At 45.0% G+C, this 57,671-nt stretch carries 51 protein-coding genes (2 of these 51 cut by a window edge); 9 read left to right on the top strand and 42 right to left on the bottom strand.

The window, feature by feature from the left end:
- A protein-coding gene (locus AC1DOV_RS26475; RefSeq protein ID WP_477551437.1) for a 5'-nucleotidase C-terminal domain-containing protein crosses the window boundary here: on the bottom strand, positions 1–567 show its 5' end (the start). 6,675 nt of this gene lie to the left of the window's left edge; the window shows 567 of its 7,242 coding nt (coding positions 1–567); it begins with the start codon at positions 565–567; its stop codon lies beyond the left edge, outside the window.
- 988 nt (positions 568–1,555) lie between these two features.
- Between AC1DOV_RS26475 and AC1DOV_RS26470 the strand changes: the two genes are divergently transcribed.
- Both AC1DOV_RS26470 and AC1DOV_RS26465 read left to right on the top strand, forming a co-directional pair.
- Positions 1,556–2,491: a helix-turn-helix transcriptional regulator gene (locus AC1DOV_RS26470; RefSeq protein WP_477551436.1), complete on the top strand. Its 936-nt coding sequence runs from the start codon at positions 1,556–1,558 to the stop codon at positions 2,489–2,491.
- A gap of 80 nt (positions 2,492–2,571) precedes the next feature.
- Positions 2,572–3,075, top strand: coding sequence for a DinB family protein (locus AC1DOV_RS26465; RefSeq protein WP_477551435.1), 504 nt, complete (start codon positions 2,572–2,574; stop codon positions 3,073–3,075).
- Positions 3,076–3,236: 161 nt separating this feature from the next.
- On the opposite strand, the gene AC1DOV_RS26460 is transcribed toward AC1DOV_RS26465, so the two are convergent.
- Genes AC1DOV_RS26460 through AC1DOV_RS26445 form a run of 4 tightly spaced genes read right to left on the bottom strand, consistent with a single transcriptional unit; the run spans position 3,237 to position 8,182 of the window.
- Positions 3,237–5,018: an ABC transporter ATP-binding protein gene (locus tag AC1DOV_RS26460; protein WP_477551434.1), complete on the bottom strand. Its 1,782-nt coding sequence runs from the start codon at positions 5,016–5,018 to the stop codon at positions 3,237–3,239.
- A 10-nt stretch (positions 5,019–5,028) separates the two neighbouring features.
- On the bottom strand, positions 5,029–6,771 hold the full coding sequence (locus AC1DOV_RS26455) for an ABC transporter ATP-binding protein (RefSeq protein ID WP_477551433.1): 1,743 nt from the start codon (positions 6,769–6,771) through the stop codon (positions 5,029–5,031).
- A gap of 17 nt (positions 6,772–6,788) precedes the next feature.
- A complete protein-coding gene (locus AC1DOV_RS26450; RefSeq protein WP_441882712.1) occupies positions 6,789–7,364 on the bottom strand; it encodes a hypothetical protein in 576 nt (191 codons plus the stop codon).
- Positions 7,361–8,182 (bottom strand): hypothetical protein, encoded by an 822-nt coding sequence (locus AC1DOV_RS26445; protein ID WP_441882714.1) that lies wholly within the window; start codon positions 8,180–8,182, stop codon positions 7,361–7,363. Before AC1DOV_RS26445 ends, AC1DOV_RS26450 begins: the two co-directional genes overlap by 4 nt.
- A 154-nt stretch (positions 8,183–8,336) precedes the next feature.
- Here AC1DOV_RS26445 and AC1DOV_RS26440 point away from each other — a divergent pair, with 154 nt between their 5' ends.
- The gene (locus AC1DOV_RS26440) at positions 8,337–9,425 is read left to right on the top strand and encodes a glycosyltransferase (protein ID WP_477551432.1); all 1,089 of its coding nucleotides are present in this window, start codon (positions 8,337–8,339) and stop codon (positions 9,423–9,425) included.
- An 86-nt stretch (positions 9,426–9,511) separates the two neighbouring features.
- Positions 9,512–10,459 carry a TRM11 family SAM-dependent methyltransferase gene (locus AC1DOV_RS26435; RefSeq protein ID WP_477551431.1) on the top strand — a complete coding sequence of 316 codons (948 nt, stop codon included), beginning with the start codon at positions 9,512–9,514 and terminating at the stop codon, positions 10,457–10,459.
- Between the two features lie 14 nt (positions 10,460–10,473).
- On the opposite strand, the gene AC1DOV_RS26430 is transcribed toward AC1DOV_RS26435, so the two are convergent.
- The 16 genes from AC1DOV_RS26430 to AC1DOV_RS26355 all read right to left on the bottom strand — a co-directional run bounded on the left by AC1DOV_RS26430 (position 10,474) and on the right by AC1DOV_RS26355 (position 28,984).
- The gene (locus AC1DOV_RS26430) at positions 10,474–11,247 is read right to left on the bottom strand and encodes an alpha/beta hydrolase (RefSeq protein ID WP_477551452.1); all 774 of its coding nucleotides are present in this window, start codon (positions 11,245–11,247) and stop codon (positions 10,474–10,476) included.
- Positions 11,248–11,426: 179 nt separating this feature from the next.
- Positions 11,427–11,891 (bottom strand): divergent PAP2 family protein, encoded by a 465-nt coding sequence (locus tag AC1DOV_RS26425; protein ID WP_339204894.1) that lies wholly within the window; start codon positions 11,889–11,891, stop codon positions 11,427–11,429.
- Between the two features lie 54 nt (positions 11,892–11,945).
- Positions 11,946–12,797 (bottom strand): MBL fold metallo-hydrolase, encoded by an 852-nt coding sequence (locus tag AC1DOV_RS26420; protein ID WP_477551451.1) that lies wholly within the window; start codon positions 12,795–12,797, stop codon positions 11,946–11,948.
- The gene (locus tag AC1DOV_RS26415) at positions 12,797–13,558 is read right to left on the bottom strand and encodes an ABC transporter permease (RefSeq protein ID WP_076267194.1); all 762 of its coding nucleotides are present in this window, start codon (positions 13,556–13,558) and stop codon (positions 12,797–12,799) included. The genes AC1DOV_RS26420 and AC1DOV_RS26415 overlap by 1 nt, the downstream gene beginning before the upstream one ends.
- Entirely contained in the window at positions 13,546–14,298 is a 753-nt protein-coding gene (locus AC1DOV_RS26410; protein WP_477551430.1) for an ABC transporter ATP-binding protein, read from the bottom strand. Before AC1DOV_RS26410 ends, AC1DOV_RS26415 begins: the two co-directional genes overlap by 13 nt.
- A 168-nt stretch (positions 14,299–14,466) precedes the next feature.
- On the bottom strand, positions 14,467–15,447 hold the full coding sequence (locus AC1DOV_RS26405) for a siderophore ABC transporter substrate-binding protein (RefSeq protein WP_339204896.1): 981 nt from the start codon (positions 15,445–15,447) through the stop codon (positions 14,467–14,469).
- A gap of 71 nt (positions 15,448–15,518) precedes the next feature.
- Entirely contained in the window at positions 15,519–16,277 is a 759-nt protein-coding gene (locus tag AC1DOV_RS26400) for an iron ABC transporter ATP-binding protein (protein ID WP_477551429.1), read from the bottom strand.
- Complete coding sequence (locus AC1DOV_RS26395; protein ID WP_477551428.1) at positions 16,274–17,215, bottom strand: iron chelate uptake ABC transporter family permease subunit; 942 nt, start codon at positions 17,213–17,215, stop codon at positions 16,274–16,276. The genes AC1DOV_RS26400 and AC1DOV_RS26395 overlap by 4 nt, the downstream gene beginning before the upstream one ends.
- Positions 17,205–18,158, bottom strand: a complete 954-nt coding sequence (locus tag AC1DOV_RS26390; RefSeq protein ID WP_076267197.1) for an ABC transporter permease — start codon at positions 18,156–18,158, stop codon at positions 17,205–17,207. Before AC1DOV_RS26390 ends, AC1DOV_RS26395 begins: the two co-directional genes overlap by 11 nt.
- Before the next feature lie 1,186 nt (positions 18,159–19,344).
- Complete coding sequence (locus tag AC1DOV_RS26385; protein ID WP_477551427.1) at positions 19,345–21,054, bottom strand: ABC transporter ATP-binding protein; 1,710 nt, start codon at positions 21,052–21,054, stop codon at positions 19,345–19,347.
- On the bottom strand, positions 21,041–22,903 hold the full coding sequence (locus AC1DOV_RS26380; RefSeq protein ID WP_477551426.1) for an ABC transporter ATP-binding protein: 1,863 nt from the start codon (positions 22,901–22,903) through the stop codon (positions 21,041–21,043). The genes AC1DOV_RS26385 and AC1DOV_RS26380 overlap by 14 nt, the downstream gene beginning before the upstream one ends.
- A gap of 224 nt (positions 22,904–23,127) precedes the next feature.
- On the bottom strand, positions 23,128–24,141 hold the full coding sequence (locus AC1DOV_RS26375; protein WP_477551425.1) for a zinc-binding alcohol dehydrogenase family protein: 1,014 nt from the start codon (positions 24,139–24,141) through the stop codon (positions 23,128–23,130).
- A gap of 14 nt (positions 24,142–24,155) precedes the next feature.
- Entirely contained in the window at positions 24,156–25,100 is a 945-nt protein-coding gene (locus tag AC1DOV_RS26370) for an aldo/keto reductase (protein WP_477551424.1), read from the bottom strand.
- Between the two features lie 65 nt (positions 25,101–25,165).
- Positions 25,166–26,668, bottom strand: coding sequence for a UxaA family hydrolase (locus AC1DOV_RS26365; RefSeq protein ID WP_477551423.1), 1,503 nt, complete (start codon positions 26,666–26,668; stop codon positions 25,166–25,168).
- Positions 26,661–28,157, bottom strand: a complete 1,497-nt coding sequence (locus AC1DOV_RS26360) for a tagaturonate reductase (RefSeq protein WP_477551422.1) — start codon at positions 28,155–28,157, stop codon at positions 26,661–26,663. The genes AC1DOV_RS26365 and AC1DOV_RS26360 overlap by 8 nt, the downstream gene beginning before the upstream one ends.
- A complete protein-coding gene (locus AC1DOV_RS26355) occupies positions 28,154–28,984 on the bottom strand; it encodes an amidohydrolase family protein (protein ID WP_477551421.1) in 831 nt (276 codons plus the stop codon). The genes AC1DOV_RS26360 and AC1DOV_RS26355 overlap by 4 nt, the downstream gene beginning before the upstream one ends.
- Positions 28,985–29,161: 177 nt before the next feature.
- On the opposite strand from AC1DOV_RS26355, the gene AC1DOV_RS26350 reads away from it, so the two are divergent.
- The 4 genes from AC1DOV_RS26350 to AC1DOV_RS26335 all read left to right on the top strand — a co-directional run bounded on the left by AC1DOV_RS26350 (position 29,162) and on the right by AC1DOV_RS26335 (position 31,008).
- Positions 29,162–29,641 carry a GNAT family N-acetyltransferase gene (locus AC1DOV_RS26350; RefSeq protein WP_477551420.1) on the top strand — a complete coding sequence of 160 codons (480 nt, stop codon included), beginning with the start codon at positions 29,162–29,164 and terminating at the stop codon, positions 29,639–29,641.
- 10 nt (positions 29,642–29,651) lie between these two features.
- Positions 29,652–30,512 carry a helix-turn-helix domain-containing protein gene (locus AC1DOV_RS26345; protein WP_477551419.1) on the top strand — a complete coding sequence of 287 codons (861 nt, stop codon included), beginning with the start codon at positions 29,652–29,654 and terminating at the stop codon, positions 30,510–30,512.
- Positions 30,513–30,610: 98 nt separating this feature from the next.
- Entirely contained in the window at positions 30,611–30,772 is a 162-nt protein-coding gene (locus AC1DOV_RS26340; protein ID WP_339204908.1) for a hypothetical protein, read from the top strand.
- Between the two features lie 68 nt (positions 30,773–30,840).
- Positions 30,841–31,008 (top strand): hypothetical protein, encoded by a 168-nt coding sequence (locus AC1DOV_RS26335; protein WP_339204909.1) that lies wholly within the window; start codon positions 30,841–30,843, stop codon positions 31,006–31,008.
- A 75-nt stretch (positions 31,009–31,083) separates the two neighbouring features.
- On the opposite strand, the gene AC1DOV_RS26330 is transcribed toward AC1DOV_RS26335, so the two are convergent.
- The 20 genes from AC1DOV_RS26330 to AC1DOV_RS26235 form a co-directional block, all read right to left on the bottom strand.
- On the bottom strand, positions 31,084–31,878 hold the full coding sequence (locus AC1DOV_RS26330) for an ABC transporter permease (RefSeq protein ID WP_475444118.1): 795 nt from the start codon (positions 31,876–31,878) through the stop codon (positions 31,084–31,086).
- Positions 31,875–32,834, bottom strand: coding sequence for an ABC transporter ATP-binding protein (locus tag AC1DOV_RS26325; RefSeq protein WP_477551418.1), 960 nt, complete (start codon positions 32,832–32,834; stop codon positions 31,875–31,877). Before AC1DOV_RS26325 ends, AC1DOV_RS26330 begins: the two co-directional genes overlap by 4 nt.
- Positions 32,835–32,855: 21 nt before the next feature.
- On the bottom strand, positions 32,856–33,878 hold the full coding sequence (locus AC1DOV_RS26320) for an ArsR/SmtB family transcription factor (protein ID WP_441880619.1): 1,023 nt from the start codon (positions 33,876–33,878) through the stop codon (positions 32,856–32,858).
- Positions 33,879–34,136: 258 nt separating this feature from the next.
- A complete protein-coding gene (locus AC1DOV_RS26315) occupies positions 34,137–35,081 on the bottom strand; it encodes an EamA family transporter (protein ID WP_441880621.1) in 945 nt (314 codons plus the stop codon).
- Between the two features lie 216 nt (positions 35,082–35,297).
- Positions 35,298–36,125, bottom strand: a complete 828-nt coding sequence (locus tag AC1DOV_RS26310; RefSeq protein ID WP_441880623.1) for a carbohydrate ABC transporter permease — start codon at positions 36,123–36,125, stop codon at positions 35,298–35,300.
- A complete protein-coding gene (locus AC1DOV_RS26305) occupies positions 36,122–37,006 on the bottom strand; it encodes a carbohydrate ABC transporter permease (protein WP_430063207.1) in 885 nt (294 codons plus the stop codon). Before AC1DOV_RS26305 ends, AC1DOV_RS26310 begins: the two co-directional genes overlap by 4 nt.
- Positions 37,007–37,152: 146 nt before the next feature.
- Positions 37,153–38,463 (bottom strand): ABC transporter substrate-binding protein, encoded by a 1,311-nt coding sequence (locus AC1DOV_RS26300; protein WP_441880625.1) that lies wholly within the window; start codon positions 38,461–38,463, stop codon positions 37,153–37,155.
- Positions 38,464–38,609: 146 nt separating this feature from the next.
- Positions 38,610–39,755, bottom strand: a complete 1,146-nt coding sequence (locus tag AC1DOV_RS26295) for a response regulator transcription factor (protein WP_477551417.1) — start codon at positions 39,753–39,755, stop codon at positions 38,610–38,612.
- Positions 39,756–39,777: 22 nt separating this feature from the next.
- A complete protein-coding gene (locus tag AC1DOV_RS26290; RefSeq protein ID WP_477510368.1) occupies positions 39,778–41,586 on the bottom strand; it encodes a sensor histidine kinase in 1,809 nt (602 codons plus the stop codon).
- 305 nt (positions 41,587–41,891) lie between these two features.
- A complete protein-coding gene (locus AC1DOV_RS26285; RefSeq protein WP_477551416.1) occupies positions 41,892–43,478 on the bottom strand; it encodes a glycoside hydrolase family 43 protein in 1,587 nt (528 codons plus the stop codon).
- Between the two features lie 27 nt (positions 43,479–43,505).
- Positions 43,506–45,497: a YjhG/YagF family D-xylonate dehydratase gene (locus AC1DOV_RS26280; RefSeq protein ID WP_477551415.1), complete on the bottom strand. Its 1,992-nt coding sequence runs from the start codon at positions 45,495–45,497 to the stop codon at positions 43,506–43,508.
- Between the two features lie 28 nt (positions 45,498–45,525).
- Positions 45,526–46,989 (bottom strand): alpha-ketoglutaric semialdehyde dehydrogenase GucD, encoded by a 1,464-nt coding sequence (gene gucD, locus AC1DOV_RS26275; protein ID WP_477551414.1) that lies wholly within the window; start codon positions 46,987–46,989, stop codon positions 45,526–45,528.
- A gap of 31 nt (positions 46,990–47,020) precedes the next feature.
- Positions 47,021–47,896: a fumarylacetoacetate hydrolase family protein gene (locus tag AC1DOV_RS26270; RefSeq protein WP_477551413.1), complete on the bottom strand. Its 876-nt coding sequence runs from the start codon at positions 47,894–47,896 to the stop codon at positions 47,021–47,023.
- A gap of 120 nt (positions 47,897–48,016) precedes the next feature.
- Positions 48,017–48,778 (bottom strand): IclR family transcriptional regulator, encoded by a 762-nt coding sequence (locus AC1DOV_RS26265; RefSeq protein WP_477551412.1) that lies wholly within the window; start codon positions 48,776–48,778, stop codon positions 48,017–48,019.
- A gap of 263 nt (positions 48,779–49,041) precedes the next feature.
- Entirely contained in the window at positions 49,042–49,860 is an 819-nt protein-coding gene (locus AC1DOV_RS26260) for an inositol monophosphatase family protein (RefSeq protein WP_477551411.1), read from the bottom strand.
- A 53-nt stretch (positions 49,861–49,913) separates the two neighbouring features.
- On the bottom strand, positions 49,914–50,858 hold the full coding sequence (locus tag AC1DOV_RS26255) for a ComEC/Rec2 family competence protein (protein WP_477551410.1): 945 nt from the start codon (positions 50,856–50,858) through the stop codon (positions 49,914–49,916).
- Between the two features lie 35 nt (positions 50,859–50,893).
- A complete protein-coding gene (locus AC1DOV_RS26250) occupies positions 50,894–51,976 on the bottom strand; it encodes an ABC transporter ATP-binding protein (protein ID WP_477551409.1) in 1,083 nt (360 codons plus the stop codon).
- 12 nt (positions 51,977–51,988) lie between these two features.
- Positions 51,989–53,635 (bottom strand): ABC transporter permease, encoded by a 1,647-nt coding sequence (locus AC1DOV_RS26245; protein WP_477551408.1) that lies wholly within the window; start codon positions 53,633–53,635, stop codon positions 51,989–51,991.
- 86 nt (positions 53,636–53,721) lie between these two features.
- A complete protein-coding gene (locus AC1DOV_RS26240; protein WP_477551407.1) occupies positions 53,722–54,837 on the bottom strand; it encodes an ABC transporter substrate-binding protein in 1,116 nt (371 codons plus the stop codon).
- Positions 54,838–54,886: 49 nt separating this feature from the next.
- Positions 54,887–56,221, bottom strand: coding sequence for a hypothetical protein (locus AC1DOV_RS26235; RefSeq protein ID WP_477551406.1), 1,335 nt, complete (start codon positions 56,219–56,221; stop codon positions 54,887–54,889).
- A gap of 347 nt (positions 56,222–56,568) precedes the next feature.
- Between AC1DOV_RS26235 and AC1DOV_RS26230 the strand changes: the two genes are divergently transcribed.
- On the top strand, positions 56,569–57,276 hold the full coding sequence (locus AC1DOV_RS26230; protein WP_477551405.1) for a GntR family transcriptional regulator: 708 nt from the start codon (positions 56,569–56,571) through the stop codon (positions 57,274–57,276).
- Positions 57,277–57,385: 109 nt separating this feature from the next.
- Here the strand turns inward: AC1DOV_RS26230 and AC1DOV_RS26225 are convergent, their stop codons facing one another.
- Positions 57,386–57,671, bottom strand: partial view of an ABC transporter permease gene (locus AC1DOV_RS26225; protein ID WP_477551404.1) — the final stretch only. 899 nt of this gene lie beyond the right edge of the window; 286 of the gene's 1,185 nt are visible here — the last part of the coding sequence; its start codon lies off the right edge, out of view; the stop codon is at positions 57,386–57,388.

The raw sequence follows: 57,671 nt of genomic DNA, 5'->3' as shown, positions 1-57,671 counted from the left end.
CTGAGTGCGATTGCCTTTACGAATCACTGCTGTAACATTAGTAAGTGATGTACCAGCAGAACCTGTTCCTTCAAATTCTGGACTGGTACCATAACCAACCAGATCGATAATATTATTTTTACTATCTACTAGCTTTACCTTTCCACCCGCTGCGCCCAAGGCTAGGGTACCAGTATCATCCGGGCTAGGCAGGTTAGGAGCATTAACATCTGCACCTGCAGACTGTTGAATTAAATAATATTTTCCGGCTCCTATCGTAACATTCTTTAATTGCATGAAACTCTCCGGCCATACTCCCACCAACGAAGTTGCCGATCCGTAAAACAATTTCATTTCATTTAAGGAAATTTCTTTATTCGTTGGGTTGTAAAGCTCAATAAAATCTTGCTTAAACGTCGAGCCAGTTCCGTTTCCCCCACTGCCATACACTTGTGAAATAACGATATTATCTCCTGCAGGCGACGCCTGAACCGGCGCACCTAAGCTGCCGAGCGTGCCTCCAACCAAAAGAAGAGCCGCTAACAGCATGCAAGCTTTTCTTTGTATTCGTATGACCAATTTGTGCATCCTACATTTTCCCCTCTCCACAACCAGTAATGAATAAAATAGTTTACCCAACAATTAGATTAGCTACAAAGTGTAATCACAACATCAAAATGAAATTAAGTTCTCGTAAACATGCACATTTGTTCATAGATGGCAATAAAAAATCCCCTTACTCCAAAAACATGCATAACATCCGTGAACAGACTATTTGCATTGATGAAGGAAGGGGAATTTAACTTCGGGCCCAAAGTTTATGAACCATCTACTCTTAAATGTGATGTAAACTAACACAAGACTTTATGGAGAGTATACAACGGAACATTTTTCCTGTCAATTGGTAGAAGGATTTGTTTTAAATAGACTAAAATTGTGTTTGAAGTACCATATACATAACTTAACATGTAACTTTAATGGGTCGTTTTGTCTATTTAATAAATGCCAAAGTGGTTCTTTCCGTATATTCAAGCTTAATGTTACAATATTTTCTAATCCATAATCGTGCCTAGAGATGTGTTGACCTTCTAAATTTTCTACGAAACTCCCATTAATATGTCGAAAGATACGATATTCATTGGACTCAAAAGCAAAGTCAGGACTTATCAAACAAGCGGGAAATGCAAGGATGAGCAATAGATCACTGCAACTGGAATATAACGAACACCAGACACGTTATTTGCTTTAAAATGCTACCTTTTTAGTTCTAACGAACCTAGGGAGCCTTATTAGACCTCAATTGATGTAAATGAGCTCTATTTTACACATATAACGTTATCTGAGTTCGTTAGAATTTATTTTGGACCTGATTATTGCAAATAGCAGCATATAGGTTCGTTAGAATTCAGTTTATGCTCGTTACTTCTGGGTTCATTAGCATTCAGTATCTGCTCGTTGCTTCTGGGTTCAATAGCATTCAGTCTCTGCTCGTTGCTACTATATTCGTCAAAGCCAGCCGCCCCAAACCCGACAAGCACTACTCTCTAAAATAAATCCACAACCAAAGGTGATCACTTTGAAAATAGAACGATTGCTCGCTGTTATCATTTATTTATTGAATCACGGCAGAACAAGCGCTTCGGTTTTGTCCCAAAAGTTTGAAGTGTCAAACCGAACGATTCAGAGGGATATGGAAGCCATTAATATGGCAGGCATCCCCATCCTTTCATTTCCGGGGCTGCTCGGAGGTTTTGAAATTATGGAGGGCTACCGCTTAAGCCATCAGGTTCTCACTAAAGATGAGCTCATTTCCGTAATGACAGGACTAAAAGGGCTGCAAAGCCATTCAGATGATCTTGATGTTGCCCGCACGCTAGAGAAGATGCGAGCGCTATTGAAAAAAAGCGATATTCATTATACAGACAAAGCACTCGAGCAATGGATTATTGATTTATCCTCATGGGGCTGCAATGAGGAGGAGAAGAAAAAAACAACTCTCCTTCGACAGGCCATTCAGAAGAAAATGGTCGTAACCTTTGACTACACCAACTCCCAAGGCTGCTCAGCTAAAGCTGTCGTGGAGCCGGCTTCCGTCGTTCATAAAGGGTTCCATTGGTATTTGTACGGCTATTGCAGAGACAAAAATATAACAAAGCTTTATCGACTATCGAGAATGCGAAAACTAGCTGCCATATCCGAAAACTTTGACCGAGAAATCACCGCTTATGACGCTGCAGCCATTGAAGCCGAATGGAAAACGAATACGAAGACGGTGCGTTTGGTGATGCGTTTTCAACCTAGCGTTAAAGTGAGAGTCGAAGATTCATTTCAAGAAGGAATCATCCGCTGCGAGAACGACGGTACAATGTTTGTTGAATTCGTCTATCCTGAGGATGAATGGGTATATGGCATGATTTTGAGCTACGGGGACGCCGTGGAAGTAATGGAACCGAAATATGTGAGGGATATTATTCGAGATAGAGCGAAAAAAATATGGCGGCTTTACAGCTAAAAAAAGGAACAAAACGATGACAGGCAGTTGTCGTGGTTTATGTTCTACAATTCAGTTATATCTGATTGTAGGAGGATTATATGATTAAACAAAATGAACTTATTCAGCAGTTTGGCAGCTTAGCGCCGTGGTATTCATCCTTATCCCATATCACACCTGAACCAGCATGGCTTAATCCGATCAAGGAGGGCAAATGGTCCGCCGCAGAAATCATTGCCCATTTAGACAGATGGGATCAATATTTCATAACAAGCGTACTGCTCGAAGCTGAAAAAAACAGCAATGTTGAATTCCCGAACCACGATGAATATAATGCTGCCTCCTCGGCTTACGCATTATCGGGCATATTGCCTTCTGAAATTTTGATTCAAGCGATGGAGACAAGACAAAAACTTGTGCAAAAATTAACCGAAATGACTGAGCAGCAATTTTTTCATCCTATTATTGTAGACGGAAATACACATTGTCCACAAACCAAAGCTCCCTATTCGATCGGATATTTAATTTTTGATTTTATCCAGCATGACGAGCATCATCGCAAACAAGTAGAAGAGTTTCTACTTCAGCCGCAGTCTAAGAAGTGATACAAGAGATCGCATAAATGAAGCCTATTTCAACTAAATCAGCACACGTTTTAAATTATATGACTCTATAAGGTCATAACATAGCAGCGGCAGCCTCGGAATAATTCCATTCCTTGGCTGCCGCTATTCTCATTCCTATTCAAAGCATTAAAAGTAAACTTCTACCGTCCTTGTGTTTCCATCGTTACAGTGGCCGGCTCAGTCGATACTTTCTCGCCTTTCTGCAGCTGATACATTTTATAATATCTGCCTCGCAGCGCCATTAAAGTATCATGATTGCCGCGCTCCACGATTTCACCGCGATGCAAGACGAGAATCTGATTCGCCTCTCGAATGGTGGACAAGCGATGAGCGATAATTAGTGTTGTCCTGCCTTCACTGACCACCTTCAAGGCTTGCTGAATCAGTCCCTCCGTCTCACTGTCGATGCTGGCTGTCGCCTCATCCAATATAAGAATAGAAGGATCGAAGGCTAAAGCTCTAGCGAAGGAGATAAGCTGCCGCTGTCCCGAAGACAACGTACTGCCGCGCTCAACTACAGGTTCATCATAGCCGCCAGGCAGCTGCTCTACAAAAGTTGCCGCCCCAACATCCTTCAGCACGCTTTTCACACGATCCATTGGGATGTCCTTGTTGTACAGGCTGACGTTGAATTTAATGTCGCCTGCGAACAAGTAAGGATCTTGCAGCACAATGCCCATATGCTTGCGCAGCTCCTGCTTCGAATACGTCGCTATATTACGTCCATCAATCGTAATGTTCCCTTGATCAGGCTCATAAAAGCCAAGCAGCAGATTCATGATCGAGCTTTTGCCCGAACCGGTATGACCGACTAATGCAACCGTCTCTCCCCTGCGCGCTTCGAATGAAATTTGCTTCAGAACGTTTTCGCCCTCTTTATATGCAAACGTAATGTTATCGAATTTCACGACACCATCCGGACGTTTCACCTGAGCTACCTCTTCGACCTCCATTCCTTCCATGTCCAATATCGCAAATACCTTCTCCGCAGAAACAAATGCACGCTGTGCATTCGTCAGTTGGTCGAAGATACCGATAATCGGCTGAAAAATACGACCCAAATAATCGATAAAAGCATAAAACACGCCGTACAGAATTGCTGTTTCCAGTGAAGCTCGCCCAAAGTACCAAATAACCATCGCTGTTACCAAGCTTCCAATGGTGCCCACAATGTTTCTTGAAGACAAAGAGAAAACTCTAAACTGTTTGATCTGGTTAATGTATCGATCCTCGTTCAGCACCTCAAACTCTTCGAGCGTCACCTTCTCGCGGCGAAAGGCTTGAATAATCGGCATAACGACAATTGATTCGTTGATCATTGCATTCATGTCGCTGAGACGTGCGCGCATAATCGTAATGTATTTCTTGGAGTATTTTAAATGAATGACCATAATGATCGCGAAAAGCGGCGGCAAGAGCAAGCAAAACATCGCGAGCCGCACATCCAAAATAAACAATGCAGTAAAAATACCTAGCAGCTGTACGAAGCTGACAACAAAGGTCGCCATGAAGCTCATGAATAAATCCCTTATCGCCTCTGTGTCGTTCGCAATTCTCGATACAATTTGCCCGATCGGCGTATTGTCGAAGTAGCGCAGCGGAATTCGCTGAATATGACTCATTAAATCCATACGCATATTTTTGATAATGCGAAGCGCCGTCGTCTGCAAAATATAGGATTGCGAGAAATTGCTAATACTTGCAACAAGCAGCAGCCCCATATAAACGCCCAGCAGCCCGAGAACTGGCATAATATCATTCCCGCCGACTGATAAATGCTTATCGATTATCGTTTTTATAATGAAAGGTCCGCCGAGCTCAGCACCTACCGCGCAGCACAGAATAAGCAGGGCGCAGATAATTCTAAACTTATAGACGAGAGCATATGCGAATAGTCTTCTCGCCGTTGATTGTTTTGGCATTCTAAGCCTCCTATTCTTCCAAGCTAGCTTCCATTTGCTGCCGTTCCCACTGTTCCTTGTACCAGCCGCCAAACAGCATCAGCTCTTCATGAGTGCCTTCTTCGATGATTCGGCCCTCATTCAGCACAAGTATCCAGTCCGCATGACTAACCGCTGATAGGCGATGAGTCGTAATAAATGTCGTCTTTCCTTCACGCTCCAAACGAATATGGTGAAGAATTCGACTTTCCGTCCGTGCATCAACTGCCGAAAGTGAATCATCCAGCAGCAATATTTCGGAATCAACGAGCAATGCCCGCGCAATCGCCAGCCGCTGTTTTTGTCCGCCTGAGAGCATAACACCATTTTCCCCAACGACCGTTTCAAGTCCTTCTGGCATTTGTGCAATATCTTCTGTAAAAGAAGCCATTTGAACCGCTCGAGCGATTTCATCCTGTGTTGCGTTCGGCTTGCCTAACGCAATATTTTCTCGAATGGTCTTGGAGAGAAGCAAATGCTCCTGAGGCACATAGGCAATCCAGCGTCTCATCTGGTCTATCTCAATTTGCTCAACTGGAACTCCCGCTACCATTAAGCGATCCGCTTCAAGCGGATATTGACGCAGCAGCTGCTTAAGCAGCGTACTCTTCCCACTCCCCGTTTTCCCTACGATTCCAAGTGTCTGACCTCGTTCAAGCTGAAAGGATACATTGTTCAAGCTAGGCTGGCTAGCCGTAGGATAAGTAAAGGTGAGCTGTTTCATCTCAATGCGCGTAGGCACCTTAATGGCAACAGGCTTATCTGAATCTTGAAGATCAGGCTTTTGCGTTAACGCCGAGTCCAATCGGTCAGCAGAAGCACTGCCGCGCTGCAGCACATTAATAAACTCGCCAAACGAAATCATTGGCCAAATGAGCATGCCCAAATAGATATTAAATGAAATGAGCTGGCCAAGTGAAATCTCATCTTGGAATACGAGATATGAGCCATAACCTATTCCAATGGAATAACTGACACCTACAATTAACGAGATAATCGGCTGAAACATCGCATTTAGAATCGAAACCCGTTTATTTTTGTTCATAACTTCTGAGGTCACATGATCAAATGCAACAAGATCATTGTTTTCCTGCACGTACGAACGAATAACGCGTATGCCCGATATCGATTCCAGCGCATGTTCATTCATTTTCCCAAAGGAAGCCTGCGCGTCCAGAAAGCGGGTTCTTACTTTTTTGCCCAGCTTGCTAATTACGACTGCCAGCAATGGAAGCGGAATAAGTGCCGCGATCATTAATTTATAGCTGACTAATGAAATCATCATAATAATGACTACCGATGCTCCTACCAGCGTATTGACGAGCGTCATTACACCGTATCCCGCTGTCTGGCCAATTGCGAGTACATCATTTGTCGCGAGCGCCATCAGCTGCCCCGTGCTGTTGCGCTGAAAGAAAGCAGGCGTCATCCTTGTTAAATTTGCTAGCAGCTTCCCTCTCAGCACCTTCTCGATAAGCGCCGAATTGCCAAACAGCGTCGTAATCCATATATAGACCATGACGTAAAGAAATAACGCAAGCAGAACTAGTGTCAACACCGTCTGCGTTAAACCAGCAGAGGTCAGCTGGCCATCGCGGATGTTGTCAACCGTTCGTCCAATTAGATTAGGCGGTATTGTGGAGAGCAGGCTAACTAACGCCATAATGCCTATGGCAAGCGCATAGCTGCCCCATCTATCCTTAAAAAACCATCGCAACCGTTTTACAAAAGACATGAGATCCCCCTTTTCCGCTAATTCAACGACCTTTTCTCTCTAACATTTGAGACTCGAAATGGCAATCGAAGAAATAGCAGCTCCATAATGAATAACAATATTCCAAAAGCGATTAACAGCATGACCCAGCTATCTTCTACATTCAACAAGAACGGATATATTATAACCATTAAAATGTTGAACACCAAATAAGTATTTCTGCGGCTAATCGCAGTATCCAACAACTGAACAGCCCCATCCTGTTTCAGCATTTCAATAAGCCCATTAAAAATCCAATACGCCATCAAAATATGAAGAATAAACAGCAGTTGCGAGTAAAAATGGACGGCCAGCGGCATAGACGAAAATTCCGTAATTGTTACATTTGTTTGGATAAACAGAACTGGAATAGTAAGAATGATCAGAACAATAGAAATGTACTTCGCTTTTTTATATGCCGGGTGTATGGAGCCCAGATGCTGCAGGGCTGATAAAACCATCAAGTAACCTATAATGTCAGGCAGCAAATCAAAGTATCCAAGCCTTATATCTATCATTGCAATAACAAGGCCCCAGCCAAGTCTCCTTAGTTCGCGTCTGAAAGGGGTGCTCAATGCATTTCACCTCCCGAACGGACTAAACGATTCAGCTGCCGCTCACTAAAATTAAGGTTATGATTAATCGGAATATCCTCAATCATTTCCCGTCCATCTTCCAGCTTGAAGTGAAGAATGATTTTGGATTTAAACATCGTGTAGGCTTCGGGTTCATTATCCGGAATAGACCATTGATATGTAAATGCTAATGAATCATCTTGCGACAGCTTCATAGGGAATTCAACCGACTCAAGCGGCTTCCCAGATAGATCAAGCTTGAACCATGGCTTCACTTTATCGCTGAACGTATATTCAATCTTCTCCAAAACAGCCGCTTTCCTTACATACACCTTATAGCTTCCAGAGCCATTTGAGGACGAGCCACCCGAAGCAAAGTCTAGTATGCCTTCTCGTTTATTCCACTCGACATTAATCTCACCAATCGGAACTTTTCTAGACTGCCCTTTCTCGTAATACACCGTAATCTCTCTTATTGTGAACGGTATTTTCCTCTCCTCATTGATAAGATCTGGAATCAATTGTCCAGACGCTCGCATCTCAGATTGATGAGTATGTATGTTGCTTTTATAAATTTGAAATCGGAATTCCGGCAGTTCTTCTATTTGAATGCTGCTTACTTTATTAGATGCTTGTTTATTTTCAAAAAATGTAAAATCAAGTATTTCACCAGTGCTCCCATTTATGGTGCTGTCATGCTTTAGAAACAGCGCCTCCTTCAGCTGCATGCTCTGAAAATACCAAAGGTTTCCTAGCCAGCTTCCCGCAATGAGAAACACGACGATATACCATCTCATTTTAATTTTCAGTCCTGTCACCCCTCTCCTCATCTGTTCATATTACCACTTATTTGTGCTAGAGATAATAATTGGTTTTAAAATAAGTGATTGTTCTTTATAACGAATGTGATATGATTATTTTGAACATCGCTTTATGAAATTTAAACGATCGAACACGTCAGAGGTGTAGCCTATGAATTACGCGATAAGTGCGATTGTACCTATATTTAATGCCGAAAATTGGCTGCGTCCCTGTTTGAAAAGCATTCTTAATCAGCCTTTTCGAAATATTGAGGTGCTGCTCGTCAATGATGGTTCCACTGATCTCAGCGGCGCAATATGCGAAGAATTCGCTATAACAGACAATAGAGTTAAAGTGATTCACAAGCCAAACGGCGGTGCGAGCAGCGCCAAAAATGCCGGTTTACAAGCAGCAAGCGGCAAATACGTCGCCTTTCTTGATGCTGACGATGAAATCGATCCGCTTTTTTTCGTAAAGCTATACGCCATGGCAGAAGAGCATGCTTGCGAAGTGTTGATTGGAGGTTACGCGACAATTCCAACCAAACAGAACGTATCGCCCTGCTTTCGGCTGCATACCGTTATGAACGGCAAAGATTTAATACTAAGCGCTACAGCTGTTCATTCGAATAATGACCTGTGTTTTACATGGCGCAGTCTATTTCTTCGCGCATCGCTTGAAAAAAACGGGATTCTGTACAACGAGGGATTAACGGTTGGAGAAGATACCATTTTCCATTTGGAAGCCTTGCTAACCTCTGATCGTGTCTGCGCGATTCCAGACCCTTTGTATTATCACAACACGGTTAACAATCTGAACAGCCTGATACGTTCTCCCTATAAGCATTATCTTGAAGAAAGCATTGTTCTGCAGTACCAGCTGCGGAAGAGCTTATCCGAGAAATTCGGTTTATTAGCGCATGCCCATTATAGAAAGGACATGGCGTCCTACCACATCCAAACGATCCTTTCGATGCTGATTAACAATTTCAAAAACAATCCTGTCTCTCCTGCAAAAAAAGATATGGCAAGAATCGTCAACCTTAAAATGATGACAGACAGTACGAAGGAGCTTGGCTGGCTTCACAATTACAGCAACATCAAGTCTTTTCTTTATTATTTAACGCTTAAATTCAAGCTTGCTGCATGGCTATATCACTTTGAATTCCGCTTGCCGCGCCAATCGCCATTGCTGTTTCTCAAGCTTTTTGGAAGGAAAAAAACTATTCATAACCGACTGATTCGCTACACCAAGCGTTAATCGCACATCGCCATTCCTTTGTCCGCCCCTCCTTTTCATGTATACTAGAGGCTTCAATTCAATTATACAAAGGATGCGACAACAACTTGGAAAATAGAAACAATCTATTCGTATATACCTATGGCTATCGCATTGAAGAGGCTGATTTATGCCGCTTGGAGATGCGTTCTTTATTTGGAAAACAATCAGAAACTGATCTTTTGTTTAGCGAAATAGACGTACATCCCGACCGGAGTCCTTTTATGAGAGAGCGTCTTGAAGTTTTATATCAAGGCGAACGGCTTGAGGATATTTTGGAGCAGGTGAAGCAAATTCAATTAGGAGAGGCTACATTTAAGGTGATTTTCCTAAAAATGAATGACCTGACGGCGGAAAACAAAATCGATTTTGAAGGACAACGCGCAATTGAACGTGAACTAGGCGTTTATATCGAAGGCGAGGCTGATGTACGCAAACCTGATTGCGTTTTTGGCATTTTAACATGGGGCGGTCGCTGGTACTTTGGCAATTATATAAAAAGCAAAGCTGTCTGGCTTGCACACATGCAAAAACCGCGCAGCTATTCCATTGCACTCAGCACGCGAGTTGCGCGCGCTATAGCCAATATCGCTATCCCGAATCCAGTCGGGATTAAAGCGATCGACCCTTGCTGCGGCATTGGGACGGTACTGGTAGAGGCGCTGTCCATGGGCATGAACATCGTCGGCCGAGATATCAACCATTTTATCATTCGCGGGACACGTGAAAACCTGGCTCATTTCGAATATGAAACAGATGCCGTTTGCGGTGATATTGCTGATATCTCTGACCATTATGATGTAGCCATTGTAGACATGCCTTACAATCATTTCTCTAATACGACACCCGAGGCACAATTCTCCTTGCTGCAGCATACTCGCCGAATCGCAAGCAAAGCTGTCATTGTGACTGCTGATCCAATGGACGAGCTTATTGCAAACGCAGGCCTTACCATCTTAGATCGCTGTACAACTCGAAAAGGCAGCTTCGTCAGACAAATAATCGTCTGTGAATAGTAGAATTACAGCTATTATTTGTACCCATTAAATGCTAACCACGAAGCGCAAGCAGCCGTCCATTCTTTTGTATGCTCCTCATCCTCGGCTAAGCCAAGCCCATGACGTCCTTTCGTATACACGTGAAGATCAAAAGGAACCTGGTGCTTGCTCAGCGCGGATGCGAACAAAAGGCTGTTCTCGACAGGAACGGCGCCATCATCTGCTGTATGCCATAGAAAAGTTGGTGGTGTATCCGAGGTTACCTGCGTTTCATTGCTGAGCTGTTCGATTTGATCCAGCTTCGCTTCTTTGCCAAGCAAATTTTCTCTTGAGCCCTCATGGGTGAAAGGGTCTTTGAGTGTGATGACAGGATAACATAAGACGAGTAAATCCGGACGGCAGGACTGTCGTTCAATAACATCCTCTGCATTTTCATTCCCTTGGTCATAGCTTGTCCCCGCATTTGAAACTAAATGCCCGCCTGCTGAAAATCCAAGAATACCTACTTTATTCGGATTAATGCGATACATTTCTGCTTTGAAACGGACGGTACGTATCGCTCGTTGAACATCCAGCAGTGCGCAAGGATATTGATAAGGCGCCACCCGATATCTCAAAACGAACGCAGAAATGCCTAAACTGTTCAGCCATTGTGCAATCGGTTCTCCTTCATGGTGCGCTCGCATGCCATAACCACCACCTGGACATACGATAATTGCTGGTTTGTCCTCGCCATCTACAAGATAAGGCGTTATGGCTGGACAATCCTCATCTGCATTTCCCAGTGCATACGGCGCTCCGTGCATCCACAATAATTGCTCTGCCACCTTATTTCCCCCTTATGCTGCATAAGAATTGAAATCTTTTACCATTATATAACTAACGGTTCGGCCAGTCATCTGCAAAAGTATGTATTCAAATAAAAGCAGGCTTAAGCCAAAAAAGCGCCTAAGCCTGTCTATTCATTTTACAATTGCTGCTTGCCTTATTTCTTGTTAATCGTCAAAGCTCCAACGAAACCGATAAATGCTCCGAGCAGTGAGCCGGCTAAAACTTCAATAGGCTGATGACCGAGACTTTCCTTAAGCCGTTCACGCCTGCGCGCATGATACAATCCTGGATGCTCGCCAGCCAGCTTCTCCACATCCTCGTCCAAATCATTTACCTGCACAGCAATTTCACCTGTATGCCTGCGAATATTCATCGCATCGTACATCACAATAATGCCCAGCATCGCGGATATGGCAAATTCCGGCGTCTTTACGCCATATTTGGTCGCCGTGTATGCAGCTAGCGCGGAAACGCCGCTTGAATGTGAGCTCGGCATTCCACCTGAACCAATAATTTTCCGCACATCCCATTTGCCGCTTCTCGCAAAATGTACAGGCAGCTTAAGCAATTGGGCTGTCCCAACAGCCGTCAACGCTGTCACAAGTCCTCTGTTTGACATATCCGTCAACCTCCAGTCCTTATTCCCATCTCATTTTGCCCTGCTGAGCGTAAATTATTTCATATAAATAAATCGCTCACCGGGGGCGAACATATGGAACTTCTGTGCTGGATAATGACGCTGGATATAATCGACGAAATAAGCCGGGTTCTCATCATTGTGTGGAAATAAGCCATAATGCATTGGAATCAATAAATCAGCATGAATTTGCACCGCAATCTCAACAGCCTCACGATAATTGCAATTGCCGACGATCCCCTGTTCATTGCGAACAAAATCTCTTCCATTGATCGGCAATAATGCAATATCGATTTGTCTGCTTTGCAGCCAAGTGACAAGCTCTGGGAAACCAACGGTATCTCCAGAGTGATAAAGATGAATACCATTAAAATTCGCAACATAACCTAGAAACTTATGCTCACCTGCTTCATCCTGTTCGAACTGTTCATGCTTGGCAGCGAATGCATCGAGCCTTATGCCGTCTGCAAGCTCAATCGATTGACCATGAGAGATACCAATCAGCTGCTCATCACGGAAACCCCATTCCTTCAATAGCGGAAGATGAGCTCTCGGCACGATAAATCGTGTTTTGGATGATTGCTGAATAACTTGCAGCGTCTGCTTGTCCATATGATCCTCATGGTGGTGGGAGCATACGACATAATCGACATCGAGGCAATCCGAAGGCGACAGCGGCGATTCGAAGGCTCGTGACCACGGCGGTCCTGCCATCTCATACACCCAGTTCGTCAAATACGGATCAAATAAAATCGTTTTTTTGTTCCATTTGACGAGAAAGCCCTCTTGTCCAAGCGCCCAAAGCGCCAAAGCTTGATCTGGAAGTTCAGTTCCAGTTATTTGCTTTACTAAATTTTTCCCACTGTTATAAACGTTCACGACGGTCATCACCCTTTTTGCTCCATATTTTGAATGCGAAGGTCTTTCGTAAACCATAGCTTATAGCTTAATAAACTTAAAATAATGCTCGTAACCGCTGCTGAGCTTGCGAACGCAAACACAATTAATATTTGGTACCGAACCGCTTCGATCGGATTAGCGCCAGCGATAATCATCCCTGTCATCATACCGGGAAGCTGAACCAGACCTACTGTCTTCATTCCGTCTATCGTCGGAATCATGCTCGATTTAACCGATCGCTTCATTACATCTTGAATCGCTTGCCTTGCTGTCGCTCCAAGTGAGAGCAGCGTCTCCATCTCGCCTTTTGAGGATTCGACCTCTCTTCTCATTTGATTGAGCAGTAAACCCGAAACGACCATCGCATTGCCGATCGTCATGCCGCTAATCGGAATAATGTATTGCGGTGTCGCTTCTATAATTCGAAAGCCGAGCAGCAGTCCCATCATAAGCAGCTCTGTCGATGTGATCGCAATCGCGATTTTCCAAATGATGCCCTTCAGTCCAGCTCCCCTTTTACCAGCATGATAAGACGCTACACTAATCATAAGTACAAGGATCATTGTAATAAACAACGGGTTGCTCGTATTAAAAATAAATTGCAGCACATAGCCGACAAGCAGCAGCTGTACCGCAGAACGAATGGTGCCAATCGCGATGTCTCGCTCAAGCCCAAGCTTCTGCCATACGGAGATAAGCATCGTAATCATCACAAACAACAAGGTAAAGCTAAGTGCTACGATTGACATGGCTGCTCCTTTTGTATCGGCGCTTTTATATAATTTTGTGCGAGCTCAGATGTTGGATGTTCAAAAAAAGCAGCCGTCTCGCTGTTCTCCAGCAGCGTTCCTTCCCCCATGAACCATATCGAGCTGCTCATCTGCTGAGCCTGCTCCAAATCATGTGTAACCCAAAGCATCGTTGCCCCTTCTTGATGATGCCACTCTCGCAGCACTTCCTCCACCATTTCCTTGCTGCCTCGGTCAAGCGACGCGGTAATCTCATCAAGAAGAAGCACGGTAGGATGAAGAAGCAAGGAACGGAGCAGCGATATTCGCTGTTTCTCTCCTCCTGACAGCTGTTCGGCGCTTTTGCCCATATCAAGATGATCCAGCCCTAGCCTTGGCAGCATGTGACGTACGAGCTTCTCATCATACGGTATGCGATGCAGCATACTCACGGTTCTCAAATTTTGCTCAATGCTCCCATTCAGCATAACGGACTGCTGAGCAACGTAACATACCTTCATTCTCCAAACCCTTGGATCTAGTTCTCGCTGTGAAACATTATGTAAACGGATATCACCCTCATCGGCGTTATCCAGACCTGCAAGCAAACGAAGCAGCGTGCTTTTGCCTTGTCCAGATACACCTAATATAGAAATAATAGCCGGATCAGCAATCGTTGCAGAAACATTTGCGAACAGCTGAACATTCCCATCACCACTGCGGTTCTTCCTGATACTCTGAAGTTCCAAGACACTAGCCACAAACGTTCCTCCCTTCGGCTTCCCTTACATTATAGCTGTAATGCTTGGCTCTAAAAAGTAAATTTAATAAGCCATAGCCCAGCTCGTATGCAAAAAAAGGCTGATGACTACTGCCGCAGTTGCGGAAGCAGGCCACCAGCCTTCATAGTCCATCTATGCTTGCTGCTATTATTTTATCGCTGCGTCAATTTCTTTAACCATTTCCGCTACAGAAATAAGTCCGCCGCCGGAAAGGTACCAGAAGTCTGGATTAAGATATACGATATTTCCTTCTTTGTACGCTTTAGTGTTTTTCACCAAAGCATTCTCAACGGAAGAATGTGCATCCCCTGATCCTTCTGTCACTGCATTGCGGTCAACTACGAATAAGTAATCAGCATCCTTCTCTGCTACATATTCGAACGTTACAGGGTCGCCGTGCGTTGAAACTTTAATGTTCTCATCTACAGCCGGTATGCCAAACACATCATGAATGATACCGAAACGCGATGCTTTACCATATGCGCTGATTGCACCTTCGTTTGCCAAAATAATAAGGCCATTTTTTCCAGAAGCTGTTGCTTTTTCATTCAACGCTTTAATGGAATCATTGATCGCTGCTAGCTCTGTATCTGCTTCAGCTTCTTTAGAGAAGATTTGAGCCAATGTTTTCACGTTAGTCGTAAAGGACTCCATGAAGTTTTTGTTGTCCACACCCATAAAAATCGTAGGAGCGATCTTCGTAAGCTCTTCGTAAGCATCCTGTTGACGACCTGAAATAATGATCAAGTCAGGTGCAGTTTCATTGATTTTCTCAAAGTCAGGCTCTTTCAAGCTGCCTGCGTTTACGTATTTTGCATCTTTAAATTTTTCAAGGTATGCAGGAACGCTAGCTTGCGGAAGTGAAGCAACCTCTACACCTAGCTTGTCTAGTGTATCAAGTGTACCATAGTCAAATACGACAACCTTGCTAGGATTAACAGGGACAACCGTTTCGCCAAGCTGATGTTTAACTGTAATTTCTGTAGGTGCATCTGTTGCAGGTGTTTCAGATGCTGGTGTGTTCGTAGCGCTGTTAGCGCCTTTATTTCCGTTGTTATTCGCGCCGCATGCTGCAAGCACCAAGCTTAGAATGACTAAAATAGCCAATACAGGTATAGATTTTTTCAAAACATTCACCCCTAAATCAATTTTTTTATATTGAAAAACTTGAAAACCGGAAGTAAGTAAATCTTGCATGACTACTTAAAATAGACGCCGATACGATTCCCGTTTATGAGCTCAATCGGTATGTCCATGTCATAGATGTCATGAAGCACGGCATTGTCGATGATCGTCTCGGTTGAACCTTCCTTGACGACCTTTCCATCCTTCAACGCCACGATATAATCGGAGTAGCATGAAGCGAAATTGATATCGTGAATAACGAGCACGACCGTTTTGCCAAGCTCCTCAACGAGCCGCCGCAGTACCTTCATAATTTGGACGGAGTGCTTCATATCCAAGTTGTTGAGCGGTTCATCCAGCAATATGTATTCGGTGTTCTGAGCGATAACCATCGCAATAAATGCACGCTGGTTTTGTCCACCGCTGAGTTCATCAAGGTACTTGGCTTGCAGATCAACAAGATCCATATAAGCAATGGCTTCATCTACTTGCTGCCAATCTTCCTTCGTCAGCTTGCCTTGTGAATAAGGGAACCTGCCGAAGCTGACGAGCTCTCGAACCGTTAAACGAAGATTAATATGATTCGACTGTTTTAAGATCGATATCTTTTTGGCAAGATCAGCACTTTTCCAGTCACTGACCTCCTTCCCCTCAATTAACACTTGACCGCTGTCCTTCGCTAACAATCGGCTAATCATAGAGAGAAGCGTACTCTTGCCTGCACCGTTCGGCCCAATAAACGAAGTGACCTTTCCCTTCGAAATCCGAATCGATACATCCTCGATAACCGGCTTGCCGCCATATGATTTGGAAACATTTTTAACCTCTATCATGCTTTTTTCTCCCTTAGCAGCAAATATAAAAAGTACGCTCCGCCGATGAAGTTAATAATGACGCTAATCGTCGTTTCAAACGTGAACACATGCTCTACGAGCAGTTGACCGCCAACGAGTGAAATGATGCTGATGAGTATCGCTCCTGGAATGAGATAGCTATGCCGATAGGTCTTCATGAACTGATAGGCTACGTTGACGACGAGCAGTCCAAGGAAGGTAATCGGGCCAACTAAAGCAGTGGACACAGCGATCAGAATAGCGACGATGACGAGCACTCTTTTGACAACATAATCATAAGGAATGCCAAGATTGACTGCATGCTCCTTGCCCAGCGACAACACGTCAAAATATTTGCTTAGCCGCATGCCATAAATGGTTACAAGAGCAACGATGATGATTGAAATGATAAGCAGATCCGTGTTGACGTTATTGAAGCTGGCGAACATTTTCCCCTGTACAATTAGAAATTCATTCGGATCAATAAGAACCTGCATGAACGTCGACATGCTCCCGAACAATGTGCCCATCACTAGCCCTATTAATAGAAGGAAATAAAGATTTCTGCCTTCCCTTTTGAATAGAAACTTATAGAGCAGCAGGGCGAAAGCTATCATTGCCGCTATCGTAATAAAAAAATTAAGATGCTTGTTTGTGCTTGGCAGACTCATCGATCCATAGGTAAAAACGACGAAGGTTTGAATCAGCATATAAAGGGAATCCAGCCCGATAATGCTCGGCGTCAAAATACGGTTGTTCGTAATGGTCTGAAAAATCATAGTGGAGTAAGCAATAGCGCCCCCGGTTACGACAATCGCCAGTACCTTCTTCAATCTTCTTGGCAGTGCATAATCCCAATGGGTTCCAAGATCGATGAACAAAAATACGGCAATTAATGCGACGCCCAGCACCGCAAGCAAACTTAGTTTAAGCTTCATATGCCTTTCTCCTCATCAACAAGTAAAGAAAAATAATGCTTCCGACAACGCCGATCGTGAGTCCGATTGGAATTTCATACGGAAAAATAATTAGGCGGCCAAGCACATCGCACACCAGCACGAATATGGCTCCAAGCACCGCCGTGTGCGACAGGTTTTTCTTCAAATTGTCGCCCATATAAAGCGTCACGATATTCGGAATAATGAGGCCAAGGAAAGGCAGCGTACCGACGGTCAAAATGACGATAACCGATACAAGAGCTACAATTACAAGCCCAATGTTAACGACAAGCTTATGATTCATTCCCAAATTGGTTGAAAACTCTTCGCCAAGACCAGCAATGGTAAACTTGTTCGCGTAGAGATAAGCTACTACGAGCAGCGGCAGGCTCACATACAGCAGCTCGTAACGTCCGCTCATTACAAGCGAGAAGCTGCCTTGCAGCCAAGATGAGATGTTTTGAATAAGATCATTTTTATAGGCAAAAAATGTAGTAACAGAGCTGATGATGTTACCGAACATCAATCCTACTAGTGGAATGAAAATCGTATCTTTAAATTTCAGACGATCGAGAATTTTCATGAACAGATAGGTTCCTGCGAGCGCAAAAGCAAACGCGATCAGCATTTTCTCAAGTGTACTCGCCGATGGAAACACCATTAAGGCAACGAGTATACCGAGTCTAGCGGAATCATCCGTTCCGCCGGTCGTAGGCGATACGAATTTGTTGCGGCTTAGCTGCTGCATTATCAAACCTGTAACGCTCATGCCGACGCCGGCAATAATAATACTGATAAGCCTAGGAAAACGGCTGATGGTGAGAACCTGAAGCTGCTCATCCGTCAGACTGAACAGGTCCAGCGGCGAGATGTCTTTTACTCCGATAAATAAAGAAGTAATCGATAATACAATTAGCACGACAAAAAGATACCATAGCTTCATACTCAATCCTCGAATCATCACGAATATTATCAGAGATAATCATTCTCATTAATTATCAAAAAAATACATTGCCTCCGCTTATCATCATTCAATGATAACCATTATCAGCAACATTCACTATGTTACACGATTTTCAGATGATCGGAATGGACTTTCCTGTTTTCAAGGATGGACATTTCTATACAGCTGGGAGGTGTGACGGGTTGGTGAACATAGATATGCTCCGTTCGGGGAAGCTAATTAGCGGTTTGTAGCTCTATTTTCACCAAATCCACCAATCCAGCGCAGATAGAGCTAAAAACTAGTCTTATTCAAGCAGCTCATCTCGCCAAAGTGCCTCTAAAGTGTGGATTGATCAGTTATAGAGCTAAAAACTAGATCTATTTTCAATAAATTCACTATTTCAGCGCAAATAGAACTAAAAACTAGTCTTATTCAAGCAGCTCGACTCGTCAAAGTGACTCAATAGTGTGAACTGATCAGAAATAGAGCTAGAAACTAGCTCTTTTCTCACCAAAATCACCATTTCAGCGCAAATAGAACTAAAAACTAGTCTTATCCAAGCAGCGCATCTCGCCAATTTGCCTCGAAGGCGTGAAATGATCAGAAATATAGCTAGAAACTAGCTCTATTCTCACCAAAATCACCATTTCAGCGAAAATAGTGCTAGAAACTAGTTTTATTCAAGCAGCTCGACTCGTCAAAGTGCCTCTAAAGCGTGAACTGATCAGAAATAGAGCTAGAAACTAGCTCTATTCTCACCAAAATCAACACTTCAGCGCAAATAGAGCTAAAAACTAGTCTTATCTATGCTGCTCGGCTCGTCAAAACACCTCTAAAGCGTGAACTAATCAGAAATAGAGCTAGAAACTAGCTCTATTCTCACCAAAATCACTATTTCAGCGCAAATAGAACTAAAAACTAGTCTTATCTAAGCAGCTCATCTCGCCAAAGTGCCTCTAAAGTGTGGATTGATCAGAAATAGAGCTAGAAACTAGCTCTATTTTCACCAAAACCACCATTTCAGCGCAAATAGAACTAAAAACTAGTCTTATCCAAGCAGCTCGGCTCGTCAAAGTGCCTCAAAAGTAAAAACATATTAAAAATAGAGCTGAAATCTAAATCTAGATTCCAGCTCTACCTCCATACAAACAGCCTAACTTACTTGCAGCTGCATATATTGCATCTAATGCTGCGCCATGAGCAGCTGTTGATATACCTTACCTGTGGCGAGCAGCTCTTCATGGGTGCCAGTCTCGGCTAACGATCCTTGATCCATAACGAAGATCACGTCTGCATTCTCGATAGTGGACAACCTATGTGCGATCATGATTGTCGTCAGCCCCTTCCGTCTTGCTTCTAAGCCAGCCAGCAGCTGACGCTCTGTCTCTAGATCGAGCGCTGACGTCGCTTCGTCCAGCACCAAAACTTCCGGATCACTGACAATTGCCCGTGCAATTGCAATACGCTGACGCTGTCCGCCGGATAGCTTGATGCCCCTCTCTCCAATATTCGTATCATAACCATCAGGCAGCCCCAGAATAAAATCATGAATCTGAGCGATACGGCAAGCTTCCTCCACATCCGCTTCGGTTACCTCGTCTCTGCCTAACATCAGGTTTTCACGAATGGTATCAGAGAACATATACGGGTCTTGGAATACAACAGACACCTTACTCGCCCACTGCTCGCGGTTGAAGATTTGGGCGTCCATATCGTTCAGCTTAAAAGTCCCCTTCGGCGCATCAAAGAAACGAACCAATAGCTGCGCAATGGTTGATTTGCCTCCCCCGCTCGTCCCTACAAAAGCAATTTTGCTTCCGATCGGCAGATCAGCCGAAAATCTGCGAATGACCTCCGGCAGCTCTGGCGAATAGCGAAAGCTCGTATCTTTAAAGGACAACTGCTCAATCGGTCCCGCTATACTCTTTTGACCCTTGTCTTGCTGTTCCATCTCCAAAATACGCTGAACCCTGTCCACGTTAGCAAGCTGTGACGACATGCCCATAATAAATTGAAATAGATTATAGAAGGAATCCGACATTTGCGTAGAAAACTGAAACAAGATGACGAACGTTCCGATCGACATTTGTTCATGAATAAGCTGCATACCGCAGTAGCCAAGCACAAGAATGCCAATGCCCCATTTCATCGGATCGCTGTAGCGAATTTGCCGATTCACGAGTTTTCCTTCAGCCATTACCTGCTCAAAATATTCCGCAAACATTTTATCGTAAAGCTTCATTTCCCACTTCAATCGGTGATAAGCAACCACTTCTCGTGTAGAGGCTACTCCCTCTTCAATTTGTATGAGCAGCGCCGTACGTTTCTCCGCCACTTTTTTGGCTTGCTCCTTCAGCTTGGGGGTGAAGTAAAAGCCAATAAGAACGTAAATGGTACAAAGCCCCACAATCATAAGCAGCAAAATGGGGCTGGAAATGCCAATGATCGTCATCAATATGCAGAGGTTTAACGTTTCCTGTATACCGCGCGGAATTTGCCAGCCCATTACGCTAGCCGAGACAAACAGATCCTGAGTGAACGAATATACGTATTTGCCGGTTCGCTCATTTTGGAACCGTTCGACTGGAACACCTTCAAGTCGCTTCAGCATTCGGGAGAGCAAAGAGCGGCTGACTGCAAATTCATTGCGAACGAGACTTCGGCTCGTCATCGTAAACATTAGTGAGTAAACGAGACCTGCAAGCGCGAATATGGAGATGACAATCGGCATCAGCTCATACTTGCCTTCCGTAAACACGTCATCAATTAATATTTTTTGAACATATACAATCGTATAATTGGATATGGACTCCAGTGCGAGATAGAGCAGCACAATGAGATAAGTGCCTCTCAGCATGACGGAGTTCGACCAAAAGATTTTAAGATACTTCATGTGCCACCCTCTCTTCCGCTGCTTCGGATTGCCCGATTTCCAGTTCATACAGCAGCCCTTTGCGTGCAATCAGCTCTTCATAGCTTCCTGCCTCCGCAACGCGGCCCTCGTGAATGACAACGATTTTGTCAAAATGCTTCACTGTCGACAGCCTGTGTGCAATCGCAATCGTCGTACGGTTAACCAGTACTTCATCAAGCGCACGCTGCACTTCATATTCACTTACATTATCTAGAGATGAGGTCGCCTCATCGAGCAAAATAATAGCTGGCTGCTTCACAAACATCCGCGCAATCGATACTCGCTGCTTCTGTCCGCCAGAGAGCTTCATGCCTCGCTCGCCAACGAGCGTATCGTAGCCTTCGGGCAGCTGCATAATGAAATCATGCGCATAAGCAGCTTTGGCGGCTGCAACCACTTCTTCATCGCTTGCTTCTGGTTTGCCGAATCGAATATTCTCTTTGACAGAAGATCCGAACAGATAGGTTTCTTGAAATACATAACCGATCGACTCTCTCAAACGCTCTAGCGTCATTTGCTGAATTGGTACACCATCCAGCTTAATCATGCCAGCAGTCGGATCATAAAAACGCCCAATCATTTTAAACATCGTAGTCTTGCCGTTGCCGCTTGCCCCTACAAAGGCGACCTTCTCTCCTGGCTTGATGGTGAGTGAGAAGCCGTTAATAACAGGAGGCTGCTCCGGATACTGAAAGTAAACATCCTCGAACGTAAGTCCGCCGCGTACCTCATCAAGAGCGATGGGATCGGCCGGATCATCAATCTCAATTTCTTTGTGCATAAATCTATATAGCGGAATCGTTTGGTGGATGATGAGCTTCTGTTCCGTAAGCTGGGTGACGAGCAGCGTGAGGCGGAACATCGTCGTCATGTATAAGAGGGTGAAGGCGATAAAACCTCCTAACGTAATCCAATTATTTTGGAGAGAGTAGTAGCCCGTAATAAATAATGCAATGGCGCCCAAATAAAATGTAAACCGCCGAAAGCTGCCTCGCCCGAAGCTATACGTAGCAGCGAGCAAGTAAACATGCGACCACTCTTTATGTTTTCCGAGCGTCCGTCCATGGTACCAGGGCTGCGAGCCAAAAGCTCGAAATTCGCGCAAGCCGGATATGCTTTCGTAAACCGATTGATTATAAGCAATTCGCGATTGACCAGATTCTCTCCCGTAAAGGGAAGCTTTCCGTTCAAAATATGGCCCAAACAAATAATAAAGCCCGAATGTTGGCAGCATGATGAGGCATAACCAGCCGCTAATGCTGAGCAGCAAACAAATAGCTACCGCTATAAAAAGCAAGTTTTCAATTACGCTCGGAAGGACATTGCGGTATATTTTCTGAACCGAAGCTACCTCGGAGTTGAACATCGACAATGTCTCGCCTGCAGGGTGCCGCTCGTAATGAGCAAAGCCGAGCTTGCGCAAATGCTTGAAAATCGCTGTTTGCATATCGCGGGATGCTAATTCACCAATTGTCCGCTGCAGTAGATTACGATAATTTTTGGCGATAAGCATGAGCAAATTGATAGCTACAAGTGCTCCCAAAATCATCATAAAAAGCGAGGTATCTTTATTGACTACGACATGATCGATAACATATTGGATCATCTTTGGCGTTAATGTTTCCCCGAGCACCGCCATCGTACCGCAGGCCGCAAGTGCTGCAATTTGCTTCTTATAAGGCGTCAAAAACTTTAGCGCCCAGATGTAGGAGCTTTTTGACTCATTCAGCTCAGCCTTCTGTTTTACTTTGTCCGCTTGCTTGCGAGCCTGTTCGCTCATCTGCTGCGATGGCCTATCGGCTTCCGCAGCTTTTTCTGTTTTTAGCATCGTTGTTCCCTCCTCGTTTCTGTTTGTTAAACCCCTTTATACAACCTATTTTTTGGCAGTTGGCTACCTATCATAATTCTGGGTACACATTTTGTCAACGCACAAAATGATTATAATCATTCATTACCAAGCAGCATCACCACTGCACATAAACACGTAAAAAGCCCGGCTCAAGGCACCAGCGCCTGTTGACCGGACTTTCTATAATAGTTGCGATATCTTGGCTATAATTCCACAATCGCTTTAATAACCTTTGATTCTGGCTTCAGCCAGCTATCGAAGTGGTTGATCATTTCCGCAAACGGCACACGATGCGTAATGAAACTAGCCACATCAATGCTGCCGCTTCGCATAGCTTCTTGAACTGCTGAAAAGTCCTCAATAGTCGCATTTCGGCTTCCCATTAACGTCATCTCCCGCTTGTGAAACTCAGGATCGTTGAAGGAGAGCTCCGCTTTGACGAGGCCAACATATACAAGCTTGCCTCCGTGTGCGACAAAACTAAATGCATCGCTCATCGATCTTGCGCTGCCAGTTGCATCGAATACAACAGTTGGAAAATCGCCATCCGTTAATTCTGAAATTTTCGCCGCAGCGCCTTCCCGAGCATTAACCGTCTCATCCACCTTCGCCCATTGCTTGCAAAAGGCTAGGCGATCCTCCTGAATATCCATTGCGATCACCCGCGCACCGCGATGTTTGGCAAAAGCCATAACACCAAGACCAATCGGCCCAGAGCCAATAACGAGCACCGTTTCGCCAGCTCGAAGCTCCGCGCGGCGAACGGCATGCGCGCCAATGCTCAGCGGCTCCAACACCGCTGATTGATCAAGCGTCAGGTCGTTCGTCACAAGCAAATGTGTGGTCGGTACGACAACTAGCTCGCGCATGCCGCCGTCAACATGAACTCCGAGCACCTTCATAGCAGTGCAGCAATTTGTTTTGCCATGCCGGCATGCAATACATGTCCCGCAGTGCATATATGGAATAATGCTTACCTGATCGCCCGCTTTGATCTTGTCTTGCTGATCATTCACCTGCTCAACGAAACCAGCCAACTCATGACCCAGCACGCGTGGATAAGAGAAGAAAGGTTGATTTCCTTTATATGCATGCAGGTCGGTTCCGCAAATTCCTATTCTCCGAATACGAACGACTGCTGTCCCCGGCTGCAGGACAGGCTCCTCTTGCTCAACCAGCCTTAGCTGATCGATTTGATCACATACGATTGCTCTCATCCTGCAGCTCTCCCTTATACGTCGATTCTCGTATTGTATTCTTCTCTTCCACTTTTCCAGCTAAGGTTATGAATCGGCTCCAATATAGCAAGAACCTCTCGCAGCAGCTGTTCATTAATTGGCTCGTCCGTCCATTCTATGTTTTTACGGATATTAGCCGGATTAGCTGTACTCACCAGCGTTGTTGGGATTCGTTCATTCGCCGTAGAGAATTGTACAGCCAGCTTGGCGATATCCTCGCCCTTAGCAGCACAATACTCGGCTGCTTGCGTGCATAAAGCACGTATCTGTTCACCAGCAGGATGCCAACTCGCAACTGCGCGATGTCCAAGCAAGCCCATCGAAAGCGGCGATGCACTAACAAGCCCAACCTGCTTTTGCTCCAGAAGCGGAAATAGCTCCAGCAAAGAGGTATCATTTAAAGAATAATGGCAATAGGAAAGTACAGCATCGAGCTCGGTATACGCCAGCGATTTCTCAAATACTGCAAGAGGAAGCCCGGATACGCCCGAGTATCGGATTTTCCCCTGCTGTTTCAGCTTATCGAGTGCTAAGAAGGCACCCTCTGCAACTTGCTCGAAGGGAACAAATTCAATATCATGCAAAAACAATATATCGATATAATCCGTCTGCAGCCTAGCCAGGCTTTCATCCACACTGCGGATGATACGCTGCTCCGAGAAATCGAACTCATCCTCGCCATACCTACCAGCCTTCGTTGTCAGAATAAACCGATCTCTCGCAATCTCAGTTATCGCCTTGCCAAGCACCGTCTCCGCTTTCGTTAAGCCATAATACGGCGAAACGTCGATCAGATTAATGCCCATATCCACCGCTGTATGCACGGTACGAATGCTTTCTGCTTCGTCCGTCTCTCGAAATACAGAACCCAGCGAGGATGCGCCAAAGCTGAGAGCAGACACCTCGAGTCCCGTCTTGCCAAGTTTACGATATTTCATTTATATCCACTCCGATTTTTGAGGATCAATCTGTTATTGCCATCGATCACCGTTCGCCACCGCTTTTACAAAATAACGCCGTCTTTAAAAATCGCGATTTCTTTAAACCCGTTTCGCTCATTGTGGGTCTGCAGCTCGCCTGAAGCTAAGCTGATTAATTGCTCCCACAGCTCATCGGTCAGCGTCTCCATGCTTTTGCTCTCAAGCAGCTCACCTGCGTTAAAGTCGATCCAGTTTTTCTTGCGGGCAGCAAGCTCACTATTCGTCGCAATCTTCACTGTTGGAACCGGCCCGCCAAACGGCGTTCCCCGTCCTGTCGTGAACAGCACGATATGCGCTCCTCCGGCTGATAATGCTGTAACCGATACAAGATCATTGCCAGGCGCTTCTAATAAATTGAGACCAATGCTTGTAACGCGCTCCCCGTAAGGCACAACATCCCTTACAATAGCGTGTCCGCCCTTTTGAGTGCAGCCGAGTGATTTTTCCTCTAACGTACTGATGCCCCCTGCCTTATTGCCGGGCGATGGATTCTCATAAATTTCTTGATCATGCTTTATAAAATATTGCTTGAAATCGTTTATTAGATGAACAATTTTGTGAAAAACCTGCTCATTTGCTGCGCGACTCATCAATATCGTCTCTGCGCCAAACATCTCAGGCACCTCGGTCAATATAGCTGTACCGCCCGCTTCGATCAAACGATCCGATACCGCGCCTACGAGCGGGTTCGCCGTTATGCCGGACAAGCCATCCGAGCCGCCGCATTTCAGGCCAAGCTTCAGCTTCGATACGGAAACCGGCTCACGCTTGAATCGTTCTGCATAACTAACGAGCTCTTCTACCAGCCCCAGCGCGTCCTCGATCTCATCCTCCGCCTCTTGTGACTTGAGAAACTTTACTCGTTCCGCGCTATGTTCGCCAATTGCCCGCTTAAACGCATCAATCTGATTGTTCTCACAGCCTAAGCCGATAACGAGTACGCCCGCTGCGTTCGGATGGTTGACGAGTGAGGCAAGCAGCTTCTGTGTGTGCACAAGATCATCGCCAAGCTGCGAGCAGCCGAACGGATGTGCAAAATGGTACACCCCATCCACACGTCCTTCATAAAGCGCATGCGCTTTTCTTGCGACAATCTCACAGGTTTTATTAATGCAGCCGACCGTGTTAATAATCCAAATTTCATTCCGTATACCGACATCGCCATTCTCGCGAATAAAGCCTTGAAAGGTACGATCAGCATCACGCGATACTGCTTTCACTTCTGCTGGCAACGTAGTCTGCTCATACGAATAATCGAGAAATCCTTTTAAGCCCGTGCCCATGTTATGGGTATGAATCCAGCTGCCAGGCTCAATATCTTCCTTCGCAACTCCAATCGAGTAACCAAACTTGAGCACATGCTCCCCTTTCCGAGCAGCTCGCGTCAGCACCTTATGACCCTTCGGCACCTCATCTTGCAGCTCAAGAACTAGCCCCGATTCAAGCGTCAGCTTATCCCCTTTTGCAAATGACTGCAGCGCAATAACGACATGATCATCCTCATGCAATCGAATCCAGCTATTCATTCGCTACTCGCTCCATTTCCTCTATGCTCGCGCTTATCGCAGCTGCCAGTTCTGGCCATAGTGACGCCAAATCACATCCCCACACGTTTTCCAAGTGCAGCAGTCTAGATACGGTCTGTTCCAGCGGCCATTTCTGCTCTTTCGCTTCCGCCCAGATAGACGCAATGATGGCAAGCAAGCTGGCATCATCCCGCACCACGTACGACAATCCGCTTAACGTTTTCCCTTCGTAACCCGTCTCACCAAGCATTACTTTGTAATACCGAAGCAAACCAGCAAAACCTTGTATAAGCCCCGTTGGCAGCATATTACCATCTTCGGCATAATGAAGCAGGGATGGAAGCAGACGCACTTTAAATTTACTTAAGCTGTTCATCGCAATATCCGCAAGCCGATGACGAATGAACGGATTAAGAAAACGTTCATAAACATCCTGTGCATAGGCGTGCAGCTCCTCTTCAGAAATGGCAAGTGAAGGGATGATTTCCGTCTCTACCGTTGCTCTCACCAGAGGACCTAGCACTGTATCCTCCATCGCTTCCCGCACCTGCTCTATATCATGCAGCAAGCCAAGCGGCGTCATTAACGTGTGTGCACCATTCAAAATTCGCACCTTTCTTAGCTGGAAAGGCTTCAAATCCTCGACATAATGTACGTTCAGTCCAGCCTTGCGCAGCGGAAGCAGCTCATCCAGCTCCGGTCCTGTCTCAATCGCCCATAAATGATACGGCTCTGCTGTGCTCAGCATGGAATCAGAGTAGCCCCATTCACCAAACCAAGCTTCAGCCTGTGCTGCATCTGGATAACCCGTAACAATGCGATCGACTAATGAGTTCAGAAAACGGTTATGCTGAGTAACCCAATGTTTGAATTCTTCGGAATATCCCCAATCATCGCTATAGCGCAAAATACAGCTGCGAAGCTCATCGCCATTACGTTCCAGCAGCTCGCAAGGCAAGCATACTAAGCCGCGCTTCGGATCGCCTTTAAAATAATTAAACCTGCGGTACAGCAGCTGTGTCAGCTTGCCGGGAAACGACTGAATCGGTTGTCCCTCGATCAGCTCCTCCGGTCGATAAACAAGTCCCGCTTCCGTCGTGTTGGATACGACAACCTGCAAGTCTGGGCTTTCGGCCAAAACGAGATATTCATCCCAATTGGAATACGGATCAAATACTTTGCTAAACACAGAAACAATCTCTGTACGCTCCACGCTGGCACCATTCTCCAAACCGCGAACAACAAGCGTATATAGACCGTCCTGTTCTGCCAGCGCATCAATCTTTGGTTTGCCTCCGGGACGCGGCTGCGTCACCGCAATGCTTCCCTCGTATAAGCCTTGATTTTTGCAAGCTTGAATCATCCAGTCAAAAAAGCCGCGCAAAAAATTGCCTTCGCCAATTTGCAGTACCGTAATCTTAGCTTGCTTCATTGCCCTATATTGCTGTGTCTGTTCTTCATTTAATTGCTGCTCGTTTAAAGTATTCATATTCGATAAAACTCCTTTGCGTTTCGTCCAAACAACCGCTCTCGCTCTAAATCCGTCCATGTCTGCGGCAGCGCCTGCTCCAGCACGGACACAACCTCGTCGTAGCTTGCCGCAAGCAAGCTGACCGGCCAATCGCTGCCAAACATGACCCGCTTGTAACCAAATGCTTCGAGCGCATGCTCGATATAGGGCAAGAAATCAGCTGGTTGCCAGTTATCATGATCCGCCTCTGTGACCATTCCCGAGAGCTTGCAAAATAGATTAGGATGAGCGGCAATTTGGCTAATCTGGCTTTTCCAAGGCTCAAGCTCCCCAGCTTTTATTCTAGGCTTCGCGATATGGTCAATGACCGCATGAAGGCCTGGCACTTTATCCAGCAGTTCAACTAGAGGAGTAAGCTGATGCGACACAACTAACAAATCTATCGGTATTCCTTTGTCTGCAAAATATGTGAACGCTTCCAAATAGCTTGGTGCCAAAATCGCATTCGCATCGGGCATCTCCTGAATCATGACACGGAAGCCTACACATTTCGGATGCTGCGCAAAACGCTCGTAATGATTGCGATAATCCGGATCGGCAAGATCCAGCCATGCGACAACGCCTAATATCGTATCGGATGACTCGCTTAATGTCAGCAAATAATCCGTTTCTGCAAGCGTCGCTGCCGCCTGCACAACAATTGTACCGTCCAGCTTATGTTTATTTAGATGAGCCTCCAAATGCTGAGGCAAAAAATCGCGGTAAAGCACCGGAATGTCTGGTGTGATCCAGCCGTAATCCCCTCGTTCAATCTTCCAATAATGTTGATGCGAATCTATTCTCATCTCATCAGCCTCTTTTCTAACAAAGTAGCTTCCTCTTCATTATAAAAAACAATATTGATAGCTGAAATAATCAATTCATGCATATTTGTACTCTTTTTTGATATTTGTTACAATCAGGCTGACGCTAGGAGGACTAGTGCTTTTTGAAACTTAAAATAGAATGGAAAAGGTGATCGGATGATCCGTCCGTTTAAATTAGAAGATGTAGATTACATCATTAACTCCCACTACAATCTTTACAATAAGGAGTTCCACTACGATCTCTCTTTCCGAGCGTTTATTGCTGATCGTGTACATGGTTTTATCGAGAGGTCAGATTCTAATGAGAACATTTGGATTTTGGAAAGCGAAGGAAAGCAGCGTGGTTCGATTAGTATTCATAAAGTGAATGAGGATACCGCTCAGCTCGGTTTGTTTCTCATTGAGCCTGACGTAAGAGGAGCTGGTTATGGGCAGGAGCTGGTACAAACGGCGATTGATTTCTGTAAGGGGTTAGCTTTCAAAACCATCATCCTCTGGACCAACAGTGAGCTCGTAACAGCAAGACGAATCTATGCTAAAAATGGATTTGTTTTAAAGGAAAGTCATACTGAAATGTTGTCTAATAAACAACTTATCGAAGAGAAGTGGGCGTTATCAATTCATACAGGAGAGTGAGGAGAAAGCTATGAATCCCTATCGTAAAAGGTTCGATGCCCACACACCGTTTCCGTTTGAATGCGTATATCGTGACACCAAGAGCGCGCAAAACGAATTGCCTGATCATATACACGATTGGTATGAACTCGTTTATATTTATAGCGGCAAAGGTACGTTCTTTATCGATCAGACGTTTTATGATGCTGTTCCCGGCGACATCTTCCTCATTCCCGGAAACACGATCCATCGCTCCTTTCCAGATTCGAATGACCCGAAAACATCAACTGCGCTTTTCTTTAATGCTTCACTCGTGCACAGCCCGCCACTTGGCGATCCTTTCTCCTATTTGCGCTGCTTCGAGCAAGCTAAGCGCCATAAGGCGTACAAGCTGTCGAAGGCATCTGCTGAAGAGAGACAACAAATAGTCGATTTAATCGATCGGATACATTTGGAGGAAATGGACAAGCTGCCAGGCAATCGTCTAGCTATCCTTCTTCATCTCCAGCAAATATTGCTGTTCCTCGGGCGCATCCTCGCTCCCTCTGAAGAAGGCCAAACGGTATCCTCATCCGCTCCAAGCTGGATGACCGCTGTATTAACCTATATCGATGAGCATCCGAGCAACCCTCTTGGATTGTCGCAGCTTGCCAAACGCGCATCGGTTACGCCCGCTCATTTTTCGCGTGTTTTCAAAAAACTAACCAGCATGAACGTTACGGAATATGTCACGACCAAACGAATTATTCGCGCTAAAGAGCTATTAATGGAGAGCGATGCCAATATTGCCGAAATAGCCGAGCAATGCGGCTTTGAAAGCCTTCCGCATTTTCACCGTATGTTCAAGAAACTAACAGGCATGACACCCTCTCATTATAAGAGGAATGAATAATTGATAGATTTGACGGTTAATATTAGCGGATACAGGCCGCCTGTTTCTCTCATATGTTATCTAGTAAAGAGAAACTTGCTAGTAAGGGAGGCTCATAGATGGTTCGTTCAAGTGTGAAAACCATTAAGTACCGCGTAGGCAAAAACAAATATTTGATCATTAATATTTATCAATCATCCGAAGCAAGTGCACAGCAGGGCAATGTGCTGGCAAGCAATGCAGCTACTGTGCAAATTTTCAAAAAATCAAAGCGCAGCTAGTTCCCTCTCATCCCTCATCCCTCCACTAAGCAGCATTATTTTACACACGCCTCAAAGGAGGTGATAACATGTCTTTTAAACATTCTAAGCAGGGCAACACGGTAAAGAAAAACAACGGTAAAACCTTTGTTAATGTCAAGCAAAACGCACATGCATCCATTAATCAAGGCGGAAATGCATTTGCAATCAATGCAACAGACATCGGAGTCGTCCGTATTCGTCCCGGCCAACAGTAATAAAGCAGAATCAAAGTAAAAAGGCTGCCTCCGCAAGGTTTTAACAACCTGTGCAGGGCAGCCTTTTTTTACATATTAAACTCGCCAGCTGACCAATCGATTAACGATGACCAGTGTCATAGCTGTGTAGAGAAGCATCATGAGGCAATCCAGCATGACCCCTTGTGTCCAGCCATGAAGCAAAACAACGCGCATGGCGTCCGCTGCATAAGTTGTAGGGAAAATATACGAGACGACCTGCAGCGCTTTAGGCAGCTGATTGAGCTCTACCATGACTGGAGATAGGAAGGTTACAACCATCATAAGCAGCTGAGCAAGCATACTGGTCAACTGCTGATTCGGCGACCAGAAGCCTATGCATACGCCGAGCCCTACCACACTCGTCAGCGACAGCAGCATAACGACTGGCAAACCCCATGATAGATGAAGGTCTACGCCATAAACAAAATAACCAATGACACCCAGCAATACGAAGGATGGAATCGTGCTCATAAGCCCGCGCAGCAAATTAGCGGCTACGAAGTTTATTTTCCGGATTGGAAGCGATGCATAAAATGTAAAATGTCCCTGATGCTTTTGCATCGATATTTCTTGCCCCATACTGTTTAAGCCCATAATAATGACGCTAAATATCATATTGCCCGCAATAATTTGAACCATCATCTCCGGGGCTGGGTCAGCGATAAAGAAACGCATAAATAAAATCGTCGTCAGCGGAAACATCGTTGCCAGCAGCACAACGATTACCCAGCTGTCACGTATAAGCGCAAATTGAATGCGGAATAAAATCTCCAGCTCCGTCCATAATCGCTTCGGTCCAGATAGTTGTATGGACTGCATGTGCCGCAAGCCAAGTGGTGTTCCATTCATGATGCGGATACCTCCTTCATCGCCAAATCATCAATATGGAAATAAACATCCTCTAAGCTTGGAGGCACTACGGCATATTCCAAAATCGGCAGTTCTGTATGGTCGATAATATACTCTAGCACTTTGCCTGCAACATTCTTCTCAACTAGCAGCAGCAAACGATTCTCGCCGCTCTCCTGCACGATCCCGTAATGATGAAGGGCAGCAGCAGCTTCAGCACGACGCCCATTCTCTGTCGTAAGCTCAAACTTCAAGCGCTGATCAACCTTCTGCTTTAACGTTGCTACATGATCAATCGCCAGCAGCCTCCCATGATTGATGACAGCCGCTCTGTCTACAACCTGCTCAGCCTCCAGCACATTATGGGTGACCAAAATAATCGTCGCGCCTTCGCGATTGCGCTCTTGGATTAAATTCCAAACGAGCCGCCTTTTTTTCGGATCTAGCTCATTGGTAGGTTCATCAAAGATAAGCACAGGTGAACGGCCAATTAGCGCTGTGCCAATACCGATCAACCGTTTCTGTCCCCCGGACAGCTGCTTCAGCAGCTTGTTTCTTACATCCGCCATATCAAATTGCTCCAATAATTCCTTCGCCTGCTTTTCTGCCTCTGAAGCTGGCATCCCTCTTAGCCTGCCCGTAAAAGAAAGAGCCTCATGCACTTTCAGCGCTGACAGCACATGCGGCTCCTGCGCGTAATAAGCCACCATGCCGGATACGTGACGCGTATTCTTCATCACATCCTCGCCGCAAAACAAAACCTGTCCTTTGATAGGTTTCAATTGACCGACCATTTGTTTAATGAGCGTTGACTTGCCCGCCCCATTCGGGCCGAGCACGCCGAGTATCTCTCCTTCACGAATCGTAAGCGAGATATCATCATTGGCTGTGACCATCGTTTTGCCTTTCTTATATACCTGACTAACTCCCTTTAGCTCGTATACATACTCACCCAATCTCATTCACTCCCTTATGTATTACGGCAGCAGCTTGCGCCTTGTTTGCTCCCAGTAATAAGCGATTTTTTCTTTATCGAGCTCATAATAGATGCGATTATCTACCCGAATCAGCTGAATGAGATTAAGATCAAACAACATATTCGTATGATAGCTTATAGCAGCAGGCGTTAAGCCCATTTCCTGAGCAAGCTCATTGCCATAGTAATTTTTATGGCGAAGCAGCTCAATCAATTCCAGCCTTCGCCTATCGGCAATAACCTTCAAGAAACGCTCAATCGTCTCTTGATCCTCGTTACGCCATGCAAAAGCGTCATTGTTGATTCCAATCACCACCAAATTGGAATGTCCTTCACGGTCATCACGATGAATGCCAACACGCACCTGCGAAAAATAACTAACATGTACGGCTGTCTCTTTATCGACCAGATCAACATCCATCTTCGTAATATCGCGGATCGCGCGCTCTGGCTGTTCATCAAATAAGGCACGATATTTCACAGCTCCAGCTTCGCCAAGCTCCTTCAAGCGATCTCGCATAGGCATATAGGCATAACGATGAAACTGCTCCATTATAAACAGAGTCCGCTGTTTGTATTCCTCAGAAAATCGAATATGTTCCAGCAGTGCCGCATGCTCCGCTTGATCAGGCAGCTCACATCCCTCAACGAGCTCGTAAAGCAACCCCGCATCCTTCGAGATGGCTCCCCAGTCTCTCCCCTTCGTCCATTCCATGTTCTCGTCATTATATTTCGCAGCTGCCAGATGGAAGACGAGCTCGCTTGCAGGCTTGTCACGGTAAAACGCCAGAAAATCCTCAGAACTATTCAGCTTGTCTCGTTCCTCTACAAACAGCATAACCATGACATAGTCAAGCCGCTCTTTAAACATGTTGTCACCAAATAGGGTAGCTATCTCTGCTTTCACATAATTGCTCATGCTCGCATTCGCGGTCTCCGCCATACGAATCATTTCATCATCCAGTGTAAAATGAATCTCGCGCGCGAAAGCCTTCATATGCTCGAATTGCGCAACAAATTTCATCGTGACTAAAAATTCAATAGGCTCATGATAAGAAAAATGTAATCTTTTGGCTGCTATTTCCCAGTCTAAAATAATTAACGCCTCCATACTTCGTTAAGTATTCGTTTAATGTTATTTAAACAATATGCAAAAGTCATTTAACAATCGTTAAACATTAATTTAAATGAACTAACCTAAATTGTCAATATCATCCACAAAAAAAGCTCTGCACAGGCTTAACTTCTTAGCCCATGCAAAGCTTCTTCTATCCATTATTTTTTACGATCCGAATAATCGCATCAGCAAGATACCGGCGAAGGCAAGTGAAATGCCGGTGATCTCTATCTTCGTGAACTTCTCTTTCACAACGAATCGTGTATAGAGCAGCACAATCAGAACGTTTAGAGCTGTGACAGCAGATACTAGCCCCGCTTTGCCAAGATCAAATGCGGTTACAATAAGCATCATGCCGACAGCGTTAGTTGTGCCGACGGCCAAACCAATAAGAAACGTTTTTTTGCCGCTCCAAGCCGGTGGCTTATCGGTTAAACTAGCACTGGTCGAATGCTGTGACACACGCACTTCCCCCCGGGCAGTGACCGCACCCTGCAGCGACAACGCTCTTCTAGCTCTCTCCGCTTGCAGATCTCGCAGCCACCATATACCAAAACACGATGCGCCCGTCACAAACATAAAAAACATTGTAGGAAACAAATCTGCTTCCATAATTGTTGACCATTTCCCTGACAAATCATTTGCTGCAAATAGCAGCATAGCCAGCAGCCCCCACTGTGCTCCTTGCAAATTGCGCAGCGAGATGTCATTCGATAGCCGAACGAGAAGCACTCCGCCAACAATCACGACAAATGCAATGAATTGCATCGCATGGAGTTTTTCTCCCCAAAGTCCAAACGCAACGATCACAACAACGACTGAAGGCAATGCCGTTAGTATCGCTACAAGTGAAGCCTTACCGACGGCAAAACCCTTGAACATGCTGGCATTCGCACCGAATGAAAACAAGCCCATTTGAATGCCTATCAACGCCGCGAGCGTCCAGTTCGATGAGAACACTAACGCGCAAATTCCATTTACGAGCGCTCCCATAGTGAACGCGCCGCATAGCAACAAGTTACGGTTAAGCGGCTTCTGACTCGTCCAATGGTACAGAATGCCTCGCAAGCCAAAACATAAGGCTGCAAACACTGAATAAGTAAGCCACATGAGTGCAATAGAACCCCTTTCTTAAATCAAACCTATATGAAAGATAAACAAAAAGGAAGCGGTTGTCTACACCGCTTCCCTTTTTAAACAAACGTTGCAAGTCCCATCTTGTTCTCCCACCATAAAATATTCCCTTTGGAATTAAACTTGCAATTAGTGAAAAACGCCCGATTATAGAATCAGGCGTTTCTAACAAATCTATTGATTTAATACATATCAGCCTTTGACAGCGCCGGCAGCGATACCCTTGACGATATGCTTTTGCATAATAATAAAGAAGATGAATATCGGCACCAGTGTGATGACTGTAAGTGTCATGAACATCGGCCAATCAACGGTAAATTCGCCTTTGGCTTTATAGATTTGCAGAACGAGTGTAGATTTGGAGGATGAGTTCAAAAACAGCATAGGTGCCAAAAAGTCGTTCCATATCCACATCGTCTGAAAGATGATGCTCGTTATCGTAATGGGCTTTAGCAGCGGAAAGATGATCCGCCAGAAGATGCCCCATACACTGCAGCCATCGATGACGGCCGCTTCGGGCAGCTCCTTGGGTATCGACTTCATATAGCCCGTCATTAGGAAAAAGACGAAAACAGAGCCGCTCGTGTAGAGAATGATCAAACCGGATATTTTGTCGATCAGGCGCAAATCACTCATCAGCTGGAACAAGGGAATGAGAGTCGCTTGGAAAGGAATCATAAATCCGGCAAGCAAATAGAGCATAGCAAACCGTGTTAATCGATTCGCATTAAACACAACCGGGTATGCCGCCATCGCACCAATCAAAACGATCAATACGACAGAACAGACGGTGATTATAAAACTGTTCCAAAAGCTTTGCAAGATCGATGTTTCCTCGAAAACCTGGACATAGTTTTTAAAGATCCATTTCGAAGGAAGAGCCATCGGGCTTCTTGCTGCATCTTGCATCGTTTTGAACGTGTTGACAATGATCAAATAAAACGGGAAGAACGCTATTAATCCGGCAGGGAGCATGATGATGTCTAGAATCCATAACCGTTTTTCAAAGGTTTTTTTCATTGTATGCCCTGCTCCCTTCGTTGCATTACTGTAACTTGGAAGATAGCAATCGCTAACACAATTAGGAAAAAGACGATCGACATTGCCGATGCTAGGCCGTATTGGGTTTCAGATATTCCCCTTAATACGATGACCTGGGTTATCGAATAAGTTTCATAGCCAGGCCCGCCCTTTGTCAATGCAAATGGAATTTCGAATACTTTGAGACCGCCGGTAAGCAGCAGCATGACGCTGACCGTCATCGCAGGTGCGAGTAGCGGAAAAGTTATAAACCGAATTTGTTGTAAACGGTTCGCCCCATCTATTGAGGCAGCTTCATAATAATCTTTCGGAATGGATTGCAGAAATGCCAAATACAGCACTGCGTGCCATCCTGTTATCGCCCATGTTGCCACGACGATTGTTGACAGTTTCGCTAGCAACGGGGCGGATAGCCATGGCTGAGGACCGATGTTAAACAGCTCACTAAGGACGGTGTTCAGTACCCCTGACCCAATCGGTGCAAGGATAAATCCCCAAATATAGGCAAGCAGCAAGCCGCTTGGAATCGACGGGAAGAAAAAGATGGCGCGATGAATGTTTCTCGTTAAAAATTTTTGATCCAATATCATAGCGAGCGGGATAGCTAACAACGTAACAAGCAAAGCCTTGCCAAAAGTAAAAAATAACGTATAGGAAATGGCGGATGTAATCGCATCATCACTAAATATCCGCACATAGTTTTTCAAGCCAATAAAATCATATGCCTCCGTATATCCGTCAAAATTAGTAAAGCTCAAGAAAAACGATTTGATCAGCGGATAGATCGTAAACAATGAGTATATCGCTAGAATCGGAAGCAAAAACAATAGAAACTGTAGTTGACGAACATATTTGACCATAATTTGCCTCCTTTGAGACTTTGATTGATGATGTCGGCAGTCGATAAAACTGCATTGGAAGCATTCAAGTAATAGAGGATCAAGGTGTAAATAGTTGAAGAGAGGGTAGTAGGTTTCAACATACCCTCTACTTTAACTAATTCCGATTATTTATTTTCCATTTCTTTCAGTTTCTTATCTAGTGAAGCCGTTGCTTGCTCCGGTGTTATTTTGTTTACGGCTATATCTTGGATCGATACAAGGAATTGGTTGCGCAGCGCTTCTTGATGTCTGTCCCACGATACCATTGGCAAATAAATCTTTCCTGCCATCAGCCCGTCGTTATATGCTGGTGCATACGCCGGGTGAACTTTGCTTTCATAACCGTGAGCTGTAATGATGCCGCCAGTGCCTTCCTCGAATTGCTTCAACCCTTCTTGCGTTGTCATATATTCGAGGAACAGCAAAGCTTCTTCCTTGTTTTTCGTTTTACTGTTGACAGCGAAACCTACACCAGGAGCACCGTTGTAGTATTTGTTGCCTGGTTCTTTTCCTGGAATCGGCATAATTTCGAACTCAATATCGGGATTCGTTTTCTCAATTGTGGCAATGTTCCAAGGGCCGCCAGGGAACATTGCTACGTTACCAAGGGAGAACTCGTTCATCACTTGGTCACCGGTTAGTCCAATCATGTCTGGCGTCAAAATTTTATTATCGATAAGCCCTTCCTTCCACATCGTTAACACTTCAGTCCATCCTTCAGCAAATGTTGCCTCGCCCTTAAACAGCTTCTCGTCGAACGTTGGGTCTTTCGTTAGTACATTGCTGCCGAACATGGCGGAATGAATAATCGTAATATCATGCATTCTGTCATAGAGTGGAATGATGCCCGCTTCTTTAAGCTTCAAGCAGTCCTGGATGAACTCATCCCATGTTTCTGGCAATTGAGTGATGCCAGCTTTTTGAAACAATTGTTTGTTATAAAACAAGCCGCCTGCCCATCCGCTTTGAGTGAAGGCATATGTTCTTCCATCTTTACTTAGCATCGGTTTGTTACTGTCCAACATAACGGACATGAATGGTTCGTCAGTCAAATCGAGTGCATAACCGCCATCAATAATCTCATTACGGTTTTCTGCGGCGATGATGAAAATATCAGGTGCCGTATTAGACAACAGCATCGTCTGAAGCTTAGCAATGTAATCCTTTACCGGTGGAGCAAATTGAAAATCGAATGAAATATGTGGATATTTTTCTTTGAAGCCGTCTATAACAGGCTTCATTTCTTTTTCATTGTTCCATGCAAGAATGCTTAGCTTGACTGATTTAGGTGCATCATTACCCTTTTCAGCATTGTTGGTCGTACCTTCATTACCGGTATTGCCTTTATTACCTGTATTGCTGTTTTTACCGCATGCAGCGAGCACGACTGACAAACAAAGGAGAGTGATTAATAGCAGTAGAGACGTTTTCTTCATGTTTGATTAACCCCCATGTAATCATTTTTTTGTAATAAGCACTTGTTGTAAGCACTTACATTTAGAGTGTAATATGAACTCGCTTGAATCTGAATTCATATTGTTGCATCATTTGTTGTCAAATGTTGCACTAGCAGCAAATCCGATTAATTGGGTCGAATAGACGATGCGCGGTACTCTTTAGGCGTTACGCCGAAATACTTTTTGAAAGCGCGGCTAAAGTGACTCTCGTCCAAAAAACCGATATGCTCCGCGATGTGGTTGTTCCTCCAATTCGTTCCAACGAGTAGTTCTGCGGCTTTAATCATCCGCACCTGGATCACATAAGCCCAATAATTCACACCGAATTCCTGTTTGAACGCACGACTTAATTGATACTTGTCTATATCGAAGCGATCTGCCACTGATTGCAAAGATAAATCCTCTTGATATCGGGTTTCTACATACGGTTTAATCCGCCGCACAGCATCCTGAAGCTTGGATCCGGTTTCCGAAGCAGGCGCTCTTACCGCTAGCATGCTCTCGGAAATTAGCTGTGGCAGAAATTCGGCATCTTGGGTAATTGAGCTGATTCCGACAGACAATGTGTGAGACGGTGATGACTCTGCCACTTTTTCCATCACAGATTCACTTAATTCCCTCAATTGACCGCTAGACAGATCGTCCCACCCGCCGACTAGCACTACTTGCTCCTTGCGGTTTTTACAACACATAACACAGTGGATTTTGATGACCGCTTGTTCTTGCAGCAAGCAAGAATAATCATCGTCCGATGGCAGACTGTTCTCGAATGTCAAAATTGCAAAACGTTCGATGGCGAGAAATTCTAGGCAGTCTCGGAAGTTTATCAACGAATTTGCTTCGATCTGTCCAGCGTATATCGTCCGATCGAGTTCACTGCGAATCGATTTCTGAGCATCCGATACGGACTGTTGAATCAGCTCACGCAAAGCATCCCGAAGCAATTCGGCATCGACCGGCTTTAACAGGTACTGGGAAACATGAAGTCGAAGCGCATCCCGTGCATATTCGAATTGATCATACGCACTTAAAATAATTGTTCGCGGTATTTTGTCCAAATGTTGAATCCGCTTCAGCGACTCGATTCCGTCGAGCAACGGCATATGAATATCCATGATCATCAGATCGGGACGGAAGGTTTCTACCATGTTGGCCGCTTCTTCTCCGTCATATGCATGTTGCACCTTCACAAACCCTAGCTCCTTCCAATCCATCACTTTATCTAAATATCTATGCAAAGATAATTGATCGTCCACAATAAGCAATTTCATGCTCGCTACCTCCCCGAAGATATCACGTTCTGGGCAACACGATATAAACCGTTGTAAATACCCCTTGCCTGCTTCTAATCTTCAGTCCGTAATCAGGTCCGAATTTCAATCGGATACGCTGATTGACGTTGAATAGGCCTATCCCATCCGGCTTAAAGTCTTGTTGCTTCAATTGCCTTGCCAATTGACGGCTTCTGCTCCTTGATATCCCTTTTCCATTATCTTGGATAACGATCATAATTCCTTTTTTGACTGTCATAACCCTAATCGTCATTTTTGCTGACTGCGGATTTTCGCCAAATCCATGAAAAACCACGTTTTCTACGAGAGGCTGCAGGATCAACTTGATCGTTCTGTTTTTTAGAATCGACTCGTCCGGAATAAGAAACTCGATGTCAATTCGATCGTCATATTTTTTGTTCACAATATAGAGATAATCCCTGACGTTCTGAATTTCTTGTTCCAGCTCCACCATCTCTTCCGATTGCTTCATGGAATACCTTAGCAGACTGCTCAATGACAACACCAAATGGTTGGAATCCTCCGTGCTTCCACATACAATTTCGGTTTGCAGCAGTTGCAGCGTATTGAATAGAAAGTGTGGATTGATCTGGGACTGCAGCGTTTTAAGCTCTACCTCTTTTAGTGCAATATCTGATTGATAATTTTGTTTGACCAACGTTTCGATCCGGATGACCAGTTCCCTAAATTTGTCGCCTATCAAATCCAATTCGCGATACCTGTATTTATTCTTAATGATATAAATACTGTCTTCGCCAATCTTGTCCAATGTTGAGAGCAGTTGCCCAAATGGGCGGGATATCCGAGCGGTGTTCAAGATGGATATGAGGAGGTTGAGCAGCAAACAAAGATAAATAAAACCGATCAAGTTTGACTTCAGTGAGTCTGATTGTCCTCTGATGACAGACATCGGAATCGTCGAGATCATTCTCCAACCCTGAACGGCAGTAGGGTGGAATATAACAAGTGTCTCATTTCCGCCAAGCTCGGTAACGAAACTTCCTGAGTCGCTGGCATAAATAAGCTCGATACCTGAGAAGTCAAGTTTTGTCCCGATTGCCGTACTATCCTTATGGGCGATGATAGTCTGCTGATTATCGATCATAAAGATGCTTTCATTGTTTTGATAGGAGCTAAATTCAAACATCCCGTTGATTTTGGCTAAATCCAGATTAGCAATGACAGCCCCGATCGTTCTAAGGGTATAATCTTTAACCGGAAGAGCGATCGATAACGTCGGCATGTTATATTTTGAAATATTATTTTCTAAGTAATAGTCCTGCGTATGGAGTCCAAGCGTAATGAATCCTTTGTTTGGAGTATCCGAGATCGCCTGCCTAAACCAAGTTTGTTCGGTGAAAGGATAATCCCACCGAAGTGATTTTCTGCCATCTAGGTTGTTTACATAGCCATTTTTGCCCAAGATCAAAACATCACTTACCATTGATTGCAAGGAAGATACGCCAAATGCTAGGTCCGCGATATTCCTCTCATGCTGGATGCGTCCTGCGATATCCATTTCCCTGCCTGGATTCATCAAGCTTCCAACCGAATAATGGCCTGTTAGAAGAACGAGCGGGCGAGTCGCTTCTTCAAGATTGAAGCTAAGCCCGCGTGCTGCCTGCTCCATTATTTTGTAGCTGGATTGAGTGACTTCTTTGGTAAGACTTTTAGTTGAGTCCTGAACGGATAATAGTCCCAGCAACAATAAAAGTAGAATGTTTACAATTAAATATGAGAACATGATCGTTCGAATGATGGTTTTTCCAGGTAAGGAACTAATCAAGAATCTGACAGCATTGTTCATCATTCTGTCCCTCTTTCAAGCCAATTGTTTTGTTAGTGATTTCATTTCATAACCCCGAAGCCATACAGGATTGATCATTTTTAAGCCCAGAAAAAGGAGTACCTCCCCAAATCTTCAAGTGTTAAGCACACCACTAACACCGAAAGAAATGGGAAGGTCCTCAGATATATAGTATTCAACAAAAAAATCTATTTTTCCCAGCTGGATTTGTTGGTATTACCACCCGAGTCCACCTGCAGCTCTATTTACACAAAACCCACAACAAAGCTATGGGTCGTATAAGACGTAATATCTGCTGTAATCTTTATTTAATGATCCGTCTGCACATCATCATACTCATCATATCGAAAATAATCGAAATCAGCGTGCTTGCGTTCCCCGCTTAAGTCTTGGACGCAAACACCGATAAAATTGCCTGTAAAACGAATATAATCAGCATATTCATCAGATAAATGGCTAACATCAAGCTGTGGGCCAATCACAATCCATTCCCCTGTCTGGCCCGCATACATGAACCTGGCCATTTCACGCTGAATACTCACCTTCAATCGGTATGTTCCATCCGCAATTGGAATATCTTGATCCAGTATTTCGTTATAGATTCCATTTTCTGATTGTACAATCCCAATACATGTACCTAATTTCTCGTGATGAGTCAGGCGTAAATAGACATAATCACGGGTATCGTAGAACAGAATCAATCCCGCCATTTGCTGATAATGCTCTGGACGGTATTCAATGGATGTTTCCGCTTCACAATACATCGATTGCTGTCTACGCGCGACAAGACTTTGGCGATGCGTTGAACTCATGGACTCCTGGCCGCGAAGCCGCAAAAATCCTGGCCTTTCCGTTAAGGATAGCCAATCGGGACTTGCAGGGATGCGAAGGGTGTTCCATTGCAGCCCAAGCTGTGCTCTATCAAAGTGGTCGAGGCTCGGTTCAGCAGGGAATGGATGTGTTGGCAATTGAGGTGCTTGCACCACATATTGCGGCGAATTGGCTCCTCCGTCAACAGCGATCCAATCATCATCCGTCCAATGACAGCGCTGAATGGCCGTTTCTCTGCCGAGCATACATCGCTTATCAATCACAGGACGACCGACGAGGTGAACCATATACCACTCGCCGTTCTGCGTTTCCACTAGTGAAGCATGCCCCGCCTTTTGTAATTTCAATTCCGGCTTTCCCGCAGATGTCAAGATTGGATTCGCGGGATCAACTTCATAAGGACCATCGATATGCCGAGAACGCGCCATCGTGACAGCGTGTTCATATTGCGTTCCACCTTCAGCTGTCAGCAAGTAATAGTATCCATTTCGTTTATATAAATGAGGCCCTTCGGTTAATCTCAGCTGTGTGCCTAGAAAAATATTTTTCTTAGGACCAATAAGTTTCTTCTTTTCCTTCGAGTATTCCTGAAGAATAGTGCCAGCGAAAGAGTTTGTCCCTCTCCTATGATCCCAGATCATATTCACCAACCATTGGCGACCATCCTCATCATGAAATAAGGAAGGATCGAAACCGCTGCTGTTCAAATAAATGGGCTCAGACCAAGGCCCCATTATATCGTCCGCCGTCACCATATAATTATGAGTATCCTTGAAGGCTCCCGTGCGACTTTTTACATCTGTATAAATAAGATAGAAAACGCCTTCATGATAGCTTAAGCATGGTGCCCACGCGCCACCGGAATTGATGTTGCCTTCCATATTCAATTGTGAAGAACGTGTCAATATCGAAGTGAGCGGACGCCAATTCACCAAATCCTTGGAATGGTGAACACGTACTCCCGGGACCCATTCAAATGTCGAAGTTGCAATATAATAGTCTTCTCCTACACGCAAGATAGATGGATCAGGATGAAATCCTCGCAGTATGGGATTGTTAATCATGTTCCCCAACTCTCCTTTAAATCTTGTTTAACTGTTCATTATTTCCTGGCCTTCTGCCGTGTTCATACCCGCTTCCAGCAGTTTGACGATTCTGTCTACGTCATAGACGCATCCCCGCCATGTGCCGCCGCTCGCTGCTTGCAGTGCAGCCCATAACCGAGTGTCGTCAGGAAGACCAGGGTCTTTCGCGAGATCGGGATGAGGTTTTCTAGAAGCCAATACATTCGTTCCCACTTCCGAATCCTCCGGCACCTCACCGCTGCCTACCATTTCGACATGTCCCTCTAATTGACGGAGGTCGATACGGATGTCAATCCAATCGCCATTGCGAAGCTGGCCAACGGGTCCGCCAGCAAGGGCCTCGGGTCCAATATGACCTATACAAGCGCCAGTTGAGACGCCCGAGAAGCGTGCGTCTGTAAGCAGTGATACTTCTTTGCCGAAGGGCAGATGTTTAAGCGCTGAAGTCAGCTGATAAGTCTCTTCCATCCCCGTACCCGATGGGCCGCGCCCAATGAGTACCATAATATCCCCGGTAACGATGCCTTTGTTTTTTATCGCATGGATTGCCGCACGTTCCGTCGTGAACACTTTCGCCCTGCCGACGTGGCGATAGACCCCATCACTGTCAACCATTGAAGGATCAATTGCAGTCGATTTAATAACAGAGCCCTCGGGACAAATGTTTCCTGTCGGGAAAGTCACAGTCGAGGTCAGCCCTGCTTGTTTGGCGCGTTCCGGGTTGAAGATGACGCGGTCTGGATCAATCCCCTCGTTCTCCAGCAAATGCCGGCGCATGCGGTGGCGGCGTTCTGACGATTCCCACCAATCCAGCGTCTCCCCAATCGTATTGCCTGTTACCGTAAGCGACTTCTCATCCAAAACGCCAAGTTTGCGCATATGCAGCATAACCTCAGGTACACCGCCAGCAAGGAAAGCTCTCACTGTCGGGTGATGTTCTGGTCCATTAGGAAGAACGCTGACTAATCGTGGGACGCTGCGGTTGACTTCTGCCCAATCAGCGACAGTTGGCAGGGAGAGCCCCGCCGCATGTGCGATTGCAGGAATATGGAGCAGCAAATTCGTTGATCCGCCGAAGGCTGCATGAACGGCCATCGCATTTCGAATGGCATGATCCGTTACAATTTGGCCTGTCGTCAGTCCGCTCTCCGCCATTTTGAGAGCAGCTCTCGCAGATTGCCTTGCCATTTCCTCCCACACCGGCTGTCCTGACGGTGCCAGTGCAGCATGAGGAACGGTCATACCAAGAGCCTCCGCTATCACCTGTGCCGTTCCCGCTGTTCCTAAGAACTGACAGCCTCCACCAGGTGTCGCGCACGCGCGGCAACCGAGATCAGCCGCTTCCTCAAGCGAGAGTTCACCATTCGTATATCTCGCGCCAATCGTTTGAATCTTGCCTGCATCCTCGCCTTGGGTCGGTGGAAGCGTAACGCCGCCTGGAACAATTACGCCAGGAAGTTTACCCATCCCTGCCAGAGCCAACATCATGGATGGTAATCCTTTGTCACAAGTGCCTACCCCCAATACGGCCGAGCGTTGCGGCAAGGAACGGATAAGACGTCTTAATACCATGGCCGCATCATTGCGAAACGGCAGTGAATCGAACATCCCCGTCGTCCCTTGTGAACGGCCATCACAAGGATCGCTCACGAAACCCGCGAAGGGCACGCCACCAAGACCTGTGATTTCCTCCGCTGCGGCTTTCATCATGATTCCAACTTCCCAATGTCCCGTATGATAGCCAAGAGCGATCGGGCGGCCGTCCTCATCTCGAATGCCGCCTTGGGTTCCAAGAATGAGTATTTGCTTTCCCAAAAGCTTCTTCGGATCCCATCCCATGCCAACGTTCTGTGTTAATCCGAATAAATCACCGCTTGGTGAATTACGAAGCATATCCGGGGTAAGCGGCAAGGAGCCGCTTGGTCCTGGAGCATGCGTATAGATGTCAAAATAAGAATCAATATCCTTGCCCATTATCGTTTCGAAGCCTTCATTCATTTCACACCATCCATCCCTTGTGTTGTCATTATGGCTTAATGAATACGGTTTTGATTGAAGTATAGAATTCAATAGCGGCTTGGCCTTGCTCCCTTGAATGCGAACTGGACTGTTTCATACCCCCGAACGGTGCTTGAAGCTCAACACCGGCTGTCTCTGCATTAATACGGATGAGACCCGCTTCCATATCTTGAACGAACTGCAAAGCGTTTCCGATATTACGGGTATAAATTGATGCGCTAAGACCATAATCCGTATCGTTAGCAATCTCTATCGCTTCTTGAATATCGTTCACTTCGATTAGTGTAAGCACAGGCCCGAATATTTCTTCTTGAGCAATCGACATTTTTGAAGTCACTTTATCAAAAATCGCTGGCGTGACATAGAAGCCATCTGATAATGCGCCCTCAGTTGGTCTTGTGCCGCCATACAGCAATACTGCCCCTTCTTCTACACCCTTACTAATGTAAGATAGAACGGTTTCCATTTGTTTTTCATTCGCACATGGGCCTAACCATGTCTGTCCATCCATTCCATCTCCAACCTTCAATTCAGTCACCTTCTGGAGCAGCTTCGACTTGAACTCCTCATAAACATCCTTCACTACGATAACTCGGCTTGTCGCAGTGCACTTCTGGCCAGTAGAACGAAGACCCCCGCTAATTGTCGCTTCAACCGCAAAATCAATGTCTGCATCTGCCGCAATTAGGATCGGGTTTTTACCGCCCATCTCCAGCTGATACTTAGCCCCGCGCGCCAACGCTGCTTGCCCTACCGCTTGCCCTACCGCATTGGAGCCCGTGAAGGTGATTCCGTTAATATCAGCATGTTCCGCAATACCTTGACCAATGACGCTGCCACTGCCTACGATCATATTCAGAACACCGGCTGGTAAGCCTGCATCATGGAAGCATTGCATAACTTTCGCTGCTGTAACCGCTGTTTCCGTTGCTGGCTTCCATACGACCGAGTTCCCATATATTAATGCAGGTGCGATTTTCCAAATAGGAATAGCAACTGGGAAATTCCAAGGGGAGATCACCCCTACCGTTCCGAGCGGTGACCTTGTAGTATACAAGAAAGCATCTGGATCGGAAGAAGGTATAACATCACCAATTTTACGCATGCCTTCTCCTGCATAATAACGCAGAATGGCCACTCCACGTGCCGTCTCGCCCTTCGCCTCGGGTAATGTCTTACCCATTTCCCTCGTCATCGCTTCACCGATTTCATTCATTCTACTTTCCATAATATCGGCTGCTTTGAACAGCAAATTACCCCGCTGTGATCCCGTTAGCTTACGCCAAGCAAACTTGGCCGCCTTTGCAGCTGCAACAGCATCCTCTAGATCCCGTTTAGTCGAATCTGGGATCATACCTACGACTTCGTTTTTATTTGCTGGACTTATACTTTTCTGCGTTCTGCCGCTCTCGGAGCTTCTCCATTCGCCATTAATGTAGTTGTTATATATGGCGTAATTTATTTTTACCATTTTAATCTTCCTCTCTTTTTTAAATTGCTATTTAGGCCAAAACAGCAGTATTCACTAGTGTTCCAAGGCTGGTGATTTCGATTTCAATGACATCTTCAGGTGCAAGTGTGAACTGATTCGGAGGAACGATACATGTACCCGTGAGGAGGATCGTACCATCGTACACAATATTATCCCTGAGCAGAAAGGAAACGAGTTCCTCCAGCTTGCGTTTAAGCTGTCCCGTGCTTGCTGATTCATCGACTACTTTTTCTCCATCTCTGTAAATCCGCAAAGTGATCTGCAACTGGTAGGGATCTTGAATCGTTTCGGCTAATCTTATGATCGGTCCAATTGAGCATGATTGTTTCCAAACCTTGGCTTGCGGAAGATATAACGGATTCTCTCCTTCAATATCGCGGCAGCTCATATCGTTGCCAATAATGTATCCTACAATATGGCCTCGCTTATTTAAAACCAAACCAAGCTCCGGTTCCGGAACCTGCCAATTCGAGTCGCTTCTCAAGCAAACATTATCAAAATGGCCAACCGTCCGAGCTGCTGTAGATTTCATGAACAATTCTGGCCTTTCTGCATCATACACCTTGTCATAGTAGGTGGATGCATTTAGCTTGCCGCCAGTCGCCTCATAATTTCTAGCTTCCTTGCTGCGCGCATAGGTTACACCGGCTGCCCATACTTCAGGGGCAGCTACTGGCATAAGTAATTCAAGACTAGCAAACTCCCTATCCAGCGGCTGATTTGAACGGATCACATCATTCACGTCTTCAAGTGGTGTTTTTCCTGCCTTCTCGATTCGTTCAAGGAATGATATAAAGTCCGAATCCGCCAATTTGAATACCTTATCCTCGTCAGTTACTGCTGCCAAACATTGCTCTACGCCATCACGATATCGAATAATTCTCATTTTAACCTCTCCTTGTTTTATAATATAAAACGACGTTCTCAAATTATAATATAGATCGACTTGCTTTCATCGCATGTCGATCTAGCATTAACTCAATAGTTATTGCTCAGGAAGCTCATCTTAGAACTGATAACCTAGCTGGCGAGAAATTTCACTCGTTTCCTGCCGAATCAGGTCAATTAAATGTGCCAGTTCTTGATCATCAACGTGTGCTACCATGGTGGATATGCTCATCGCCGCTATCACTTGTCCGTTATGATTGTATATCGGAGCAGCGGCACACCGGACCCCCGGCTCATTCTCCTCATTATCAATAGCATAACCTTGCTTCCTGACTTGCTCCAACTCTTTCCAAAAAGCTTCGGGGTTGTCGATCGTCTTATCCGTAAGCTTAACAAACGTATGTCCTTCCGCAATCTGCACCTGTTCTTTGATAGACCGGAAAGCCGCCAATACCTTACCCACGGCGCTGCTATGCAAAGGTATTCTGCGACCGATACGTGAATAACGAATTGCAGCCTTATGCCCCTCTACTTTATCAATGTATATCCCTTCTTTTCCATCATCCATAATGACCAAATGTGTCGTTTGGCCAGTGGCGGCAGATAAAGCCCTAAGATGCGGTCTAGCGATTTCCCGAATATCAAAATGATTGAGAAGCAATTGTCCTTTCTCTACAAACCTCATCCCGAGGCGGTATTTCCCAGTCTGCTCATCCTGTGTAATGTAATCATGAATTTGAAGCGTTTTCAACAATGAATGAACTGTACTTTTGTGCAAATCCATTTCTGAGCTTATTTCAGACAGTTTGTACTCCATATGATGCTCATCGAATAAGTCGATAATTTTCAGTGCTCTATCCAATGCTTGAATGATGGGCATATTCCTTCACTCGCTCCCCTCCTAGAAGTGGTTTTATATTATAAAACCGTGTTCTAAAATATTGTTGGGTAAATAATAGCAAACTCTAATTGCAATGTCCACCCTCTGTTATCATACAGCGGACCATCTTTTGAAAGCTAAAAACGCGTCACAGCTCAACGAATCTATTTTTGTTTCGATAACAAAAACAAAAATGACGCTCAGGAAAATATTTCTTGGCGTCATCTTTATGTTCTTTTATATTCCTGCTTCCTTTAAAGCTCTCACTTCAAAACAGCTAACAAAGAATGGTGAATGTACGAATTGGAGGCAACTAGCGTATCATCGCTCAATTTAAATTCATTTCCGGCACGGTTTGATATCTTCCCACCCGCTTCTTGAATAATAATCAAGCCAGCGGCGACGTCCCAAGGATAAAGCCCATCATGCCAAAATCCAGTCAATCTACCCGATGCCACTAAACATAAATCTAGGCTAGCAGAGCCAATAATACGCACATCTCTAGCTGCACCCGTTATTTTTGCTATCTGCTCCACTACGATTGAATTGGCTTTCCATTCCTTGGCCGGGAATCCCGTGCCGAGCAGAGCTTGACCTAACTCTTGCTCCTGACCGACTTGAATCGGAATGCCGTTCAGAAACGCACCGCCATGTATCCGGCCGAAGTAAAGCTCATCCGTTACCGGATTATATACGACTCCACCTATCGGAACTCCATCCTTTATGATGCCAACTGAAATCGCAAAATGAGCCATTTTATGAATAAAATTTGTTGTCCCGTCGATGGGGTCAATAATCCACCCGTATCCTGAAGGCGGCTGCAGCAATAAATGATGAGAGTCTTCTCTGCCGCCATCTGTTTCTTCCGATAAAATCCAGTGGCTTGGATAATCTTTAATAATTCGATTACGAAGCAGCTCTTCGCTTTGCATATCTACTATTGTTACAAGGTCGGATTGATTTTTCTTTTCATGAATTTGAAGAGGCTGCTTCATGAGCTCCAAAATCAATGCACCTGCTTCTTTCACATATCGGACCGCATCCTGCATCATCGTATCTTCCATTTCTAGCTGTTCGTTCATTACTACACTACTCCTATCACAACTAGATTAATAATAAGTTTATGAATCCATAGTTAAAATCCGATTTGAACCTTTAAACTTCCATTTTCGATTTCGAGCTTCTCACCGAGGGCTAGGCTGCCCGTCAAATAGAACGTTGCGTCTGTATTGGAACGAAGCTCCTCCCATTCATTCAGAAAAGCCGAAGATCGTATGACGCTAATGGGTATAATGCAATGCTTCGGTTGTATCCAAGATAATATGCGCGCATTAAAACCATCCTGCAGCCCATGATGAGAGACCTTTAAGATTGAGCTTCTAATGTCTATTCGCTGTGCTAAACGCTCCCATCCCGGCTCCAATAAATCACCGCCAAAAAGAACATTCGAATCCGGCTCCTCCATGCAGCTAAGCCGATAAACAGAACTATCATGATTGGACAGCTCAAAAAATTTGGCGGTATTCTCAAGAATATAATCATCCTCGTAGCATGCTGAGTTCATGCCCGCTTCAAATAAAACATCAAAAGCCGGCAGGCGATCGCCATGCCATGGATACAAATGAGTGAAGACAACGCCTTCCTCTGACCAAACGATACTGTCCTCGCTAGATCCATAGGCGCTCCGCCATATAATTTCAGTCCCTTGCTCGCTTAATACGTGAACCAGCTCCAAATAAGAGGCAAGCATAGCGAATACTCTTTTTGTAAAATCATCCCCTCGTTCTTGAACCAGCTGCTCTGGCGGAAGGATGAACGGTTCATAGGGGAGAATAGCTTTGGTTACTGATTTCACTCGGGCGATATCCAAAAGCCCATTAACATGATCCTCGTGGATATGCGTTAAAATCATCCAGTCCAATTGTTCAACGCTGTTACGGTTCATCCATGATAAGGGATGGTCTTGAACAGGCGAGGATTCACCGTCTCCCCCATCGATTAAACAAATTTTTCCTGAAGGGAGCACAATGAGGTGAGCATCTCCCCAGCCTACATTTAGAAACTGAACTTTAGCGCGCATCGTATCTCAACACCTTTATGGTTAGTTTCGTTGTTTCACCTTTCCATAGGCAGCAGATGAATTTTTTGCTTATCTACAGACAAATGCACGGTGCCCTGCAGATACCCGCGCACACTTGGGCTCGAATCATCCACAATCCACTGCAGCGGCGATCCATCGATCCAATAACGAATCATCCGTCCTTGAAAGCTGCTTCTTTGAATGCTCCCGCTCCAAACGTTCTCCTCTCCATTTGTCGCTTCGCCTATTAAAATACATTCCGGTCGAATGACCAAGGTTACTCTGTCGCCGGACCGAAACGGATAATCGCCACGATGCACCTTTAGCACCGAGACATCGCATTTTATGATCAATTCGTCTCCTTCTATCGCTGCAACTTCACCCTCTATAAAATTAGCTGTCCCTACAAAATCAGCTACAAACTTATTATTCGGTTTAAAATAAATGTCCCAGGGCGTCCCAACTTGCTCGATACGCCCTTTGTTGAACACAGCAATCCGATCAGAGATTGCCAAAGCCTCATCCTGATCATGTGTCACGAAGATAGCTGTAATTCCCAAGCGCTGCTGCAGCTCTCTAAGCTCATTTCGTACTTCAACTCTCATTTTGGCATCCAGGTTGCTTAGCGGTTCATCCATCAATAATATCTTCTGTCCCATAATAAGTGCTCTTGCAAAGGCAACTCGCTGCTGCTGTCCGCCGCTAAGCGCTCTAGGAAGACGATCCTGCATCCCTTGAAGTTCAAACATATTCAGCATCGCATCCACTTTCTCCCTCGCTTCTTGCCGAGGAAGCTTCATAAGCTTTAAGCCGTATGCAATATTTTCATACACGGTCATATGCGGGAAAAGCGCATATTCTTGAAAGACTAGCGGCGTATTGCGTTTGAATGCCGGAAGCCCGTTCGCTTTTTTGCCTTGAATATATATTTCACCGGCATCCGGTTCATAAAATCCTGCAATCAGCCGCATCAGCGTCGTTTTGCCGCAACCGCTTGGCCCGAGCAGCGTAGTAAAGCTGCCCGCCGGAATATCGAGGGACACTTGACTGATCGCCTCAAAATCACCAAATCTTTTCGACATATTCGTAATTTGAATCATCTGTTCCTCTGTCTTCATGTTATCCTCCACTTAAAGTTCTATCGATCTGCCTTGTTTCTTTAGAAACAGCTGAGCCGCTGCCAGTACAATGAAAGCGATAGAGATGAGTACGATAGTAAAGGCTGATGCACTACCCCATTCTCCATTTTGTACAAGCCCGAGAATCGACACCGTACCTACGGAAGTTTTTGCTGAGTAAATAAAAATGATGACGCTGAGGCAAGTGACAGACCGCAGGAAAGATACGACAATGCCTGAGATAAACGCTCCTCTCAATAACGGAAGAAGCACCTTCCTGAAAGTCGTTATGTTACTTGCCCCCAGATTAAGCGATGCCTCCTCAAGCGCTCCGCTGATCTGCTGCAGTCCAGCAAGACACGCACTATAGCAGGTTGGCAAATTCCAAACCATGAGTGCTAGAACCATGATAAGAGAAGTCCCTGCAAGATGAAGCGGCTGTCCATTAAAAGCCATTGCAAAGCCCAGCCCTAGGAACACGCCCGGAACAGCCCCTGGCAATATGGCCAAGAAATCAAGCAACCGATTAATACCTACTCGTTTTCTTTGCACGATAAAAGCGAGCGGCAAAGCCAGAATACCTGAAGCCAGCGAAGCAATCGCCGCAAACTTGATACTGTTAACCATCTCACGGCCCTTTACAGCAACATACGTCAAATTTTCGAGAGTAAACGACCAATCATACCCCCAAGTTTTAGTAAAAGCGCCGTATACCAAAACGCCATATACCGCAAGGATAAAGACTGTAACGAACATGCAGAATCCAAACAATGTCCATTTCACAGCAGGAGGCAGAGGGAAATGTTCAAGCGATGTTTCTTTGCCTGTGACAGTAACATACGATTTTTTGCCAACCCAGACTCTATTCCATACAAATAAACCAAGTGCAGGAAGCAGAATAGCTGTTGACAGCACAGAAGCCGATTTCAAATCAAACATACCTGACATTTGCATATAAGCCTCTGTCGGCAGTACATTAAAGTTTCCGCCTATAACGATGGGATTTCCAAAATCCGCTAAAACACTCATCGCTGCAATTAGCACCCCGCCCGCAATACCCGGTCTGCAAAGAGGCAGCAGTACGTTCTTAAATACTTGCCAATGCGTTGCTCCAAGATTGTAAGCCGCATACTCCAAATTCGTTGAGGTTGACTTCATAACGCCATATATGACGGCATAAGCGTATGGAAAAAAAGTTATGGTCTGAACCAGCCATAAGCCGTGCCAGCCATAGATATTAAAATTTACATGCAGCACATATTTCGTAATCATCCCTTGTCTGCCAAAGAGGAGGATATACGATAACGCCACAATAAACGGCGGTGAAACGATAGGCAGGATCGTTATAAATCGGAACAGTCCCTTAAATGGAACGTTCAATCTTGTCATCGTATAGGCAAATATGAATGCGACGACCATACACGAGATGCTGGAAATCACCATCATGAACAAGCTATTCAATGCCGCATGATACCATCTGGGATAGGTAAATAACTTCGGATAATCCCCTAATTGAGAGAAGCTAATCACTTTAAGAATTGGCCACACAACAAAATAACTTGTAATAAGCATGATCACAATAATAGCTGCCGCTAATACAGGATCATTTTTTAACCTTTTCAATTCCGCCCAGGTGTCTTTGACAGTAGTTGAAAACAAAACCTTTCACACCTTTCGGTTAAACGTGTATACACTCCGCTTGCTAACGCATGGTCGCAGGCGGAGTGCATTCGTTTATCTGTTAATTATTTCTTGTCGATCATTTCCGTAAATTTCGTTACAACGTCTGCTTTCATTTCGGAAGCCTTGGTTCTGTCATAATCAACAAGCTTCACATCTTCAATCTTGATCATGCCTTCTGGAGCAGCTACATCTTTTCTTACAGAATAGCGGTTGGAGAGCTGAGTATTCATTTCTCCAACTGGCTTCGTTAACAGCCAATCTACAAATATCTTCGCATTTTCTAGATCCGCTCCGCCTTTTACGATACTTACACCGCCAATTTCAAATGCGGTTTGCTCTGGAACGATAACTTTGATCGGGTAACCGGACTTAGCGGATTTGACGATATCATGCGCCCAAGACATTCCAGCAATGAATTCGCCTGTTGCTGTAAGGTTGATCCCGTCTCCTGCAGCTTTTGTATAGTGATGGACGTTTTTATTTAGCTTAGAAAGGTAATCCCAGCCTTGCTCTTCACCCAAGCGGAATAATTGATCTGCAACAAAGATGTAGCCGCCGCCCGCTGTCGCAGGGTTCGATGTTACAAATTGACCTTTATAAGCAGGATCAAGCAAGTCGTCCCACGTAGCCGGTTCTTTAATCCCTTTAGGCTCCAGCTCTTTTTTGAATCTTTCCGTATTTAGAACAATACCTAGAACACCCATATACCATCCTTGCCAGAAGCCTTTCGGATCGTTGAAGCGCTCTTCAATTTCTTTGGCATTTGGAGAAGTGTAGGCCTCAAGCAGCCCTTGATCAGCAAGTGTCTGATGAAATTCAACCGAACCACCTACAAAAATATCTGCTTGCGGCGCATCCTTCTCCGCTTGAATTCGCGTACTGGTCTCTCCAGCATTACCTACACGCAAATAGTCCAACTCAATCCCTGTATCCTCTTTGAATTTCTTCTGAATTTGGACAATGTCATCCTCATTCAGCGCTGCATATACAACCAATTTCTTCGATGCTGGTGCTGGTTTTTCCGTTTCCACTACCGGTGCATTCGTTGGTGCATTGGTTGCTTTATTTGCAGATTCTTGATTATTTTTGTTTGCACCGCATCCCGATAAAAGGCTTGTTGCCATAAAAGCTGCCAGTACTGCCGTACCCCATAATTTTGCTGTTGGTTTCTTAAACATATCCATCCTCCTATTTTTTATAGGGCTATGCCCATTCTCTATCCTTTAATTACTTCGCTGACACAATCGCTGATATGATGGCTTGTCCATTACTTGTTACAGCGTTGTTCCATGTCACCGTATTTCCAGGAGCAACAACGGCCGATACATATCCCATGTCATCGTCACCAGAGGTTCCATCTGAATCATAAGCATGGATTTCCACATTCGTATTGGATGGTTTGGCAACATAAACGGTGTTGTAGCTCTCAGAGAAGTTAGGTCCAAATTCCGCATCATTTGCGCCGAAAGCGATATTGAAATTTTGGAATTTCGGAGCATCATTTTTTTTCCAGAACCTAGCGTCCGTCTGACCTTGACCATTTACAAAAGCTTTGATGTAGATATCGCTTTTTCCGCCAAACGGATCACGATCCTCTAGACTCTGCATATTAAGCAAGGTAATCTTATGAGAATAATACGGATTAGAGACATACGTATGCGAGAATTGACCAAGACCATTCAGATGTACGTCTACTTGATGAGCCGGATCTGACCAGTTCATCCCCTGAAGGGCAGGGCCATCGTCACTATCATCCCAGCCCCAAGGCGCTTTTGCTGAGTTGGACGTATGATTATCTCCTGCAAATGTACCGAATGAGGAGAAAATGTTAGGATCGGTTCTTTTGCTCCAAAGATCGCCCCATTCAATTAAATCGTAGCCGTATTGGTTAGTGTAGCTTCCGGAAGTATTGGTCGGGAACTCGGCTGTACCCGTATAATTGTAAACAATTCCATCTCCGCCTGGAGCGCTTGATCCGTCATAGGCTTTGACGCCATGTCCTCCGCTAGGGCTTTGGCCATTCGCCTGGCTGAATACTTTAGGATGGCTTCCATTGAATAGAACCCCGCCATCGACATCGTCTGAGCCTGAAGTAATGTTAGGATCATTCGTATAGTCATACCACTGATTATGACCCATAGTCTCCATTAGCTGAAAAGATCCATATGTAGATCCATCTTTTCTAATGACTAAGAACAAACCTTCGAGGTCATTCTCATGCGCATCAAGAGGTCTCGTATAAGCATCGTCCCTAGCGTGGAAGAGATCGTACTCGATGAAATAATGAGTGAGCGTTTCTGATACCTTATAGTAGACATAAGCATTTTGATTGAAGTTGTTAAGATTATCCCAATTATTACGTGCAATAAAGTCGCCATCATAGTTAAAATTGGTTATAAAATCGGCTCTAACGTCTAGATCAGCATTCACATCTTGATAAATCTGAGGCGCCCAGTGAGCGGCTAATTCCGAATGGCTTGCTGCATGCGTTACAGTAGCTCCGCTGAAGAAAGGAATGACCAATGCACATGCAGTCACAAGACTTAAAATGGTTTTCTTCATATACGAACTTCCCCTCCGGTAAATGAAATGAATTTCAATTGAAGATCGGTATAAGCTTACGAGCTAAAAATTCTGCAGCCCAGAGCAGCAGCACAGAATCATTACAGCCTCATTCGAGAACCCCTCCATTCTTCGTTTCATGCAAACTCATGCTGTCTGACATCTCAAATTATAGGGAAAATATCTTCGTAGTGTCAATCAATCCAATGTTAAATAATTGTATAGATGATTAGCGCTATATAAGCCGTATAGTTGATCAAAAAAACAAAAATATGCTACAATCATGTTGTCAGACAGCATAGATCTGAAGAAAGATATAATCTACTTACGGAGAGGAAAAGCGCAATTTGGAGAAGAAACTGCTTTACCTCAAAGTCAAAGAGGAAATTGAAAGAAGCATTAACGAGGGTGAACTGCAGCCCGGGGATAGACTTCCTTCCGAGCCTGAACTCGCAAAGAAATATGAAGTGAGTCGTCCTACTCTTCGGGAAGCGCTCAAGATGCTTCAGCGGGAAAGGATTCTTATAAGCAAGAACGGGGTCGGTACTTACGTTAACAACCGCTCTGATTTTATAATCAATCCACTCAGCAAGCTTCAAAGTGTGGGGCAAATGATTAAAAACGGGGGCTATACCGAAAGCGAGTTAGACATCAAGATTTATTCACGTGAGCCGGAGGACGATTGGAAAAAACAACTGCTAATTGATGAACCCGTTGTCGTATTGGAGCGGTCTAGAACTGCGAATGGGAACAAGGTAGCTTTTTATTATAATATTTTCCCGCAAAGCTTGGTCACAGGGCATATCGATGGGGAATTTACGGGGGCTATCTTTGATTTTTTGAAAAACAAGATGGGGATTCATATTGCTTATGCCATTACTGAAATCTGCGCGTTAAACAGCTCCAAATTGTTGGACCAGAATGCTATCGATGTACTCGGCAATGAAATTATTTTATTAAAGCAGCTCCACTATGACGATAACGATAAACCTGTTTTTTACTCCCTTGATTATTTGAAAAATAGTGTCTTTAAACTATTTATTAAACGCGAATAAACAAACCTTCGAACAGTCGAGAATATGAACTCTCGTATTCCCCCGTGTTCCCTTGACTGAAATAGGGTATCTATCTTAGTCAAGGGCGTTATTCGAACGGGTAAGGAACTTAACTATTTAACGAACCGCTGCTCGGCAGAATGTCCGCACTCACGACTCGTTCCCGGCTGGAATATGTTTTCCCTGCTTCCCGCAGTACCAGTAATCCAATGAATAAGGACACGCCGCCTATAATGATCAGCAGTGCTCCGAGCTCCTGACTGTAGGCTGTTAGCGCTCCATCCCGAAACGCCATCCCGCGTATGAGGCGGTTAAGCCAGTTCATCGGCAATACCCACGCAAAAATTTGAAAAGGCTCTGGAAAAGCAAGCGGAGTCAGTTGAATTCCAGTTGCA

The organism is Paenibacillus sp. 01T47, from assembly GCF_056398245.1.
The sequence above is the reverse complement of the archived record's forward strand: the minus strand, read 5'-3'. Positions and strand labels throughout refer to the sequence as shown.

Coding starts and splice junctions, on each gene's coding strand:
- AC1DOV_RS26305 (WP_430063207.1), bottom strand. CDS start 37,006: ATGGTCAAATATGTTCGTCAACTACAGTTTCTATTGTTTTTGCTTCCG.
- AC1DOV_RS26320 (WP_441880619.1), bottom strand. CDS start 33,878: ATGAAATTTGTTGCGCAATTCGAGCATATGAAGGCTTTCGCGCGCGAG.
- AC1DOV_RS26460 (WP_477551434.1), bottom strand. CDS start 5,018: ATGCCAAAACAATCAACGGCGAGAAGACTATTCGCATATGCTCTCGTC.
- AC1DOV_RS26315 (WP_441880621.1), bottom strand. CDS start 35,081: ATGTGGCTTACTTATTCAGTGTTTGCAGCCTTATGTTTTGGCTTGCGA.
- AC1DOV_RS26280 (WP_477551415.1), bottom strand. CDS start 45,497: ATGAATGAAGGCTTCGAAACGATAATGGGCAAGGATATTGATTCTTAT.
- AC1DOV_RS26265 (WP_477551412.1), bottom strand. CDS start 48,778: ATGCCCATCATTCAAGCATTGGATAGAGCACTGAAAATTATCGACTTA.
- AC1DOV_RS26295 (WP_477551417.1), bottom strand. CDS start 39,755: ATGAAATTGCTTATTGTGGACGATCAATTATCTTTGCATAGATATTTA.
- AC1DOV_RS26425 (WP_339204894.1), bottom strand. CDS start 11,891: ATGTCAAACAGAGGACTTGTGACAGCGTTGACGGCTGTTGGGACAGCC.
- AC1DOV_RS26455 (WP_477551433.1), bottom strand. CDS start 6,771: ATGTCTTTTGTAAAACGGTTGCGATGGTTTTTTAAGGATAGATGGGGC.
- AC1DOV_RS26345 (WP_477551419.1), top strand. CDS start 29,652: ATGAATCCCTATCGTAAAAGGTTCGATGCCCACACACCGTTTCCGTTT.
- AC1DOV_RS26350 (WP_477551420.1), top strand. CDS start 29,162: ATGATCCGTCCGTTTAAATTAGAAGATGTAGATTACATCATTAACTCC.
- AC1DOV_RS26290 (WP_477510368.1), bottom strand. CDS start 41,586: ATGATGAACAATGCTGTCAGATTCTTGATTAGTTCCTTACCTGGAAAA.
- AC1DOV_RS26335 (WP_339204909.1), top strand. CDS start 30,841: ATGTCTTTTAAACATTCTAAGCAGGGCAACACGGTAAAGAAAAACAAC.
- AC1DOV_RS26465 (WP_477551435.1), top strand. CDS start 2,572: ATGATTAAACAAAATGAACTTATTCAGCAGTTTGGCAGCTTAGCGCCG.
- AC1DOV_RS26365 (WP_477551423.1), bottom strand. CDS start 26,668: ATGAATAGCTGGATTCGATTGCATGAGGATGATCATGTCGTTATTGCG.
- AC1DOV_RS26330 (WP_475444118.1), bottom strand. CDS start 31,878: ATGAATGGAACACCACTTGGCTTGCGGCACATGCAGTCCATACAACTA.
- AC1DOV_RS26240 (WP_477551407.1), bottom strand. CDS start 54,837: ATGTTTAAGAAACCAACAGCAAAATTATGGGGTACGGCAGTACTGGCA.
- AC1DOV_RS26375 (WP_477551425.1), bottom strand. CDS start 24,141: ATGAGAGCAATCGTATGTGATCAAATCGATCAGCTAAGGCTGGTTGAG.
- AC1DOV_RS26300 (WP_441880625.1), bottom strand. CDS start 38,463: ATGAAGAAAACGTCTCTACTGCTATTAATCACTCTCCTTTGTTTGTCA.
- AC1DOV_RS26285 (WP_477551416.1), bottom strand. CDS start 43,478: ATGATTAACAATCCCATACTGCGAGGATTTCATCCTGATCCATCTATC.
- AC1DOV_RS26430 (WP_477551452.1), bottom strand. CDS start 11,247: ATGCACGGAGCGCCGTATGCACTGGGAAATGCAGATGAGGATTGTCCA.
- AC1DOV_RS26255 (WP_477551410.1), bottom strand. CDS start 50,858: ATGCGCGCTAAAGTTCAGTTTCTAAATGTAGGCTGGGGAGATGCTCAC.
- AC1DOV_RS26270 (WP_477551413.1), bottom strand. CDS start 47,896: ATGAGAATTATTCGATATCGTGATGGCGTAGAGCAATGTTTGGCAGCA.
- AC1DOV_RS26310 (WP_441880623.1), bottom strand. CDS start 36,125: ATGAAAAAAACCTTTGAAAAACGGTTATGGATTCTAGACATCATCATG.
- AC1DOV_RS26360 (WP_477551422.1), bottom strand. CDS start 28,157: ATGAATACTTTAAACGAGCAGCAATTAAATGAAGAACAGACACAGCAA.
- AC1DOV_RS26370 (WP_477551424.1), bottom strand. CDS start 25,100: ATGAAATATCGTAAACTTGGCAAGACGGGACTCGAGGTGTCTGCTCTC.
- AC1DOV_RS26250 (WP_477551409.1), bottom strand. CDS start 51,976: ATGAAGACAGAGGAACAGATGATTCAAATTACGAATATGTCGAAAAGA.
- AC1DOV_RS26420 (WP_477551451.1), bottom strand. CDS start 12,797: ATGACCGTCGTGAACGTTTATAACAGTGGGAAAAATTTAGTAAAGCAA.
- AC1DOV_RS26355 (WP_477551421.1), bottom strand. CDS start 28,984: ATGAGAATAGATTCGCATCAACATTATTGGAAGATTGAACGAGGGGAT.
- AC1DOV_RS26235 (WP_477551406.1), bottom strand. CDS start 56,221: ATGAAGAAAACCATTTTAAGTCTTGTGACTGCATGTGCATTGGTCATT.
- AC1DOV_RS26390 (WP_076267197.1), bottom strand. CDS start 18,158: ATGAAGCTATGGTATCTTTTTGTCGTGCTAATTGTATTATCGATTACT.
- AC1DOV_RS26395 (WP_477551428.1), bottom strand. CDS start 17,215: ATGAAGCTTAAACTAAGTTTGCTTGCGGTGCTGGGCGTCGCATTAATT.
- AC1DOV_RS26415 (WP_076267194.1), bottom strand. CDS start 13,558: ATGTCAATCGTAGCACTTAGCTTTACCTTGTTGTTTGTGATGATTACG.
- gucD (WP_477551414.1), bottom strand. CDS start 46,989: ATGGTAAAAATAAATTACGCCATATATAACAACTACATTAATGGCGAA.
- AC1DOV_RS26380 (WP_477551426.1), bottom strand. CDS start 22,903: ATGCTAAAAACAGAAAAAGCTGCGGAAGCCGATAGGCCATCGCAGCAG.
- AC1DOV_RS26385 (WP_477551427.1), bottom strand. CDS start 21,054: ATGAAGTATCTTAAAATCTTTTGGTCGAACTCCGTCATGCTGAGAGGC.
- AC1DOV_RS26260 (WP_477551411.1), bottom strand. CDS start 49,860: ATGAACGAACAGCTAGAAATGGAAGATACGATGATGCAGGATGCGGTC.
- AC1DOV_RS26340 (WP_339204908.1), top strand. CDS start 30,611: ATGGTTCGTTCAAGTGTGAAAACCATTAAGTACCGCGTAGGCAAAAAC.
- AC1DOV_RS26400 (WP_477551429.1), bottom strand. CDS start 16,277: ATGATAGAGGTTAAAAATGTTTCCAAATCATATGGCGGCAAGCCGGTT.
- AC1DOV_RS26440 (WP_477551432.1), top strand. CDS start 8,337: ATGAATTACGCGATAAGTGCGATTGTACCTATATTTAATGCCGAAAAT.